This is a genomic window from Devosia psychrophila, assembly GCF_000971275.1.
GTDB lineage: Bacteria > Pseudomonadota > Alphaproteobacteria > Rhizobiales > Devosiaceae > Devosia > Devosia psychrophila.
On sequence record NZ_LAPV01000009.1, the window covers coordinates 115344 to 172654 of the forward strand.

Sequence of the window (57311 nt, forward strand, 5' to 3'; positions counted from 1 at the left end):
CCCATACAGCACCGGTCAGTCCGTAGCTCTCCGGCAAGCCGGGGATCGGGAACTGAACCTCAGCCGAGGCGCCAGCATAGGCAACTGCACCGAGATACTGGCCATTTTGAATGCGTGGCCCAAGACCGCCACCCTCGAAACCGCGGATCAGCTGCGAACCGGGCGAGAATGCCTCGACAGTGCTGACGCCATTGCCGCTCAGGTCATTCACGATGCCAGCCTGGCCACGTACGCTGCCAACGATGCCGCTATCCTGGATAATCGGCACATAGTAGCGAGCACGGGCTTCCGACTTGATCAGGCTATGGTCCCAACCAATGTACTGCTGGGTGAACGTCGCGAACAGACCTTCGGTCGGCTTCTTGGTGTCGTCCAGGCCATTCCAGGTCAGGGTGTAGCCGGCGAAGGCCTTGTAGAATTCCTGATCATTCTTGACCAGCGTCGAATCCGCTGGGTTCTTGTCGATGATGATCTTGCGCTCGCCACCGGCGAATAGAGTTGCCGAAAGGTCATCGGTGAGCGGGATGCCAGCACGAACCTGGCCACCCGTTGCCTGCGAACCGTAGACGCTGGATGACGTTTCATCGCTGATGCGATGGTAGGCATCGACGCCGGCGGAGACCTTGAGACCCATGAAGCGGGGCTCGGTGAACGAGAAGTCGAAGGTACGGCCGGCCTGCGATGCACCGATAGCAGCGCGCAGATACTGGCCACGACCCAGGAAGTTACGTTCGGTCAGCGAGATTTCGCCGAGGATACCGTCGACAGTCGAGTAGCCGGCAGTCGCGCCATATTCACCGGTCGAGCTTTCCGTCACGGCGATGTTGATCACCACCTTGTCGGCAGCAGAACCCTGTGTGGTAGTCAGATTGACGGCAGAGAAGAAGCCCAGCTCGTCGATGTTCTTGCGGCCACGGACTACAAGTGCACGATTGAAGGGGTCGCCTTCGGCAAACTCCAGTTCACGGCGGATCACGAAATCGCGGGTCTTGGTATTGCCGGTGATGTTGATGCGCTCGACATAGAGGCGAGCACCTTCATCGACCAGGTAGGTCACGTTAAACGTGCCGTTGGTCACATCACGATCGAGACGAGCCCGGACGTCAGCGAAGGAATAGCCCTGCACGGTCGCTTCGTAGGACATGTCCTCGATCGATTCCTGCAGATCGGCCGCGGAATAGCTGGCACCCTTACCAGTGCGCACACTGCTCTTGAGAGCATCTGTGTTCAGGCCATTGATGCTGGTTTCGATGCCGACATTGGAGAATTCGTACTTCTGGCCTTCATTGACGGTGAAGTTGATGAAGTATGCATTCTTTGCGGCATCATATTCGCCAACCGAAGTGACCTGTGCATCAGGATAGCCACGGTTTGCGTAAAACAGACGGGTGCGCTCACGGTCGACGGCAATCTTGCGCTCGTCGTACGAGTCATCCTTGAGCAACCAGCTCAGAAAGCCGGTTTCCTTGGTGAGCATGTTGCTCTTAAGGCTGTTGGCGCCAAATGCGTTGTTACCAGTGAAATTGATCGCCGCGATACCCGCGCGATTGCCTTCATTCACGACAAAAACCACGCGAACGCGACCATCTGCGGTCGCTTCGGTGCGCGAAGTCACGGAAACTGACAGGAAGCCGTCACGGTCATAGGCCTGACGGATGCTCTCGGTATCCGCAGCCAGACGCTGCTGGGTGAAGATGCCGGAGGCCGACACATCGACCATGGCGAGAAGCTGCGAGTCGCTGAAGCGTCGATTGCCCTCAAACAGGACTGAACCAACGAGTTGCTCCTGAGCCTGAGCCGTCACAACGCCAAGAAGCGGAATGCTGGGTCCTGCGAGCGGCGCTGCACCCAAAATGGCAAGCGCCAGTAGTGCGCCGCGCATCAGCTTAGTGGGATGGATCATATTGTTTTTGCCTTCTGCGACCAAGCCCGGGAATCGCCATGCACAGCGCTCCCCCAAGCAAACTCCATGCACTGTTTTACCGCCTTTTTAACCAACGACAAGCCGTAAGGCGGGACGCGGTTAGCAAAAGCTTGGTGCCCTTGTATTACTGCAACACCTTGCGAACCAAGGTTAACTGCGCCTTAACGCAGGATCCCGAAATACGCGAAGATGGTATCGTTAAAGAGCGTGAACACCATGAGCCCAAGGACCAGGGCGAAGCCGAAGCGAAACCCAATTTCCTGAACCTTCATGCTGAGCGGACGCCCTCTGACGGCTTCAACCAGATAGTACAGAAGGTGGCCGCCGTCGAGCATAGGTACCGGCAAAAGATTGAAAATTCCGATATTGAGCGACAGCAGGGCCATCAAATTGATCAGGGCGATAATGCCCAGCGTCGCCACTTCCCCGGAAACCTTGGCAACCTTGACCGGACCGCCCAGCTGCTCGACATCGCCGCGACCCACAAAGAAATCGCCGAGGAAGGCACCGGTGCGTTGAACGATAAAGCGAATCTCCTCCACCGTCATGCCGACAGCCTCGACCGGACCCGGCCGATACAGCGTCACATCGCCATCTGCCACGTCGCGGCTCACACCGATTCTGCCGATCTTCTGCATGTTGCCAAAGCGGTCTTCCACCTCTGCTACATCCGGCACCATGACCAGGGTTTGTGCTATGCTGCCGCGTTCGATCTGCACCGTTACCTGCCGCGCCGGGCTGGTGGCAACCATGCGCTGAAAATCCTCGAAGCCGCGCACTACATAGCCGTCCACTGAAACGATCACATCGCCTGACTGGACGCCTGCGGCCTCGGCAACCGAGCCGGCAATGACCGAGCCCACCACCGGCGGGATGGTGTAGCGGCCATAGCCAAGCAGCAGCACGTAGAGAATGACAAAGGTAAGCAGCACGTTGGCAATCGGGCCTGCCGCCACGACCGAAATACGCTGCCAGACATTCTTGTTGGCAAACAGGTGCGGTGCCAGCGCCGGATCGACATGTTCCGCCGCGTCGGGGTCCGGCACGCTGGCCACGTTCATGTCGCCGACGAAGCGGACATAGCCGCCGAGCGGGATGGCGGAAATCTTCCAGCGCGTGCCGTGCTTGTCATTCCAGCCGATCAATTCGCGGCCAAAGCCGATCGAAAATTCCTGGATAGCCACGCCATTCCATCGGGCCACGAGATAGTGCCCCATCTCGTGCACAAACACGATGACCGTCAGCACCGCCAGGAACGGAACGACGTAAGACAGTAGCCAGTAGATGAATTCGAACATGGTATTCCTTGCTTGGGCAGGCGCCTCGGCGTCCTACCAGTACAGCAGGCCTTCGGCCACCGAGCCAAATCCTGCGTGCAGCGCACCTACCAGCAGCACCAGCAAAATGCCGAATGTGAGGCTGTCGAGCCGATCCATCAGGCCGCCGTGGCCGGGGATCAAGTCGCCGCTGTCCTTGATGCGGAAATGCCGCTTCACCGCACTCTCGCTGAGATCGCCAAGCTGGCCAAGCACGCTGATCGTCGCGGCCAGCAGCAGGCCGATCCACCACGGCGAATCCGTTACTAGAACCCAGACAACGAGCCCTGCCCCGGTCCCTAACGCCAAGCCACCTGCCGCACCCGACCAAGTCTTGGACGGGGAAATGTCCGGCGCAAGCTTTTCTCCGCCAATCTGACGACCCGCAAAGAACGCGGCGGAATCAGTCATCCAGACCACTGTGCCCAGATAGACACCCGCCCAGACGCCAGCAATAGTGTCGCCACGCATGGCCAGCGCGGCGATGATGATCGCACCATAGATGACGAGGCCAAAAACGCGCCACAGCGCCGCCTCGCCACGCATGGTGATGGCAATGACTGCAGCAACAGCAATAACCGCCGTGGTTCCCCACGGTCCAAGGTATGGGTAAACCACGCCCGACAACGCCACGAACCCGATCAGCACCCAACCGCCCGGCGTCAGCGGCGCTCGCGTTACCATGGTTTCCCATTCGCGATAGGCGAGTGCAAAAATCGCCCCTACCACTACTGCAAAAACCACGCCACCGATGTAAAGCGTGCTGGCGGTCAGCGCGACCAGAACGGCAGCCGATAAAAGCCGCGGTCCAAGATCGGCCCAGCTTCGGCGGCGATTGGGTATAGTCTCAGGAGCGGGTTGACTCGGATCTGTCAAGATTGTGCCGCCTCGATACCGCCGAAGCGCCGGTCCCGCTGCGCGAATGTCTCCAGCACCTTGATGAAGCTCGATTCATTGAAATCGGGCCAGTTTTCCTCGAGGAATACGAATTCGGCATAGGCAGACTGCCAGAGCAGGAAATTGGAAATGCGCTGCTCGCCACTGGTACGGATGATCAATTCGGGGTCAGGCAAGCCGGCCGTGTAGAGCGATGAGGAAATCCGCTCCTCGGTAATATCCTCTGGCGAGAGGCGACCGGCAGCGACTTCGCGCGCCAGGTGACGCGCCGCATCGGCGATCTCGGCCTTGCCGCCGTAGTTGAACGCCACTACAAGCACGAGCCCGGAATTGGCCGCGGTCTTAGCCTCAACGTCGTCGATCAGGCGGATCAGGCTCGGCTCAAGCCCGTCGCGGCTACCGATAATGCGCACACGCACATTGTTGCGGATCAGCTTTTGCAGGTCAGACGCAACAAAACGGCGCAAAAGATTGAAGATGAAGGAAATTTCATCCTTCGGCCGGGCCCAGTTCTCGGATGAGAAGCTAAACACCGTCACATGTCCCACACCGTAGTTGATGCAGTATTCGACGAGATTGCGCAGGGCTTTGACGCCCTCGATATGGCCTTCGGTGCGACGCTTGCCGCGGGCTTTTGCCCAGCGGCCATTGCCGTCCATGATCACGCCAAGATGCGTCGGAATACGCAAGCGCGGGCGCTGCGCAACCTCAACGTTCATGACTGGATCAATGGACATCTACGCCCTCCTGGCGCAGTAAAGCCGACTTAGACCTGCAAGATTTCAGCTTCTTTGGCGGCGACGACCTGATCGATCTCGGACACCGACGCATCGGTTGCCTTCTGCACCAAATCGGACTGCACACGGGCGTCGTCCTGGCTCAAAACGCTATCCTTCTCGGCCTTCTTGAGGGCATCCATGCCGTCACGACGGATGTGACGTACGGCGACCCGGGCCGCCTCGGCATAGTTATGCGCAACCTTGGCCAGTTCCTTGCGGCGCTGCTCATTAAGCTCGGGCAGCGGCACGCGAATGACCTGGCCCTCGCCGATCGGGTTGAGTCCCAAACCGCTATCGCGAATGGCCTTTTCCACAGCCATGGCCAGTGAACGATCCCACACCTGCACGCTCAACATGCGTGGCTCCGGTACGGTGACCGTGGCGAGCTGGCTCAACGGCGTGCGCGAACCATAGGCTTCAACGGTCACAGGTTCCAACAGACTGGCGCTCGCACGGCCGGTCCGCAGGCCAGCCAGTTCCTCACGCAGCGAGGTGATAGACTTCTGCATGCGGGTTTTGATGTCTGCGAGATCATAGGCCATGGTAAACGTCCTTCTAGGCTAGTTGTGCTTACCGACGCGAGTGAACCGGGTCGAGCCGGCCAGCACGCCGGACAGGCCGGCCGCGTCGTCAAGCGCATATACGATTATCGGCATCGAGTTGTCGCGGGCAAGCGCAAATGCCGCTGTGTCCATCACGCGCAGATTCTTGCCGATGACTTCGTCATAGCTGACGAAATCATAGCGCGTGGCATTCGGATTTTTCATCGGGTCCTCGGAATAGACCCCATCGACCTTGGTGCCCTTGAGCACTACGTCGCATTCCAGCTCGATCGCCCGCAAGGTCGAGGCGGTGTCAGTGGTAAAAAATGGGTTGCCGGTGCCGCCCCCCAGCACGACCACGAAACCATCTTCCAGCGCCATCTTGGCGTCGCGGGCGGTGAAGGTGTCGGCCACCGATGGCATCGAGGCAGCGCTATAGGGCTTGCACTTGGCGCCCTGACGGGAAATGGCATTGGACAGGGCGAGGGCATTGATCATGGTGCCCAGCATGCCCATCAGGTCGGCCGTGACACGATCAGTGCCTTCTGCAGCACCGGCCATGCCGCGGAAAATATTGCCGCCGCCAACCACTATGGCGATCTGCACACCAGTATTGGCGACATCGGCGATCTGCTTGGCGATGCCTTGCAGGAACGCCGGCTCGATTCCGAAGGAGTTATCCCCTGCCAGCGCTTCGCCCGAGACCTTGAGGAGAATGCGTTTATAGGCAGGCGCCATTGGCAAACCCCTTTTGCTGGACAAGATACTATGGGGTCCCGAATCCGGAAACACCCGACAGACCCTATGGCAAAACCACCTTCAACAGAAGGCGTCACACCATTCGAATTACACTACGTCAGGGTTTTGCGCTCGATCCCGGCCAAATCAAGGCGCCGAAAGTCGCGCTTTCGAACCGCAAAACCGGTGTCCACTTTTGCTGAAAGCGCTGTGGCGGGAGAGCAGCGGACGGGCCCGTGGGCCCGCTCGCAAATGCGAAATGCTATTACTTCTTGACGCCGGCAGTGGCTGCAACTTCGGCAGCAAAGTCGGTCTCGACCTTCTCGATGCCCTCGCCGAGCGCATAGCGGACGAAGCGCGTCAGCTTGATCGGAGCGCCTGCGTCCTTCTCGGCATTATTGATCACATCGCGGACCTTGGTCTCGCCATCGATCACGAAAGTCTGCGCCAGAAGCGTGACCTCCTCGAAGTACTTGCGCATGCGGCCATCGACCATCTTCTCGGCGATCTCGGCCGACTTGCCCGATTCCTTGACCTGCTCGAGAATGATCGCGCGTTCGCGAGCAACTACGGCCTGGTCGAGGTCTTCCGGGTCGATCGACAGCGGATTGGTTGCCGCAATGTGCATGGCCAGCTGCTTGCCGAGGGCAGACAGGGCGGCTTTGTCACCGGTGGATTCAAGAGCAACGAGAATACCGATCTTGCCCAGGCCAGCCTTGACGGCATTGTGGACATAGCTTTCGACGACGCCGTCGGAGACCGAAACGGTCTCGGTGCGGCGCAGGCTCATGTTCTCGCCGATCTTGGCGATGGCTTCGGTCAGCTCGGCGGAAACCGAGTGGCCCGAGCCGGGGAAGGGCATTTCGCCCAGCTTGACGACATCGCCGTCAGCATCGAGCGACAGCTTGGCAATGTTGCTGACGATGGTCTGGAACTGGTCGTTGCGCGCAACGAAGTCAGTTTCCGAATTCACTTCGACAACCGAGGCCTTGGTGCCAGCAGTAGCAACGCCAACAAGGCCTTCAGCGGCAACGCGGTCGGCCTTCTTGGCAGCCTTGGCAAGACCGCGCGTGCGCAGCCAATCGACCGCGGCTTCCATGTCGCCATTGGTTTCGGCCAGAGCCTTTTTGCAGTCCATCATCCCGACGCCAGTCGAGTCACGGAGCTGCTTGACCATTCCTGCAGAGATTTCCATGGGTTCACCTCTTGGCGGCCCCATTACAGGGGCCGCATTGGTTCAAATCAGTACGAAGCTCGAAGTTCGAGCTTAGTTGACGACGGGTGCTTCAGCCGCGACAGCAGCCTCGACCGGGGCGGACGGAGCCTCTTCCGGCAGATCTTCAGCCGGAGCCTGCTCGGATGCGCCAACGTCGGCGCCGAGAGCCGACGACGAGCGACGGATGCCGTCGATCGCAGCCTTGGAGACCAGCGACACGTAGAGCTCAAGAGCGCGCGACGCGTCGTCGTTACCGGGGATTGCGTAGTCGACAGTGTCGGGATCGCAATTGGTGTCGACGATGGCGATGACTGGAATGCCCAGACGACGGGCTTCCTTGATCGCGTTGGCTTCCTTGTTGGTGTCGATGACGAACAGGAGCGAAGGCAGGTTGCCCATGTCCTTAATGCCGCCGAGGTCACGCTCAAGGCGTTCCTGCTCGCGGCTCATCATCAGGCGCTCCTTCTTGGTGCGCAGCGCGAGGTCGTCTTCGCCCATCGATTCCAACGCACGAAGACGCGAGATCGAGTTCGAAATGGTCTGCCAGTTAGTCAGCGTGCCGCCGAGCCAGCGGGAGTTCACGAAATACTGGGCGGATTGCTTGGCAGCCTCGGCAACCAGGGGAGCTGCCTGGCGCTTGGTACCAACGAACAGCACGCGGCCGCCATCAGCAACGGTGTCCGAGATCAGCTGCAGCGCGCGGCTCAGGGACGGCACGGTCTGGCTCAGGTCGAGAATGTGGATGTCGTTACGAACGCCGAAAATGTAGCGCTCCATCTTCGGGTTCCACCGGTGCTTCTGGTGACCAAAGTGAACGCCTGCTTCAAGCAGTTGACGCATAGAGAATTCGGGCAGTGCCATGATGGCTGCTCCTGTTTTACCGGTTGATGCCGCCACTAGGCCTTGCGACGGTCTCCCGTCACCGGATGGCGCTTCGATTGCTCGAACCGCCTGCCTCGTGTGTGAAATCGCGTCGACACGCAGTCGAACGCAGGGGCGATATAGGGGATTACCGTCGGGAAGGCAAGGATGGCGTATGCATGAGCCAGCGTCCGAATTGTACGCTAAACGCTATATTCATGCTATCGACATGCAAAGGGCGCACAGCCTTGGGTATCGATGGCCATTTGATCCGGGCGCCGCCGATTAAGAGAAGCTTGATCGCTCTTCCGTAGAAGGAGCGTCACGTGCTGGATCCTGCGTCCCCACTATCCGACGTTCGCCTCCTGATCGTGGAGGACGAGGCTCTAATCGCCATCCTGCTCGAAGAACTCGCAGAAGAAATGGGCTGCCGCACATTACAGACTGTCGCTTCGATTGCGGATGGTCTGGCGGCGATCGAAAAGTTCAAGCCGCAACTGGCGTTGGTGGATTGCTCGCTCACCCATTCGGGCCCCGACTTCACTATTGCAGACGCGCTGGACGATGCAGGCGTGCCCTTCGTGTTTTCTAGTGGTCACCATACCAATATCCTGCCGGTGCGGCATCGTTGTCGCGACTTCCTCGCCAAGCCATTCTCGCTGGAATTGCTGCGCACCACGATTATCCGTGTCCGCAACGCCCAGCTTCTCGCGACGCTAACAGCGCCCAACGACAACACCCCCGCTAAGCACCCGGTGCCCTTCACGTAGCTGTCAAGGAACGGCGACGTACTCGGCTGCATTTATCTGTCACGGACCCGCGCCCGTTCGTGGGGCCAAGGGGTGAAAGCCCCCGAAGCGAGGGAGGAAGGGCAAAAGCTCGCCTCCCCCGCGCATTTTTAGTGGAACCGCACGTCCGTCACGCCTTCTAGCGCCTTGATGCCGCCTGCGACTTCTGCGGTGAGGCGGTAGCTGCCGGGGAGTTCGATCTCGTATTCTCGGGCCCCACCGTCGCGGATGACTACGAAGTTGACGCTGCCCTCGCCGCCCCGCTTGAGCTGCGCCGAGATCGAGCCGAGTGCCTTGGCATCGGCGGCGAACACCGTCAGGCGTCTATCGACCTTGTCTTCGATGCCATCGAGGGTCTGGGCTGACAGCAGGCGCAGGCTGATGCCTTCGGCGCGTTCGTCGGCGCCCACCTGCAGGATCACCGACTTGCCGGGCTGCAGTAGGGCGCCGAACTCATTGATCTGTTCGGAAAAGGCGATAATTTCGAAACTGCCGCTCTGGTCGCTCAGGGTCAGGATCATCATCGGCGTACCCTTCTTGGTCCGCCGGTCCTGCCGTCCGCTGATGGTGCCTGCAAGTCGCCCTGCCCCAGCTCCATCCTTGACCGCCCGCTCAAAATCGCTCCAGCGCTGCACGCGCAGTTTCTCGAACATATCCGCATAGGCATCCAACGGATGCGCCGAGAGATGGAAGCCGATGGCCGATAGTTCGCGATCGGCGCGTTCAGTCGTGCTCCACGCGGGAACGCCGGCCGGCAGGCGGATGGGCTCTGGCTCGCCTGCGTCGAACATGTTCCACTGACCTTCATTGCGCTCATGGGTCAGCGACTGCGCCATGCCCATTACCGCTTCGATGGCGGCAAACGCCACCTCGCGCCGTTCGACGATGGCATCGAAAGCTCCAGCGTTGGCCAGTGTTTCCAGCGTGCGCTTGGAGAGGATGCGCGGATCCACCCGGCGGGCGAAATCGCCGAGGTCTTTGAACGGCATATTGCCCCGCGCTTCGACAATGTGCTCGGCAACCTGCCGGCCGACGCCCTTGACGGCGCAGAGGCCGTAAAGGATGCGCTTGTCCTTGACCGAAAACACCACCTGGGAGGTGTTCACGCACGGCGCCACCAGCCCAATGTTGTGGCGCTTGGCCTCGCTGCGGAATTCGGCCAGCTTGTCGGTATTGCCCATATCCAGCGTCATCGATGCCGCGAGGAATTCATGCGGATGATGCGCCTTGAGATAGGCCGTCTGGTAGCTGACCAGCGCATACGTCGCGGCATGGCTCTTGTTGAAGCCGTAGTTGGCAAACTTAGCCAGCAGGTCGAAAATCGTATCGGCAAGGCTTTGCTTTAGCCCATGCTTGATGGCACCCTCGCGGAAGCGCTCGCGCTGCGCGTCCATCTCGGACTTGATCTTCTTGCCCATGGCGCGGCGCAGCATGTCGGCTTCGCCGAGTGAGTAGCCCGATAGAAGCTGGGCGATCTGCATCACCTGCTCCTGGTAGACGATGATACCATAGGTTTCGTCGAGCACCACGGAGAGGTCTGGGTGGGGATATTCCACCTCTTCGCGACCATGCTTTCGGTCGTTGAACAGTGGAATATTATCCATCGGGCCAGGACGATACAGCGCCACAAGCGCGATGATGTCCTCGAAGCGGTCGGGCTTCATATCGACCAACGCGCGCCGCATGCCGGCGCCCTCGACCTGGAACACGCCGAACGTGTCGCCCTTGGCATAGAGGTCATAGGTCGGCTGGTCGTCGATGACGATATCTTCGATGCGGAAGCTACCGCCATCAAGGTTGACCATGTTGACCGCATACTGGATCGTCGTCAGCGTCTTGAGGCCGAGGAAGTCGAACTTCACGAGGCCTGCTGCCTCGCTCCACTTCATGTTGTACTGGCAGACCGGCATGTCAGAGCGCGGGTCGCGATAAAGGGGCGCCAGATCCTGCAAGGGCCGATCGCCGATGATGATGCCGGCGGCATGGGTCGAGGCGTGGCGGAACAGGCCTTCGAGGTTTTTGGCGATAGCCACCAGATCGGCCACCGTCTCGTCTTCGTCGGCCATCTGCTTGAACTGCGGAATTTCCTTCATCGTCCGCTCGATCGAATAGGGATCGGCAGGATTGGCGGGCACCAGCTTGCACAGGCGGTCCACCTGACCATAGGGCATCTGCAGCACGCGACCGACGTCGCGCAGCACGGCGCGCGCCTGCAACGTTCCGAAGGTGATGATTTGGGCGACCTGCTCGGTGCCATACTTTTTCTGAACGTAGCGGATCACCTCTTCGCGGCGATCCTGGCAGAAGTCGATATCAAAGTCGGGCATCGAGACGCGTTCCGGATTGAGGAAGCGTTCGAACAGCAGATTGTAGGCCAGCGGGTCCAAGTCGGTGATGGTCGTGGCATACGCCACCAGCGAGCCGGCGCCCGAGCCACGGCCGGGACCGACAGGAATGCCCTCCGATTTGGACCAGCGGATGAAATCCGCCACGATCAGGAAGTAGCCGGGGAACTTCATCGACTGGATGATGTTGAGTTCGAATTCGAGCCGGTCCCAATAGACCTGCTCGGTTTTTCCGGGCGCCGTGCCAACAGTCGCAAGCCGTTCGCGCAGTCCTTCTTCAGCCATGTTTCGCAACGCGGCCGCTTCAGCGGCGACGGCATCGTCTTCACTCAAATCGGGGGCGGCAGCGAACTTCGGCAGGATCGGGCTGCGGGTGCGCGGACGATAGGAGATGCGTTGGGCGATCTCCACTGTCGAATCCAGCGCCTCGGGCAGGTCTGAGAACAGCTTGGCCATTTCGGCGCGGGTCTTGAAATAATACTGATCGTTGAGCTTGCGGCGTTCGGTCTGGGCCACCACGGAGCCACCGGCAATCGCAAGCAGCGCGTCATGCGCCTCATATTCCTTGATCGACCTGAAGAAGGGCTCGTTGGTCGCGACCAGCGGAATGCCCTTACGATAGGCATAATCGACAAGACGCGGCTCGACATTGGCTTCTTGCACCCGGCCATGCCGCTGCAATTCGATATACAGGCGATCGCCGAACAGGTCAGCCAGCCGGTCCAGCCGGCGGATAGCATTGGCGTCCTGCCCCTGGGCAAAGGCCATGTCGATGGCGCCTTCGGGTCCGCCGCTGAGGCAGATCAGTCCGTCGAGGCGCTCGCGGCTCAGCCAGTCGAGCTGCGCCCGCGCGGTGCCGCCATCGCCCTGGATATAAGACTGCGACACCAGCCGGGACAGGTTAGCGAACCCCTCCTCCGTCTGCGCCAGGAGCACGACGCTGGACTTTCCGGCCCAGGCCACGTGACCGCGTTCGCTGACGCGTTCCTCGGCCACCGCAAAGTCGATGGCCAGTTCCACGCCGACAAGCGGCTGAATGCCTTTCTTGCTGGCCTTCTCGGAAAACTCCAACGCCCCGAATAGATTTCCGGTATCGGCAACGCCGAGCGCCGGCTGATTATCCTCCGCCGCCAACCCGAGAATCGCATCGAGCTGCAGCGCGCCCTCCAGCAAGGAGTAGGCGGAATGGACGTGAAGATGGATAAAGCCGGGAACGTTCATGCTGGACCTTTACCACCGGCGCAGGGTGATCCCCAAATCACCGTGGACGCAATCCACAGTCGATGATCACACGAGTCGGGCCAGCATATCCATCCAGGTCAGCGAGCCGATGGTGAAGGCGCCGAGCGTTACGAATGCGGCAAAGTCCTTGATGAAAGTGAGCATCTGCATCTCCCGTGTTGCTATAATGTTCTTATAGGTTCGTCCTTTGTTCCTGTCCAGTGTGAGGATCGGGAACAGCGGGGATTGCCGTCATCTGGTTAGCGAAGTGTTAGGAAAAGTTGCGGCGGCGCGCTGCCCAGCGCGACCGCTTGATTGATGCCAAGCCTATTGTCATGTCTGAAACGACGGTGGAAGCGGCGGCTTCGGGCTCCTGGCGGCCATTCAAGCTCGAAAGAGCGATCCCGATAGCGGCCATTCGCCGCTAGACCAGAAACGCCGCTCTTAGGCCAAACCCTCTGGTTGTCTGATGAGAACACATCAGCCACCAGTTGCTTGCCTTGTTAGAGCTTTGGCCAAGCATTCATGGCAAAATTTGCCATCGCCAGAAGATCTCGCCGGTCGGTTCCGTCGCGGGCTAGCACCGACATTCCCTGGATCAGCGCGATGACCAGCGTGGCAAGGCTGTGGCTGTCGGTTCCCACAGGCAAAAGCGCCTGCGCCACATCCCGGTCGATCCGATTTTGCAGGCGCGATTGTATCTCCCGCCGCACTTGCGCGACCTCACTCTGCACGTCTGCTGATGCGCCTGAGCCGCTGGCAGTGGCGCTTGCGAGCAGGCAACCGCGCGGTGTCAACTCACCCGTGAACGCTTCTGCAGCAGCGATTAACATCCGCTGCGCCGCGTCGCGCGATGTCGGCGCTTCGACCAAGGCCTGCTCCATGTCGTAAGGTGAACCGGCATAGAGCCGCATGGCCTCAAGGAAAAGCTGCTTCTTGTCACCATAGGCGGTGTAGAGGCTGGGCGCGGTAATCCCCATCGCAGCGGTCAGGTCGCTGATCGAACTCGTTTCATAGCCGTGCCGCCAAAAGGTCAGCATGGCCTGTTCGAGCGCCTGCTCGCGATCGAAGGATAGCGGCCTGCCCGTTCTGCGCACCGTCGTGTCAGTAGATTTCATAGTGATCACTACTAAACCTATTGACCCAGGCAAGCAAGCCTCGTATCAGGTTTCATATCAATCACTACGAAAGTCATTTCATGTCACTTACCGATTTCCGAACCCTTGGCCGCTCCGGTCTCGTGGTCAGTCCGCTTGCTCTCGGCACGATGACGTTTGGGCCCGGCCCGTTTGGTGCCGACGAAGCCACCTCGCGGTCGATCTTCGATGCATACCGAGCAGCCGGCGGCAATTTCGTCGACACGGCCGATATCTATTCGGGTGGCGCGAGTGAGGAACTGGTCGGCCAATTCATCAGGGAAACCGGGTCGCGCGACGAAATCGTTCTGGCCACCAAGTTCGGTTTCAACGGTTCAGCCAGTCCACTGGCGGCGACGCAGGGCAGCGGCGGCAATCCTCATGCAGGCGGTGCCGGGGCCAAGAATATCCACCGCGCGCTTCAGCAGTCGCTGCGTCGCCTCGGGACCGATTACATCGATCTCTACTGGATGCATATCTGGGATGGCGTAACGCCCGTAGAAGAAATCGTGCAGACGCTGGGCGATCTGGTCCGTGCCGGCAAGATCCGGTATTTCGGCTTTTCCGACATGCCCGCCTGGGTTGCGATGAAGGCGGCAACCATCGCGTCCGAACGCCACGTGCCTGGCCCGATTGCCATGCAGCTGGAATATTCGCTGGTCGCGCGCGACGTCGAGAGCGAGCATCTCCCAGTCGCCCGCGAAGCTGGGATGGGCGTGATGCCCTGGAGCCCGCTGGGCGGGGGGTTTCTTAGCGGCAAATACAACAAAGCAGATACCAGCGGTTCCGGCCGCCTGAGCGGTCCCAATCCATTCGGCAACAGCAAGTTCAACGACGCGAACTGGGCCATTCTAGAGGTTCTGCGCGCTGTTGCCACCGAACTTGATCGGCTAATGGCGGAAGTGGCTCTCGCTTGGGCCATGGACCGGCCGGGCATTGCCTCGACGCTGATCGGCGCCAGCAAGCTGAGCCAGCTGCACAGCAATATCGCCGCCACTGAGATTGCGCTCAGCGCGGCACAGATGGAGCGGTTGAACACGGCCAGCGCCCCGCCAGTCGGTTTCTCCTCAGGCCTGACGGCGCCGGGCATACGGGCAATGCTGTTCGGCGGCCATTCCGTTACCGGCTGGGGCGAGTGAAGCAAGCGCAGGTGTAGGCAGAGCGCTGAGCTCCGCGCTATCAAGCGATGCTAGTGAAGCGTCAGTTCGGAAACGGTATTTAAAGCGGACTGCCAGAAGCCGCCGGTTCGCAACCCACCCCACAGCCGTCCCTCTCTCGAACAAGAATAAAAAGGCCCGGATCGCTCCGGGCCTTGTGTCTTAGTTTTTGTCGGCGGTTGCCTTTGGCTTCTTGGGCCGAGGCAGCGCCTTTGGCTTGGCTGGGCGCGGCGGTACCGCGATCAGCTCCAGCTTGGCTTCATTGCCCTCGCCGACGACGGCCACAGTGACCGTGCCGCCATTGACCAACTCGCCGAACAGCACCTGATCGGCCAATGGCTTCTTGATGTATTCCTGGATCACCCGACCCAGCGGGCGGGCGCCCATGCGTTCGTCATAGCCGCGTTCCGCCAGCCAATCGGCGGCTTCCGGCTGCAGCACGATCGTGACGCCACGCTCGGCCAGCTGGCCTTCGAGTTGCAGCACGAACTTCTCGACCACGCGACGCACCACTTCGCGGCCCAGCGGAGCAAACGAGATGATCGCATCGAGACGATTGCGGAATTCCGGCGTGAACAGGCGGTTGATTGCCTCTTCGTCGTCGCCCTGCTCGCGCTTGCGGCCAAACCCGATTGGGCTCTTTTGCAAGTCCATGGCCCCGGCATTGGAGGTCATGATCAGGATGACATTGCGGAAATCCACCGACTTCCCGTTGTGATCGGTCAGCTTGCCGTGGTCCATCACCTGCAACAGGATGTTGTAGAGATCCGGATGCGCCTTCTCGATTTCGTCCAGCAACACCACGCAATGCGGATGCTGGTCGACGCCATCGGTGAGCAGGCCTCCCTGGTCGAAGCCGACATAGCCCGGAGGCGCGCCGATCAAACGACTGACCGTGTGACGCTCCATATATTCGGACATGTCGAACCGCAGCAGCTCCACGCCGAGCGTATCAGCAAGCTGCTTCGCGACCTCGGTCTTGCCGACGCCGGTTGGGCCGGTGAACAGGTAAGAGCCGATTGGCTTTTCCGGTTCACGCAACCCGGCACGGGCCAGCTTGATCGCCGACGACAGCGCCGTGATCGCCAGGTCTTGGCCGAACACCACTGTCTTGAGGCTTGTCTCGAGGCTGCTCAGGAGTTCGGCATCCGACTTGGAAACCGATTTTGGCGGAATCCGCGCGATGGTCGCAATTGTCGCCTCGATATCCTCGACATCGATGATCTTCTTGCGCTTGTCCGCCGTCAGCAGCATCTGGCTGGCGCCGGTTTCGTCGAGCACGTCAATCGCCTTGTCGGGCAGCTTGCGATCATTGATATAGCGCGCGCTCAGTTCCACGGCTGCCTTGAGGGCATCGTCGGTGTACTTCACCTTGTGGAACTCTTCGAAATACGGCCGCAGGCCCTTCACGATCTCGATCGCATCAGGGACCGAAGGCTCGTTGACGTCGATCTTCTGAAAGCGACGCACCAGCGCCCGGTCCTTCTCGAAGAACTGGCGATATTCCTTGTAGGTGGTCGAGCCGATGCAGCGGATGGCGCCCGAAGCCAAGGCTGGCTTTAGCAGGTTGGACGCATCAAGAGCGCCGCCCGAAGTCGCACCCGCACCGATCATGGTGTGGATTTCGTCGATGAACAGCACCGAGTTCGGAAGCTTCTCGAGCTCCTTCATCACTGCCTTGAGGCGTTCCTCGAAGTCACCACGATACCGGGTGCCGGCAAGCAGCGAGCCCATGTCGAGAGAATAGATCACGGCCTCGCGCAGCACCTCGGGCACATCGCCTTCGATGATCTTGCGGGCCAGCCCCTCGGCAATCGCAGTCTTGCCCACGCCGGCATCGCCAACATAGAGCGGATTATTCTTGGAGCGGCGGCACAGGATCTGGATCGTGCGGCGCAGCTCGGCATCGCGGCCGATCAACGGGTCGATCTTGCCGGCACGCGCCTTCTCATTGAGGTTGACGCAGAAATCGGCCAGCGCCGAGCTCTTCTTGGCCTCTGCTCCGCCTTCGGTATTGCCTTCCCCGTCCTCGGCTCCACGCACTTTGCGTTCCTCGCTGGCACCCGATTTGGTTATGCCGTGGCTGATGAAATTGACTGCGTCCAGCCGGCTCATGTCCTGCTGTTCGAGGAAATAGGCGGCATGGCTTTCGCGTTCCGCAAAGATCGCAACTAGCACGTTGGCGCCGGTCACCTCTTCGCGACCGGACGACTGGACGTGGATCACAGCGCGCTGGATAACGCGCTGGAACGCAGCGGTCGGGCGCGCATCCTGGCCATTGGCCACGATGAGACTGTCCAGTTCTTCATTGATGAAATCTTCAAGGTCGCTCTTGAGCGCATCGACATCTACGTCGCAGCCGGTGAGCACGGCGATCGTTTCACGGTCGTCGGTCAGGGCCAGCAGCAGGTGCTCAAGCGTAGCGAACTCGTGGTTACGCTCACGCGCCAGGTTCATCGCCTGATGCAGAGCCTTTTCAAGTCCACGAGAAAATGAGGGCATATGACGTTCCTATTGCTTTTCCATCACGCATTGCAGCGGATGCTGGTTTTTGCGTGCCGTATCCATGACGCGGGTCACCTTGGTTTCGGCGACCTCGTATGGATATACGCCGCACTCACCCACCCCCTTTTGGTGAACGTGCAGCATGATCTGCATGGCCTCTTCACGCGATTTGTTGAAGACGTCCTGCAGGACCAGAACGACGAATTCCATCGGCGTGTAATCGTCGTTTAACAGCAGCACCCGATACAGGCTCGGGCGCTTGGTTTTGGGACGAGTTTTGGTAATTGTCCCGGTTTCGGTGCCGCCTTTGCCATCCCCATTGCCCTTGCCAGGATCATCCTCCTTTGGCCCCATAGAGTCGGGCACAGGCTCCAGGCGCGTCGCGACTGGGGCCTCATCGGTCAAAGCGAGGAGGTCAGAAATAATCATGGATAGACATCTGTCGTGAGGAAAACGAAGCAGCATGGTGAGGACCATTATGTAGGCAAAAACTCGCCGCTGTTAAGGGGCAATGCTTCGCGATTTTGTGATGGACGCGAAAGCAAGGTTTTCGGGGATTCAGCTACCGTACCAGCTTAACGCGCGATGTAACTCCGGCCTTGAGCCGGGGCCCATCCTGAGATCGCATTGCGCCCGCAGGTGGACCGGTCGAATTACCTTGCGGCAGGTCGAACATCTCGAGATGGGTCCCGGCTCAAGGCCGGGATGACACCCAGTGCGTGGCGGCCTTCGTTGCCAAAGTCACCCAACAGTGACCCACCCTCCACAACACCGACAAATTCATTCGCATTTTACGGAATGGTAACGGCGCTGACGTAATCTCCTGTGATTAGCAGATCGTCCGGGCGCGTGGGGCTCCCCGGAAATCAGTCAGTTGTGTTGCGTAAGGGCGCAGAAGTGCCCGAGAGTAAAGTTGGAGTACCGGGTGGCTTCCCAAGCGAAAACCCCATGGCGCGTCGTGTTCATTCGCGCTCTTGCCGCTGTTCTTGTCGCTCTAGCGGTGACCGCCCATACGGCGGCGCCTGCTCATGCTATCGAAAATCTGCGTAAATATGCCGGCATCGTGGTCGACGCCAAGTCGGGCCAGGTGCTTTATGAAGAGAATGGCGACAGCAAGCGCTATCCCGCTTCGGTCGCCAAGGTGATGACGCTCTATGTCCTGTTTCAGGAACTGAGCGCCGGCAATCTCAAGCTCTCTACCAAGATGACCGTCTCCAAGCACGCCGCTGCCGCCGTGCCGACCAAGCTCGGCCTGCGCGCCGGTGCCCAGATAACCGTCGAAGACGCCATCAAATCGCTGGTGACGCTATCGGCCAATGACATGGCTCGCGTCATCGCCGAGAATATATCGGGCACTGAAGATAAATTCGCCCAGCGCATGACCGCTACGGCCCGCGCCATGGGCATGCGCAATACCACTTATCGCAACGCTTCCGGTCTGCCCGATGGCGGGCAGACCACCACGGTGCGCGATCAGGCGATCCTCGGCATCGCCATCTACCAGCACTTCCCCAGCTATTACGAATTCTTCCAGACCAAGAGCTTCAGCTACGGCAAGTCGACCTATGGCAACCACAACCGCGTGCTGGGCTATATGGGCGCCGTCGATGGCATCAAGACCGGATATATCAATGCCGCCGGTTCGAACCTGCTGACCGCCGCCCGCAAGGATGGCCGCCATATCGTCGTCGTCGCCTTCGGCTTCAATTCGGCCGGCTCGCGCGACCAGAAGGTGCGGGAGCTCGTCGCCAAGTACCTGCCCAAGGGTCGCAGCGGCACTTATCTAGCCGAAGTTCCGGTCCCCGGCCGTCAGGGCAGTGGCAATGTGCAGGTTGCCGTCGCGCAGCCGGCGCCATCATCGGCGCCAGTCTTCGTCGTTCCCATGCCCCTGCCCGGTTTCCGTCTGGCCCAGCTTGTCGCTGCCAATGGCGCTCAGGCTCAGCCTGCCGCCATCCAGCCCATGCCCGCAGCGGTCGTAGCCACCGCCACTCCGGCACCAGTGCCAATGCCAGCCGATCTCAACCAGCAGGCAGCCGTCCAAGCCGCCAATACCCTTGCAGCCCCTTCCCAGGCGCCGCAGCCCGCCTATCCCAGCCAGGACATTATCGGCGCCTGGCTCTCCGAGAGCTATAATCTCGGCGCGCCGCCATCGGCCCTTGGTCAGACTGCGCCGTCGGCACCCCTTGGTTTCGTTCCGCCACCAGCCAACGCCGGCACTCAGCAGCCGGCCGGCCAGCCGGTCGATCTGATGACCTCGGGCACCGTACAAACGGCCGATGCCGCCGCCGGTGGCTGGGTGGTGCAGATCGGCGCCGGTCCATCGGAAGATAGCGCCCGTGCCATGCTTTCGAGCGCAGCCGGCAAGGTCGGCGTGCTGGGCGATTTCCGCTCCTATGTGGAACGCTTCGAAAAGAACGGCCAGACCTTCTTCCGCGCCCGCTTCGTCGGCTTCGGCGATCGGGATGATGCGACTGCCATGTGCAACCAGCTCAAGCGGCAGGATATGAGCTGCCTCGCCATGCAGAGCTGAACGACGCCTACGCGGCTCGCGTTCTTGAGCCGTGACGAATGACGAGACGGCGCCGCAAGGTGCCGCTCACCGAGCAAGCAAATTGGCGCCTGTGTTTGGAGTAGCCCAATGAGCGAACGTACTGCCCTGACCGAGTTGGCGAATTTCGTCGGCCGGTCGAGCCTTCTGTCGGAAGACATGGCGACCCGCAACCGCGCCCTCAAGGGCATCACGCAGCGCATGCTGTTGCGCAAGCGCAGCGTCGGCGAACTGCTGGGCGTGGTGCTGGCCCTGTCGTCACGTACCCGCCGCATGGTTCAGGAGCCAGTGGCCATCGATCTCGATGTCTTTACGCCGGGGGGGGCGCGCGCCATCCGGCTGAGCCTGAAGCGCGATCCGGACTAGTTCAGACTTCCGTCTTCATCATGTGAAGGAACCGGTTGGCGGAATCGTCAGCCGCATTCGCCGAATCGGCAACCGCAGCGATCTGTTTGGTCGGGAGATGTAGCGCCGCCACCAGATTGCGATATTCTTGGCGCGCACTCATATGCGACATGGACGGCACGCCGCCGAGCAGATCCTGATCCAGTGGATCGAAGACTGTCATTCCGGTCGGAAACAGCGAGCGAAAGATCACTCGCTCGGCAATGCCATCAGCCACCCGGCAACCCAGCCGCGTCGCCACCCGCTCCAGCATGGTCTGTACCTGCCGCATGTTGCGCGACGACAGCATCGAAATTCGATTCCGCACCAGCACCCAGTCGATAGTCTTGCCGTCGATGCTGATACGCTCCGAGCGGGCGCGCTGCACCAGCCTCGAATAATGGCTCATCTCGCGCGGCTCGCCGGTTACCGGATCAAACTGGGCAATCACATTCAGGTCGATCAGGCTGTCATTGACCGGCGTGATCAACGTATCGGCCAGCGAGTGCGCCAGCCGCGTCAGATTGGTGTCAAAACCCGGCGTGTCGATGACCAGGAAATCGGCGTCATGCTCCACCTGCGTCACCGCCTGGCGGAACAGGTCGAACTCATGCCGGTTGTTTTCTTTGGCTGAGTCGCCACGCGACAGCGGCAAGTGGAAGTGGGTGGCATGCGGGATCTGGAGGCCATGCTTGCTGGCCCAGTCGCGACGGTTGCGCACATAGTGCGTCATGGTCTGCTGGCGGCTATCGACGTCCAGCGAGGCAACCTTGAAGCCTTCGTAGAGCAGATAGATAGCCAGATGAAAGGCCGTCGTGGACTTGCCCGACCCGCCCTTTTCATTACCGACCACAATGACATGAACGCCTTGGCGCGCCATGATACCCCCGAGGAACTACGAGCCCGGAAGTGTCACGCTTGCCGTCGCACTGGCAAGGGTCGGCATGGTGAATTTTCGGTTAACGATTAACGGCGGTGGACTGGTTCAGGCTGACAGCCGCAACGGCTCCGCGTGCCGGTTGACGATGGGCAGATTGAGCGACGAGACCAGGTTACGGTACTCTTGGCGAGCGCTGACATGGGAGACTGACGCAGATTCGACCTCGTCATCCAGCGGATCGAACACGGTGGTGCCGGTCGGGAACAGCGACCGGAAAATCACCCGCTCGGCAATGCCATCAGCAAGCCGGCAGCCGAAGCGCGTGGCGATGCCATCCAACGTAGTCTGCACCTGTCGCGTATTGCGCGAGGCCAACATCGAGATGCGGTTGCGGACCAGCACCCAGTCGATGGTCTCGCCACCAATGGCGAGGCGTTCCGAACGGGCCCGCTGCACCAGACGCGCATAATGGCTCGTCTCCACCGGCTGCCCGGTATCCGGGTCGATCCGCGCCAGCACGTTGATATCGATCAGGCTGTCATTGACCGGCGTCACCAGCGTATCGGCCAGCGAATGTGCCAGCCGGGTTAGATTGGTGTCGAAGCCTGGCGTATCGATAATCAGGAAATCGACCTTGTTCTCGATCTCGCCAACCGACCGCCGAAACATGTCGAACTCGGCTTGCTGGTTTTCCTTGCGGGAATCGCCCCAGGCCGACGGCAGATGAAAATGCTGCGGATTGGGCAGCTTTCGGCCGGTTTCCTGCACATGAACCCGCCGATTGCGGACATAGTGGGTGAGGGTCTGCTGGCGGCTGTCCACGTCGATCGTCGCGACGCGGTGGCCGACATACAGCAGGTACACGGCCAGATGGAAGGCAGTGGTGGATTTACCCGACCCTCCCTTCTCGTTGCCGATCACAATGACATGCGCACCATCACGTGCCATCGCAGCCCCCAAATCAAACTCAGCGCCTGGTACGCTAAGAACGGCCTGCATGGTTAACGGTCAGTTAACGTCACCAGAGGGTTAATGTCCCGATACGCGTCACTGCTTGAGCAGACGATCCCGTGCCTGGTTGATCCGGGCAGCGAGATAGCTCGACCCGCCATGGTCAGGATGCACCGCCTTCATCAAATCCCTATGCGCCGTGCGGATTTCTTCGTCGCTGGCACCGGGTTTGAGGCCAAGAACGTCGTAGGCCTCAGCCTCGGCGTTGCCCGAAGTGCCTCCCGACGGGGCACTTGCATCCTGTTGCGAAAAATATTCTTGCCAGCCCGCCCGATTGGCATCGAGCCAACTTTGCAAGAGGCTCATGCTGTCAGCATCGCCTTCTACTTCCGAAAGCAGGATTCGAGTGTCCTCTTCGCCGAGGTCCATCAGGTCCATGCCGGCAAACCGGCCGTTCAGTACCCGGCCGGAAACCGCTCCAGTGTCATGGTCAAGTTCCATGATGAAGCGATAGCTTTGCACCTTGGATATATTACCGGAGTCCATCGCTGGACCATCGAAGGAAAACGGCCCGAGCCGGCCGGTACGCAGTATCGAGAACGCCGCCGCACCCACGAAGATCGCGATATCGATGCGCCGGGCCAACAGCATGCCGATCGCGATCAGGGCGCCTAGCCCGCCGACCAGCCAGCGCAGGCTGCGCATCAGAAGCCGGCGATCGCGCTTGCGGATATAGTTATAGGCCGCGAGCACAGCCAGCACTACCAGTCCGCCGATGAACAGATAGGTCATCGCGGCAACTGCGCCAGCAGAGCCTGGGCCTGGCCGCTGGCCTGCAGCTTCAGCAGGTCCTTGCCCCCGCTGGCATAGGCCGCCACAGCCTTGAGCAGAGCTGCCAGCTCCTGCGGAGCCGAGGCATCGAAGCGCGCATAAGCGCCCTTGGTCAGCCGCGCAAAATCTCGGAACGCCGCCTCGACCCGGGCATCGCGGCCCTCCTGGAAAATGAACATCGGCAGCCCCAGCAATCCCAATTGTCCGGCCGTCTCAGACAGATCGTCGACATTCTCTTCGATTGCATCGCCGACATAGACCACCGCGTTGATCCGCCGCTTGGCGTGCTCGGTTCGCGCATGAGCGAACACCTTGGAGATCTGCGTATGGCCGCCCTGGCAGGCAATGCCCGTCATCAGCTTGGCCAGGGCATCGCCGTCGATCACCCACTTGCTGGACCTACATTCGCCTAGGCCGCGGAAGTACAGCAATTGCACCTGCAGCGCGCTTGGCTTGGGAATAGCCCGAAACATCTCACTCTGCAGCGAACATGCCAGGTCCCAGGTCGGCTGCCGGCTCATCGTGGCATCCAGCGCAAACAGCAGTCGGCCGTCTTGCGCCGCATTGGGCCGCGCCATGGCGCCGACCTTTTTGACGAAAGCTGCAATTTCCCCGCTCACTTTACCCTGCGCAGGAAGGCCGGAATTCTTTCGCGCAACTGGGTCTTTTTCTGCCATGACTTCAATATGTGGGCCCGCGGCCGTCACGGCAAGTGCCACCGGCCCCGGTCACAACATCGTAGGATTCACGCTCCGGTAACCGCTCGGCGGCATGTTGCGGAAAACTCGACGGGATAAAGCCATGGTCATCAACGCTCTCCGCACCCTTGCCTTGCTGCTGGTCGTCACGGCGCTGGCTGGTTGCCAGTTTGCCGGCAATAACCGGGGCAATGTGCCGCTGCCAAAGGCGCTGGTCGAGCGCATGGCTGCCATCGGCTCGTCGCCGGCCGAGCCGATGATGATCCGCGTCTACAAGGAGAGCTCCGAGCTCGAAGTCTGGAAGCGCACGCGCGGCGGTCAATATGCCCTGCTCAAGAGCTATCCAATCTGCAAGTGGTCCGGCACGCTGGGTCCTAAGGTCCGGGAAGGCGACTACCAATCGCCCGAGGGTTTCTATGACGTAACCCCTTTCCTGCTCAATCCGAAGTCGTCCTATGAGCTGTCGTTCAACGTCGGTTTTCCCAACAAGTTCGATTCTGCACTTAGCCGCACTGGTAGCTACCTGATGATCCACGGCGATTGCCTGTCGGTCGGCTGCTACGCCATGACCGACGAGGGTATCCGAGAAATCTACGCAATGGCGCGCGAGACCTTCAAGGGTGGCAATTCAGCGTTCCAACTGCAGCTGCTACCGTTCCGCATGACCGAGGCAAACCTTTCCACGCATGCCGCTAGCCCGCATGCCGCTTTCTGGCGTGACCTCAAAGTCGGTACTGACGCGTTCGATCAGACAAAACAGCCGCCGGCTTGGGACGTCTGCGAGCAACGCTACGTGTTCAACTTGAACGATCCCCGCACGGCGCCGCTGGATCCCAACGGAGCCTGCCCTGTGGCACCATTTTCAACTTTGGCGGCGCTGTAGGATCAGCGCGGCGAAAGTTTGATAACGGGAATGATGTCGCGCGTAGTTTTTTCCTCGTATTCGGCAAACTGGGGAAACAGGCGCGCCATCCGGGCGTAGGTAGTCTCACGCTCGGTTCCCTCAAGCACACGGGCCTGCATCGGAACACGCTTCATCGTTGTACCGTCACCGATAGAAATATCGACATCGGGCTTAGCGACCAGATTGTGGAACCATGCCGGGTCCTTGGGTCCGCCGGCATAGGACGCGAAGATGAAACAGGGGCCGTCGCCCTCCTTAAGATACATCAACGGCTGGGTGCGTTCGATGCCGGTCTTGGCGCCTTCCGCGTGCAATAACAGTACGTCGGCTTTCTCGAAGTAGCCGGCGGGCTTGCCGCCATTCGCGTTAAAGTCGGCAATCACCTGATCGTTGAAGTCGCTCATGATCCGGTTCTTCGTAGTAACTGCGCTCAAACTGGGCGCGGCCGGGGGTCTAGAACAAGGCGGAGGTCTAGATAAGACCCAGCTTGGCCAGATCGGCTGCCAGCGCCAGCGAGTCGGCATTCTCATTCGCGCCGAGATCGGGCGGCGCGTCCTCAGGGCGCAGATAGCGCCAGCCCTGGAACGGTCGCTTGGGATAGGGCACGGTGCGCACCATGTCGCGCGACATGATGATGTCACAGTAATTGATGCCCTCGGCATTGGAAAACTTGCCCAGCCGCAGGATCGGCTGGCGGCACACCACCTGCCCTCCAATCACCCAATACACGGACGACAAGCCCTCCATCTCCGCCGCCCTTTTGGGCATCATGCGGGTGCGGTGGACGTGAACGTCCTCGCCATAGTCGGCATCCCACCAATGGGCTCGCTCATTGCGATAGCTTTCCAGCTCGGCAAAGCTCGAGACGCCGACGCTGAGCTTGATCATGTGGATCATGCCAGCGTCCCCGGCTTGACGCGGCCCTGGATCACGTCGATCTCGTCGTCATCGACAATCCACGGCTCGTGCAGCGCCAAGGCCAGCCACTCCTGAAATGCCGGCAAGGCATATATCGCCTCGACATACTCGGCCAACAGGTCCGACACCGGCAGCGCATAGGTGCGGATGCGCGTCGCGGCGGGCGCAAACATTGCGTCAACCGCCGTGAACTGGCCAAACAGGAACGGTCCGCCGGACTTCGCCAGCAGGTCGCCCCAAAGCACTTCGAGCCGATGCAGGTCCTTGGCGACCGTATCGGCACCAACCTTGCCGGGATGCGACGCACGCAGGTTCATTGGCGCGTGGCTGCGCAGGCCCATGAACGATGAGTGCATTTCAGCAGACGCCGCTCGTGCCACGGCGCGCTGATTCAAATCAGTCGGCCAGATTGCCTTGTCAGGGAATCGGTCGGCCAGATACTCGATGATAGCGATGGTTTCCGGCACTACCAGATCCCCGTCGATCAACACCGGCACCTTGCCGGTCGGCGAACGCTGCGCCAGCACATTCCGCCAGCCATCACCAGACAGTTGCAGCACTTCATCATCGAAGGGGATCTCGAAATGCTTCAACACCAGCCAGGGGCGCAAAGACCAGGTGGAATAATTCCGATTGCCAATCAGCAGCTTCATCAAATTGCTCCGGGAGAAAGAATAAGGGCGCCCCAGTGGCTTGGGCGCCCTTTAAATTGCTAAGTGAATAACTGCAGTGCCTAAACACCAGCCACGACGGAGAAAACCAATCCCATTGCGAGCAGGCACACCAGAGTCCAGCTCGCTGCTCGCCACACAGTGGCCTTCGGTTGACTACGCATGATCGCTCCTACCCAGAGTTCACCCCGGAATGCGTGGCCCGAAGCCCGCACCCGGTAGGAAATCGTTAACTAGGTCATAAATGCTTTGCAAGCGGCGAAGTTGCCACACTCCATAATCACAGGCGGGTGACGGTTAAGTCCTGACCACCGCTAATGCCGGCATTTTAGCGATCAGATCTCCGCTAGCCGGCTGAAAGCCGATGCCCCTGACCTGGCTCCCCAGGCTTGCAAAATAGCTCCGATATTGAGCTCGGCATCGCCGTCGCCATACACCTCGAAGTCGTAGCTTTTGCCGAGGTGGATCGTCCGGTAATCCTGCTCCGCGCTTCCCACGGGCCGGTCACCCCGAGCCTTTTCACGCTCGATCAGCAGCGGCAGTGGACAGTGCACGCCGACGAAGAACACATCGAAGGGCGCAAACAGACGACCCAATTCTTCCAGCCAGCCGTCCTTATCGAGAATGTGCTCGAGCACGAGATTGTTGCCGGCCCCCGCATAGGCTGCCAGCGACCGATGAAAACCGTCAAAGAACGGCGCGCGGGCCGCCCTCCAATCGAACTCTTTAGACTTGAACCGGTCCATCGGCAGCACGCCGCTGTCACGCAGGTGATCGATGGAGATATGCCAAAACGGCTCCCCGATCCGCGCTTGCACGCCGCGCGCGAGGGTGGACTTCCCGCTGCTGGACGCACCATGCAGGAAAATGATTTTTCCAGGCGCCACGCCTAGAACAGCCCGAACCAAAGTCCCGCAATGCCGAGGAAGGCAAAGAAGCCGACCATGTCGGTGATGGTGGTGACGAACACCGCCGAGGCGATGGCGGGGTCTGCCTTGAACTTGTCGAGCGCGACCGGGATCAGGATGCCCGCCGTTCCCGCGACGATCAGGTTGATGATCATGGCTAGCGCGATCACCGCGCCAAGTTGCATGTCGTTGAACCGGACCCAGGTCACCAGTCCGATCAGGATCGCAAAGATTACCCCGTTGGCGACACCAACTACCATCTCGCGAACGACCAGCCGGCGCAGTCGCCGACCGTCCAGCTCGCGCATCGCCAGGGCTCGGACGGTTACCGTCATGGTCTGCGTGCCTGCATTGCCGCCCATCGAGGCGACGATCGGCATGAGCACCGCCAGCGCGACCATCTGGTCGATGGTGGCCCCGAACAGGCCGATGACGAGGGAAACCGCCACCGCGGTGAACAGGTTGATGACCAGCCATGGCACGCGGCTGCGCACCGTATCGAAGGTCGAATCGGAAATGTCCTCGTCGCCGACGCCGGCCAGCAGCTTGATGTCTTCGTCGGCCTCTTCGTGGATCACGTCGACGATGTCGTCGATGGTCAGAACGCCAACCAGCCGCTTGCTTTCATCGATCACGCCGACTTCGACAAGGTCATAGCGCTCGAAGTCTCGAGCAGCTTCTTCCTGGTCCTCGTTGGCATCGACCAACACGAAATTCAGGTTCATCAGCGCTTCGATTGCAGTGGCGCGCTGCGCCCGCAGGAACTTGTCGAGCGGAATGGTGCCCAGCACCTGATAGGAGGCATCCACCACATAGATCTGGTAAAATTCGTCCGGCAAGTCAGGCTCGGTACGCAGATAATCAATGGTCTGACCGACAGTCCAGAATGGTGGGATGGCAATGAAATCGGTCTGCATCCGACGGCCGGCAGATTCTTCGGGGAAATCGAGACTGCGCTTAAGGCTCAGTCGCTCAAAGGTCGGCAGCTTGGCCAGAACTTCGTCACGGTCGGCCTGCTCGAGGTCTTCGAGAATCGCCACCGCGTCGTCATTGTCGAGTCCGGACACACCGCGCGCGATATCCGCGTTCGGAATCTCGTCCATGATCTCCATGCGGACAGATTCATCGACCTCGGTGAGTGCCGAATAGTCGAAACGATCCCCCAGCAACCGCACCAAGTGCAGCCGCTCGTCAGAGTCGAGCGATTCGAGCACGTCCCCGAGGTCGGCGGCATGCAGCGGCTCGACCACCGTCGCAACATCCTCGTCACGACCGGCAGCTAAAAAGGCGCGCAAACGTTCCAGCCATAGCGGACTTATGCGGTCTTCGCGGTCGCGAAACGCATTGATGTCTACCCCGGCCTCCGGGCCGGGCGCCATGTCTGGATCTGTGCTCATTGGGAGCCCTCGTTGGTACGAGTTTCGGGGCAAGCCAAGCTGTAGCCAATCGTCTTGCATTGCGCCAGACTCGGACCGTGGAATTGAGGAGGTTTAGTAAAATGACTCAAGACCTTGAGCAGGCCTTCTTCCGCATCGAGCGATTGGCAAAAGTTGGAGACCTGCCGCGCGTCGAGCGTGGAACCAGGCTTGGCACCCCCGCCGTCCGGTGAAGGACAAGAGTGTCGTCCGCACCCAAAAACGCTAGCTAAGAAGCGTGCTACGGAACCGCTGAGCTAAATAGACGACTATCGGGCGGCCCCATCTTTGCCTCAAAGCGGCGGTTAGCTGGCGCAGTCGTGAGACCAAGATCAATTAGAGGTTCACCCCAAGGAGATCCCATGTCGAAAACTTTGCTTGCCCCGCTCGCCATCGTCGCAGCCCTCGTTCTGGCTGCCTGTGGCGGTGATGCTCCTCCAGCAGATAGCACTACGGCGCCACCGGCAGATGCTGCGCCCGCGACCACCGAGCCGGTCACACCGCCGCCAGCCTGACTATGAAGGGCCGCCCCCGAGGCGGCCCTTTATTTTAGCGCAGGACACCCCTATGGCTGCTGTGCAGCTGCGACCGTGAAAACGACTTCGAGCGCCTTGGCAGACCCTTGCCGGGGTCTACCGGCTCGAAGGGCAGCGATCCGCAAGACCCCAATCAGGCAGTCTGAACGTCACGTCACGCCGGCAAGTCGCCTTTTATAATCAAAGGGAGGAAAACAAAACAGCGGCCGCCAGAACTAATCTGGCTAAGCCGCTGTATTTTTTGACCAATCAACCCGAAGGAAGATTCTGGTGCGGTCGAGAAGAAACGCAGGGGAGCGCCTCAGGCCGTTAAAATTACAGGGCTTTTAGCCGCCGCGTTGAGGCCGTTTGTAGCGGCGTTTGTAGCGATGGTCAATGTTGTTCGGTCGTCACCTCATCCCTCACCCCGCTCGCGCCGTTCCGCAACATGCTCTATTGGTTTGGCGGCTCAATATCTTCCTGGTCCGGTAATGGAAATCCTCTGGTCTGGTGGCTCCAAACCTATGGTTCATGACAGGGAAAATCGTCAGTGGATGTAGAACCGCTGAGCGGACCCAACATATCATACAGTCGCGGATACTTGCTGCCTGATGCGCCAACAACCTGACGCAGTTTTGAACGAAGCCGACTAGTCGCCAAGTTGACTTCCAGAATTACCTTTTCCTCATCGGCTTCATCCTCGGCAGTCACAATCTCATCAAGGCTCTTAAGAGCGTCAGTGAAAAGACCCTCTTACGTCCGGGTTGTTTTTTCTTCGTCAGTGTCCCCTATTGGAGAGATCATAGGGGTGTATCATGGACGCTATTTCCGCAGCGGCTGCAAAGGTCGGGGCATCTTTCGCTGCGCTGGCCGCGACAAGCCAGTTAAAGAAACTAGAAAATACGCCCTTAGGTGACCAACTTTCGAAGATTGGCTTGGTGAAACCGGGGTTCACCAAACGCCTTGAGCAACAACTTGCCAAAGCAGCTGACCGATTTTTAAGGAGCAACAACGCCTATAATATTGAACCTGTTCACTATTTTCTAGAGGACCCTACGTTTCTCAAGTTGGTTAAGTCTGCGTTTTTTCACGGCGAAACCCCAGATACCGGAAAAGCGGCGGAAATCTTAGCCTCCTATGTGGGCGTCTCGGTGACTAGCGCGCCGCACAAGTGGCCCGGCGGTATAGAGCCGCTCAAGCTAATTGAGGTCTTTTTCGTAACTCTTAGCAGAGTTCTCGGTGAGGAAACGGACGCCGCAGGGGTTTTCTTAGCCCAAAGAATAGCGGTGGTTTCGGCGCAGATAGAGGGCCTTAGGCCGGCCATCAGTGCCGCTCTTAAAGACCACGATGTATCCACGAAAAATGCAGTCTTCGAGGGCTTCGAGCGAAACTATCTGGGACACTTGACCAAAAAATTCGGAAGGATTTCCACCCTAGGGGCGCGCGAGCTTCACGGCATCGGGCAAGTGCTAAGCGTAGCATATATCTCGCTAAACATTTTATCGCAGGAAAGCGATGAACCAGTACCCGCCGAACACTTTCTGAAAGAACACGATCAACTAATTGTTCGGGGTCCCGCTGGTTCTGGGAAGACTACACTTCTCAGTTGGCTTGTAACGCAGTGCAGCAGAAGCGACACTAAATTTGCCGGTTTCGTACCTTTCTTCGTGCCTCTCAGAACCGTTGCGCGGGTTGAGGTCGGACCTCCTTCAGTAGAAGCGTTTGTTGACTACTCCGTCGATGCCAGCCTTTGGGCAGAATCAACTCCGGCGGGATGGCTTAACGATGTGTTGAAAACGCGCCAGTCGGGGTTGATCATGATCGACGGCGTTGACGAACTTCCGGCTAGCAGGCGACCGCAGTTTTGGGAGTGGCTTGAGAGCTTTTCAGAGCACTATCCTGGCAACAAAATAATCGTCACGTCGCGAAACCTGCCGAAAACTAATAGTACCGATTTCGACGTTAAGACTGAGCAGTGGAATCCGCCATCGGTATTTGTCGAAGCTCGGCTGCAAGAAATGAGTGATCCAGACGTCACGAACTTCATCAACCACTGGCACGACGCAGTTGATTTCTCAAAGCTCACTCCTGACGAGCAGGCCAGCCTAGTCAAAGCAAAAAATGAACTTCCAGCGAAACTAGAAGATCCAGCCAGCCGAAGAATTCGTGAGCTATGTAGTACGCCGCTTCTTTGCGCGATGGTCTGCGTACTGCACTGGCGCGAAGAAGGATACCTTCCGAAGCACCGTGTTGACCTTTACGACAAATGTTGTGAGATGCTAATTGAAGCTAGGGACCTTAAGCGCGAAATCGCGCTGCCTATCGGACCGCTGGCATTCTTAACAAAATACGACAAAGAGATGGTGCTTCAGCGGCTCGCATTTGACATGCTGCACAACCGGCCTGACGGTGACGATTTGCATGATAATTCTAATTATCGGATCGAAGTATCACGGGACAAGGCTGAACTATGGATAGCGCCGCGCGTCGCAAGCTTCCAAAACATCGAGGCAAGAAGCGCTAGTCCTGAAGCTGTGTTGGACTTTCTCATTGAGCGAACTGGCCTGCTGAGGGAACCCTCAAAAGACTTGATAGACTTTCCTCACCGGACTTTCCAAGAATATCTTGCTGCATGTGCCGCCGGTGCAGAGGGAAGGGAAGAAATGCTTTCAAGGCTGGCCGATGATGACCAGTGGCACGAAACCATAATGCTTGCATCTGGCACTTCAACTGGCGGTGTAGGATTCGGCAAGCGCCTTATTGAAGCACTTATATCGCGCGGTGAGCGGCACGTGAGTAAGAAACCTAGGTCTCAGCGTATTCGAAAGACCTGTTTCGCCCTCGCTCTGGGCTGTCTTGAAAATCTTCGGCAGCATGATCCAGATTTGCGCGACAGAGTATTGTCAAATCTTGACGAGCTTGTTCCGCCTCATACGGAGACCGACGCCGCGATTTTAGCAGTTGCTGGTGATGCTGCGGTCCCGCACCTCACTTACACCAGATGGAAAGACAGCAGCACTATCATCGTGTCTGCGTGCGCTAGAGCCCTTAGGCTTATAGGTACGACTAACGCTGCCAAGTCCCTATCAGAGGGCTACATTGCCGACGTGCGCTCAGACGTCATAAGTGAAGTTGCGAGGACTGCGCAGTTCCCATTTCACCTTATACAAGGCATTCAAGATCACGTTGCGCAAACCGGTAGGTTACCAGCCTACATAAGAGACGTGAGCGACATCTTGCTATTGGTCGGTCTACAAAATCTTCAGAGCGTTTTAATCGACAGCAACACAAAAGGTCTACCCCTACTATCTCAGTTCCATGATTTGAAATCGCTTTCCCTACGTCAGGTGGATACCCAAGGTGACTGGGTGTCAGACATTCCAGCGTCGATTATCGACGTTACTATGTCCAACATCAGGGGGCCGGTCGAATGGCTAGAAAGGTTAGTGTCTCTCGAATCTCTGGTTCTTATCGACAGCGAACTTTCAAGCATTAGCTCGCTGCCAACTTTACCCAATTTAAACGTCATCCGGATGCTCAACTGTCCAATGGCCTCCCTTGAAGGGCTTGGCAGATTTCCCTTGCGACAACTGGATATTCGAGGTGCGACTGTCGCCAGTCTAGATGGATTGTCCGAGCTTAATTCTCTATCGGGCCTAACTATAGATAGTTGCCCAAATATTACCCTAGTCAGTCCCGCACCGTATCAGGAAACCCTTGAAAGTCTTTCCATCGAAAGTTGTCTAACTGCTGTTGATCCAAGCGTTCAGTTGCCAAGACTAAAGAAATTGACGTTGGAGGATGTTCCTGATCTCTACGATTTGAATTTTCTCAGGAACGCGCCTGAAGTTAGCGACCTGGTTATTATCGGGGACATGATTTTTGAAGACTTTTCTGGAGTGGACCATCTGAAGAAGCTGGAGACCCTGTATTTCTCCGGTTTTTCGAGCACCCATTTCCCAGAGTTCAAAGAAATGCCACTGCTACGTGAGCTCTCGATCATCGGTGTCCAAGGCTTCGAGCCCTCGTCTATTTCGTCCGTGCATTGGTTGGAGCAACTTAGTATTTCTCTGTACGGTACTTTTGCGCTGGATTGGGCTGGCAATCTTTCTAACTTACGCAGCCTGTCAATTTTGGATGCCGTAGGACTCGCAAGCCTCGAAGGCCTTTCCACTAAAAGTCTTGACGTTTTGGTGATCCAAGGTGCTCCAAACCTTTCGGATTTGTCGGTACTTCGAGGGAGTAATATTACAGAGCTCCGCCTATTATCCTGTCCTTCGATCACAACGTTGTCAGATTTAGCCGAGTTGGAAAAACTTGAGACGTTGCATCTGTCAGTTCACGAGGGTTCCCTCGATTTGTCACCATTGGGCGAGCTGCCGAATCTTCAGATCGTAAATATTGTCGGGCGCGAAAAGAATATTCGGGTCCCAGAGGCGCTAATGCCTAAGGTCCGACATAATGAATTCTACTTTGATTGGCAGTTCTCGCGGCATCCTATGCGCTTTGGTCATATGCCCCGACGGTCTCGCACCGTGAGGAATTATAGGCAGCTTAAATCGATGAAATGACTAGGCAACGAGCCGCACGGTATGACGCAACGAGAGCCACGGTTTCACCTTCGGTGAACACTACCCCTTCCGGCTGTGGCTTTTCCGTAGCTGAGAACGGCATCTCTCTGTAGCCAAGGCCCACGTGGTGGCGGAATGCAGCGTCATAGGCATCGAAGACTATGGGGCAGCATACCTGGTCTTCAGTGATAATGAGGTGAACCTGGCGGTGTTGAGACTGGTCAATCCCGTGCCTCATCAGGTAGCAGAAATACGGGGCTCAGCGGGGTAGAACTTGGCGAAGCCGTGCTGGCCTTGGGCTATCCCCTTGCGAGCTTGCTAAATTCATCCTCAACGTAGGGGACAGGCTTCGTATCGGCGGAGACGGGCCTTATGGGTGAAGCTCGGTGGTTCACGACCAGTATAGGGCTTCGGCCAGGGAACAGCGGTGGTCCTATCCGGGGGATCAAGGCCGCGTTATCGGAGTGGCCGTGGCCAAGATCAACGATGAAGTCATGCTCGCCTCTACCGGCAACATTGCATCGAATATCGGTTTCGCGATTAAGGGGGCATCGGTCGCCGAGTACCTTAGCATTTTCAGGTTGCCTGACCCTAGCGAAGTAGCGAGTAATCCGAAGACCACCAAGGAACTGGTCGCAATGGGCCGTCAATTCACCGTTCAAGTTTTGTGTGATGTACCATAGCCGGGTAGCCTACTTGCGAGTCTCCGCCAACAATAGGGCTGCAGCCTCCTGGCGAACGTCTGCAAGCTCTGCTTCACGCTGGTGAGGCGGTATCTTCTGGAGGGCCTTCAGGTCACGCTCCAGCTTGGCAATGAGCTTGTCGCGGCTGGCTTGGGCTGGGTTGATCTGAGGAACTCGCATGCTTGGGGCTCGCTTATGAAGGGTTGTGGATGGTAGCGGAGATTATAAACGCCGTCGCGGCAGACGTGCTGGCCCTGTACGGGCTGCCGGTTGCGGGCACCACCGTCGCTCTAGGGGCCACGGCTTGGCGAAGCCTCATTGCCCAGAGGGTCGCCGCTGCGAGAGACATCCTCACAGGCGAAATGTCGAGGGGAACAAAGGCACTTCATGATGTGGCTGAGGATGAGGTGGCTGCGGTCACTTTCCGGTACATGCGGGCGGCTATTGAGGGCACTGCTAGGCTCAACCTGCGGCTGATGGCTGCAACCGCGTCTGGGCAGGCTCACGGGGCCGGCTTATATGCAGACGACTTCCTGCGCTGGGCCGATCTAATTGCCAGCTTGCGGCGAGAGGAGGTCATAGTTTTGGCTACCCTATATCGGGAATGGGTAGCCTTCACCGGCCCTGGGGTGAATAAGCTAGGTGCATGGAGAGTGGCGCAGACCTTGCTGGCAGCATTGGAAGGAATGGACGAAAAGACATCAGATGCGGTTGGTACTGCGTGCCTTCGGACCGGGCTCATTCAAATAGCTACGGGCTCCTATGGAGGCGGTCAAAGCATCTTTCCAACTGGGCTGCTGGGTGATTTCATGTCGTTGGCGGATGTTGAAGGCGTGTTGCGCAGGCATCAAGCTGACCAAGGCCCAAAGCGGTCGTGACGGCGTGGGGAACATTGCGAGGCTTCCCCGCCCAAAAGCAATAGACGCCCCACCAAACCGACAGGGGCTTGGCAGGGCGTTGGTCTAACTTTATTTTGCAGTGCCTACGCCTTCGACCATGCAGCAAGCAGCCCAGCAGCCGCAGCGGGGTCCTCTTTGATACGCAGCACAGTCTGCCTGGAAAGCCCGGTGGCGCTGGCAATGTCAGTGGTCCCAGCAGAGCCCAAGGCCAACATGTCCGTCACCATGGTCAGCTTCTCGGCGCTATAGCTCGGCTTCCGTCCGCGATAGACCTTCTCAGCCTTTGCTTTGGCGCCATCTATACCAGCCCGCTGGGCAGCCTTAGTGGCCTCGTGCTGGGCTTGGGCAGTGGCGGCCATGAAGCCTATCAGCGCGTCCCGCACGGCCATCTGAATAGGGTCCTTGGTGGCCCCGTCAAAGGTCATGTTGTTGATGACAGTGCGGATGATGATACCCCGGCTAATGAACTCCCGAATGGCTTCGGTTACGTCCACATAGTTGCGGCCCAGCCGATCAACCCAGCGCACTACTAGGGTGTCCCCACTGCGCAGGGCATCATAGAGCCTCTTTCCCTCAGGCCGCTCCCGGAGGGTGGTGGAAACGCCTGAAACGCCATCATCTGAGAACACTTGGTCAATTTTGAAACCAGCTGCCTCTGCCTGGGTCCGCTGGTGTCCGATGGTCTGATCAGCAGTGGAGACGCGAGCGTAGAGGATGGTGGTCATGGTGGATTTCCAATGTGTCCGCAGTGGTTGTGTCCACTAGGTCACATGTCCGTAGATGTAAGTCAACCCATACGGACACACATTCTCAACCCATCAGCCATGTCCGCAGGGGCATACCTTAACGGACATGTGGACTGAGCGAAATTGATGACAGCCCAAGCTCACTCGCCTACACTGCGCTGGAGGTAACTGATGAACATATTCAACGTCTTCACCCCAGAGCAACTTGAAGCCCTTCCCGAAGACCACCGAGAGGCGTTTGTCGCGTTTGTAATGAGGGCTGAGGAAGTCCTTGAGGAGCGAACAAGGAGTTCGTCTCAGCAGAACGAGGACGAAGCCTGGCGTTACATTAATGACGAACGACACGGCTTCATGAATATCGTGATAGCCGCAGCGAAAAGGTACGGCGTCACCGAGTTCGGGTCCACGGCAGTCCCTAGCCCGAAGAACTTTGGGGAAAGCGAATATGCCGAGTTTCGGTCAGACCTGGACCACTACCTCACGCAAATCTACATCGATAACAGCGTAAGAGCTAAGCGGGACGCAGTACCCCTTGAGCCGAAAGCGAAAGAGCGTCTTCGGTCATACATACTGGAGCTGCGAAATTGTATAGAAAAAGCCGACATGACGGAGGCGAAGCGCCAGGCTCTTCATAAGCGCCTCACTGCCTTTGAGGCGGAGTTGGAGAGGTCGCGCCTCAGCTTGCTGGCCGTGACGAGGGTTACACGCGAACTCATGGCGCTAGGTAGTGGCGCATGGCAAGCAACCGAAATCACATACAAACTGATCTCGAATGTTATGCATGAAGTCGCCATGGCAAAGGCAGCCGACGACGAAACCAGACAACTTCCACATACATCAGCACCAGCGATGATATCGCCGCCACGCCCCCCCACAACCTCACGGGAACGGAGGGTATCGGCTCCTGCTTTCGAGCCGGGCGGCATGGATGACGACATCCCCTTTTAGGACTAGTCCACCCAAACCTCCCAATGCGTGCCTGCAAACGCATCTATCGCAGGCTTAGGCATTGCCTGGGCTGGTTGAGGGTCGGTGCCTGCTTCGACCGGCCGGGACACGAACGCCACCCCAGCCACCGTTAGGAACAGCCGTTGGCTCCTCACATCCTTCGCATCAGGCCGCTGCTCCACCAGGCCAAAGCCCGGCAAGCCATCGCGGCGGTACCGTGAGAGGGCGTGGACGTTGCGGGAGACCGATGATTGGCTGAAGCCTGAGAGCCCATCCATGTCGCGCTGATAGACGCCTGGACGCTGCGCCACAATGACTAGCATGGCCACCAGTTGGATTTGCATCTCATTGTCTAGGCTGGCCAACACCGTGAGCGTTGCCATGAGGCTGATCAGGGCTGGGTTCTTCTTGATTGTCGCCAACTCAGCGGCAGTGGTGCGGCGCATCTCAGCCCGCTTTCGGTCAACCATTATCACCCTCGCGCCCTGCTTCTCCATAGAATACAAGGGCTTATGGCGAGGTCAATGGCTGGTCGAGGGGGTGGAGGGGGTATCGCCCGTCTCCGTTTCCGATCTTAGCGGCTCGAATGTTTAGCCAAAAACAGCCCGGATGGACGGCTCGCTAAGGGCTTGTCGATCTCCCCAGCATGCCCGATGAAGAAGCTGCCATTCGGCATCCGCTATGGGGGACTGGGATGAAGACTAGATCGAAGGTACTCGGCGTTCTGTTGACGGCCGCTCTGCCCATTTCCCCGGCCCAAGCTGAACCGAGGACGATGATCGTCACCGTCGAAGAGCTGCAAGAGGACTGCGCTGGCGAGCAGCAACTTTGCCTTGGGTTTGTCGTAGCTGTAGCCGATGCTCTGGAGGCCACTGCTTGGCCTGCAAAGCGTTCCTGTCGCGGCAACGAAGTCCAGTTGCAGGAAATCCTCGACTACGCCAGGCCCTTGATTGAGGAGCCCGATGCGAACAAATCTGATGGCCCTGCCTTTGACTACCTAGCCAACGCCTTCGTGGAGAAATGGCCCTGCTAGGGCTTGGCACGGCTTGGCCGATGGGCTCCCAGCCCAGCATTCAACGTCCTCGACCAACCTTCCGCTTCCTCACGGGGCAGCTTGTAGAGCAGCATGAACTTGCCATCGACCTCCACTTCAGCCGGTCCCCCGGTTGTCGTGTCGATCACATTCCACAAGCCCGCTTCATGGGCGCTGAGGTGGTATCGGGAGATGCTGTCCATGCCGAAGGCTACACCCCAGGGTTGCCATGGGAAAGCCCAGTGCGCGGCGAGGAGACCATCATCGGGCCGGAGTACGGCGAGAGGTGGTTCTGTTCTCAGCAAGAGGCTCGACAGGCCGGTTGGAGGAGGTCGGGGGTCTAGGCTTCCAAAAGCATTTTTAGCCGTGTTGTGGGCTTGGGTAATATACCTCGACAACCAGCACCGCACTAAAGGTCTCTATGACCAAGGCCCATACACCCTCTGGCCTAACCGAATACCTCCCGGCTTTTCACTTCCCTCAAGTCTCGTAGCTGCTTAGCCCTGGCATTCATGTAGCGGGAGACCAGTTGCTGGGTCACCGCTAAAACGGAGGCCATCTCGGACTGAGAGAGGGCCGGGAAATGGTCAATAAGCCAAGACACCTTTTCCTCCAATGCCATGAGCTTCCGACCCACCAGCCTTCGGTAGCGGTCACGGTCCTCGGCGAACTGGGCTAAAGCCACCCCAGCCACAACGGACGGCTGCGAACGGTCTGCATCCACTTGGTCAGACGTGGCTTGCCACCGCTCTACTATCCATCGCTGTCCCTCAGGCCCAACAACGTCAAATGGCGGGCCATGGCGGGGCGTCATCCTCTTTCCCCAGCCCTGGTCAGTGACCCAGCTTGATAGCCGGTGACGTTGGTGGGAGCCGCCACCTTCAACATGGAGGAAGTTCATGGCTCGGAGGATGACCCGGACGGTTCGGTGGCCAACACCGTAGAGGTCTCCCAATTCGGAGATCGTGACCCAGTCTCCTTGAGAGACGGTGACAAGCTCACCAGTGCTGCGGTCTAAAATCTGTTCAGTGTATTCCATGGGTTTCCTTGCGGGTGTCGCATACAGAAAAGCCCTCTAGCCGGGGATGGCTGAGGGCGCTGTTAGGGTCGGTCTGTTGGTGGTCAGGAGGTGAGTGAGGTTGGGGTTGGCCTAGGTCGGCAAGGCCACAACGGGCTCAAAGCAGACCATAACGGGTGAGGCACCACATACAGCCGGCTGATGGCCGGTGAATAAACGGAGCTGCTCCTAAGGTGAGTGGCAACCTAGCCACCACCACATCTAGGGGCCGGTGTTCCCCTGTATAAGTGGGGTTTGGGCCTAAGGTGGGGGGTAATCAAAGACCCACTAGATGTTGTGGCCCTGCCCTGCTCCAACTCATTGAAGCGGGCGATGTAGGCTTCCTTGAACTGCGCAGCAGGCTTGCCAGTGAAGCCCATGGCGAGGAACGTGAAGCCGTCCTTGGTCATGTTGAAGGTCTCTTCTGCACGGGTGCCGCCACGAGGCATCTCCACTCGAATTGATGTGGGCTGAAAATTCAGCCGACGCAAAATTGCGTTCGTTGAAAGGGGCACTGCACTCTAGGTATCGGATGGACCTCAGCACGTCCGCATGGCGCTTCCCAAACATCTTGGCCACGTTCTGGCTGTTGGTTAGCGCCCTGCCCTTCGGGTCAGAACGACAGCCCTTTTGGAAACCATGTCACCCGGCCATTTTCATCGACATGCTTCCCCGCCTTGGCACTGCTGGCGAGTTTATCGGCCAGCTCATTCAACTCATGACCGCTGTGACCCTTTACCTTCACCCAGACGGACTGGCGGCCTTCGTCCGCTGCCACCAGCGACAGCCACAGGATGAGGTTCTTCACCGGCTTGCCGTCGCTCTTCTTCCAGCCGTTGGCCTGCCAGCGAACGTGTCCGCCATTCATGCCATCGACCAGGAACTGGCTGTCGCTCTCGATCAACACGGGAATGTCCAGCTCCTGCATGGCGTCAAAAGCTGCCAACGGCGCCATCATCTCCATCTGGCTGTTCGTTGCCGTGGCTATCACCTGGCCTGCAAAGGGCTTCTGGCGGAGGACCACATCACCCTGTTTGAGCTGGAGGATTGCGGCGTGGCCTCCGGTTCCGACTGCTGACCCGCCAAGGCCAGTGGCTTCAGGGCCAGAGCCATCGGTCACCAGGAGGTAGTGACGGCCTAGCCGGATGGTGTCGGCAGTAAGTGGGGTAGCGTTGGTGTCTGTCATGCGAGGCTTTCGGGTTGGTTCGGCTCGGCATTGAGCCAATGAGAAGACCCCACCGCATTGCTGCGGCAGGGCCATAAGGTGTGTTGATGCGCGGTCCGGCTACTCGTGGAAGCCGCTGACCAGCAGGTTGTTGATTTGGGTGATGCCCATCAGGTTCTGGAAGGCGAAGATGGTCTTAATCTTCCGGGCGTCATTGCCGTCACCGTTGCCCGTGGCAGCGTTGATGAGCGCCTCAGGCACCGCTCGAACTGCATTGTATAACCCGACCGTAGGGTTACCTAGAAAGGCGTCCGACGCCTGCTGAGTGGTGCGGGCGTCAAAGAGTGAAGAAGGTGCGTTCATGCCCGCTGCGGTCGCCACGGGGGCTGCCACCATACTCCAGGCCGTGTCTATGCCAGGGGCAAGGATGGTGAACCAGGAGCTGTTCTGAAGCCCAGCGGCGGCGATGCGCTGCATGCTGAGGCGCTCAGCCAAATGCTCCTTCTGGTCGGCCCGGCCCACCGAGTTGAGGTACTCACGGACCACATAGGTGGACCCGGCCAGGAACATGGTCGAGCTGAAGGTGGTGAAGGTTTTGAAGTCCCACATGTTCAAGCCGTTGATGAACTGCTTTGACCAGGCTGCAAGCATGAATGATCTAAACTGCAACAGGGTCTTGGCAGTGGGTCGGCTCATCCACATCGCCATGTTGCCGATGTCGTTCTCCTGGACCACGGTGCGACCAAGGCGGAACACAGCCTGCTCAAAGGCAGCCAAAGCCCCCTGGTCATCCCAGGACTTGAAGTTCATGGCCTTGAGCCGCTTGCCGTTGAACTCGGCCTTGCCATTGATCTGGCCTGAGATGCGCTTCAGCATCGCGCTGTCCAGGTTGAGGCCCATCATGCGCTTGTCAGCGACGATGTCTCCACCAGCCTGAGCGATCATGGCGAACTTGTTGAAGATCGCTCGACCAGCCAGGCGCTGGAGCATGGTGTTCACGGGAGCCATGCCGGAAAGAACCGTCATCGCCCGCTTACCCTTCTGCTGAAGGCCGTCGATGGTTTCCAGGACGGCGTTGTCCCGGATGCCCGCCAGCGGGTTGTCATAGTCATCGACCCGGCGCATGTCCGAATGCCGGAGCCAGTCTGCGCCGATGCTTGTCATATCCTCCCATTCGGCTGCCAGGGTATCGTCTAGGGTGCCATTCTTGGCAGACCGCCACATTGCCTTGAACGCTGGCATGTTGCTGAAGGTGGCCTTCAAGCCGACCTGGGAGGTGATGTTGGCCAGCTCAGAGATTTGAGCGAAGCCCACCTGCCCCATGACCCGGAGGAAGTTGTAGTCCCGGAGCATCCTGAGGCCCTGGGCATAGCCGCCTGTCTCATCAAAGGTCGGGCGACCGATGATCGAGTTATAGGCGAACTGAAGGCGCTCACGGTCGATCTTGTTCTGGTTGGTCGAGCCAACGCTGTCACCGACCGAGGTCATCTGGTCCATCAGCTTGGCCCAGTCGCTGTCATTGGTGATGCCATCCACCAGAAACTCGGGGGCTTCGTCACCATCGACCCAGTTCGGGTTGCGGATGCGAACACGGGCCATGGCCACCCTACCGGCCATCTGGCGGGAGTAGGAGGACATCAACGCATCCGCATCATTCAAAAATAGATCTGAAATGCGGACTGCATCATCCCCGGTGCCGTCGATACGCTTGAGCCGGCCACCAAAGTCTTCGTTGTAGAAGAGGCGGGCCTTGGCACGGGTCACCGCACCTTTGCCCTTCTTCGGCTTCATGCCACCTAGGATGTCATCCAGGTCCGCTGAGGACAGGTCTGTCTCATCCCCGAGGATGGCCTTCAGCTCATCCATATCCTCGCCTGAGAGGGCACGCTGGTTGGTTGAAAGGTCACCTGCGGACATCCGGTGCAGCTTGTTGACGTAGCCTTTGCCGAAGCGTTGAGCGACATCCTCAGCCAAGTCCTTGTTCACGTCCATCATGCCCTTGGCAATCAGGTCGGCCAGAGGCTCGTGACCATGGCGGGCCAGCATCGCCTGCACTGCGCCCAGGTCGAAGACGCGGGGGACGTAGTGATCATTGTCCACGATCTTTTCGTTGTCGAAACCGCGGACTGCCTTGCGAACGGTGCCGTCCAGGGAGCCTGGGTCGGCAGCCATGGCACGCCACTGCTTCATCATCACGCGGAACTCAGCACCGGCAGCAGCAACCTCAGGGTCGAAGGTGGCCATGGGGTCGCGGTTACGGACTGAGGCGGTGACCTGTTTGCTGTAAGCGGTCTGAAGCTGCTCACGGCTGGGCTTGGGTGCGCCTGGAGCCCGTTCAACATCCATCCGGGCAGAGTATGCCTTGAAGTTGTAGTCGAACGCCTTGCGCCATTTCACCTCAGCGAGCCGGGTCAGCCTATTGGCGTCTTCGGATGCGCCGATGGGTGTGAGGCCCTTGGCATTGCGTGCGCCGTCTTCCACCAGGACGTTGCCCAGGGCACGTGTAAGGGGGTTATCGCTGCCCTTCAGGCGTGCCGATAGGTCGTATCGCCAGTTGGAGGCGAACGCCGTGGGCGCTGCGGTGTCGTCCAGGTCGCGGACAAAGTCCTGGGTATCGACGCGGATGTCCTCGCGGACGGCCACGCCCATGGCACCAGCATCACGGCTGCGGCTGGTTAGGGCAGTGGTGCCGTTGAGGATGGAGCGCCCAAGGTCTTCGATCTGCCGGGCTTCCTTGACCAGCGCCGGGTTCTTCCCGAACGCGCCGAAGGCACCGCCCATGATCAGCCCTGCGCCAATGCCAAAGGCGGCATCGGAGACCTGATAGGTGGGCTTCTGGCTCATGATGACGCCTTCGACAACCGCGCTACCAGCCGCTCCAACGATGGCCTGCTCAGCGATCATACCGACACGCCCAAAGCGGGCAGCAAGCGCAGCCGGTGCGCCAAGGCCAGCCGAAGCCGTGGACACGCCGATAGCGGCAGCCCAGGCAAGCGGGTCGGCAATGCCTGCACCGATGCGGAGAGCCACGCCTAGGGTGCCCAGGGTCTCCAGCTTGGCATCCGCTTCCATGGTCTTCATGAGGTTGGTGCGGATGTGCTGGCTCTGGGCCGTCGAGGTCGAGGCACCAAACTGCTCATGGTACTGCTCGGGGATGTCCTTAGTCAGCAGCTTGAGGTCTGGCTGATAGCCGGGCTCAGGGACGAACTTCTGGAAGTTACCGCGCAGGAGCCAAGGGAGCATCATCTCCTGGTCAGCAGCGATGCCGAGGCCCTCAATCCAGCCGATCTGGCTTTCCTTCTCCTGGGCCAGCAGCGCGTCTTCCTGCGCATACCGTTCCTGCTTGGTGTAGGGCGTGGTCGGCGCAATGCTGGAGATGTTGACCGATTGAGCCGGGCCACCAACCTGATAAGGGACGGCTGAAGGCTGGACGCCCATGATGCTGGGGGCGTTGGCCTGAGGGCTGAAGGTGTCCCCAGGCCGGAGGCGAGGGTTGAGGCTGACCGGCAGCGGCGGGAGCTGGGCTGGCTGCCCCGGCATCCCGGCCACCTGATTAGCAAAGGCAAGGCGACCAGAGTAGTTGTGACCGCCGCGCGGGTTGTCCCAGGTGAAGCCTTGGGGACGCTCAAAGCCGATGAAGGCGGCAGTGGCATCATCCACGGTCTGGGCAGCCTGGAGCCGGCCCCAAGCCTTCGTCTCTTTGTTCCTCAGCTCCCAGTCAACGAAGTCGAGCTGGGCCATAAGGTCGTAAGGGTCGGTGCCCTGGGATGCGGTGCGCTGAAGGTGGAACGCCCAGCGGTCTGGGTGGTGCTGGGCAATGCCCTTGGCAAGTCCACCGTCACCGACTGCGCGGGTATTCATGGCGCTTTCGCCCATGAGGTTGCCGACCACGCCAGCGGCCTGGGCAGGTGAATAGCCGCGTCCAAGAAAGAATTGGTAGGCGGTGGAGGTGTTTTGGTTGGCCATGAATGGTCCTCTGTCGGAAACGACGAAACCCCCGGCCAGGTGATTGGCGCGAGGGTCTTGTTCGGGAAGCTGATGGGTTGGTGAAACGAGCGGCTTGCCTATGCGGCGGTTGCGTGGCCCTTCTTCATGGTCAGGCGTCCCGCCTCGTACATCTGTACGATGAGTGCCCGGCCTGCGGGGGTTGGGAAGATGGCAACGCTCCCATAGGTGTCGTCCAGCCTCTCCTCGAAAAGGTGAGAGTGCCGGGCATAGACCTGATAGCTGGAGCCCCGTTTGCGGAGGTACTTGTGGGTCATCAAATCCTTCTTGATCGCCATCGTATTGACGCCGGGCAAAGTTCGCACAAAGCGGTTGAGGGTATGATCATGGGCAACTGCCCTGGCACCGATGGCGGCGAGTGGGACAAGCCTTTGGTTCTCGATCTGGAGAGCCTGCTTCGCCTCAACCTCATCGGCCCAGGCACGGGCTGCAATAGCCGGGCTGGTGAAGTCAGGCAACGCCATGACCGCAGCGTTGGCACGGGCTTCGAGCGAGTTGAAGGCGGCGATGTAGGCCAGCTTGAACTGGAGAGCTTTGGACCCGGTGAAGGACATAGCGAGGAGTGTGAAGCCGTCCTTAGTCATTGAGAACGACCGATAGGTCTGACCGTTCTGGGGGTGGACATAGGGGGTCTGCTGAAAATCCAGCACACCCATCTCTCGCAGGCCGTCGATGTCGGCCAAGACATTCCGGTGTTCCCTCTCGAAGAAGTTGGCCACGTCCTGGCTATTGGTAAAGGCAGCGCCGTCGATGAGCTTCACGGTGGGAACAAGTGCGTTGGTCATGGGTAATCCTGGGCGTCATGGTTGAGACAAGCTCATCCCATGCGGTGTGGTTCTGGCGGCAGCGGTTCTAGCTTCGGCGCACTCTCCAGAAGGCGAAGGTAACGGCGTGCGGAAGCCGTCCCCTGCCAGTGGTGGCGAGAGGTTGGCGACGGTCAATGATTTTGGGAAGGTAGAAAGGAGGCAGGGGGGCCAAGTGGCTAGGCTAGTTCAGCCCTTAAAGGCTGCGCTGTTGCGCATGGTGGGAAGGACTTCATTCTCCAGCCATGCTTCCATCTGGCGAGCGCGTGGGGTGTCAGAGGTGGCTAGGAACTTGCGCATGCCTTGTTCGGTAAAGCACATGTGCAACTGGTCGCCAGGCTCATCCGGGAGCGGCATATAGGCGTAGTCATCGCCTTTAGTCAGAGTGGCGATAAAGGCGGGGAGGTCGAAGGTCTCGGTCATGAAAATCCATGTGGCAGTGTGGCAGGGTGGTGGGGGCGGCGAAGGCTGGCCAATAACGGCTTGTAGCTCCTTAGGTGGGGGGTGGAAGGTTTGCTTCAGTTCCGTCCAGTTTCCACGTTAGAACCACAGTTTTAATTCTACCGATCTAGGGCTGCTCAAGCTGGACGTAGGCGTCTGCCAACATCTCAATCAGCTCGGTCCTGGAGTGCGCACTAAACTCAGCGCGAAGCTCGGCTTTACGGGTCAACATCTGCTGGAGTTGGGCTTCCAGTGCAGTGAGGCGTTCTTCAGTGGCCTGGAGCTTGGTCACAGCCTCAGCGGCCACCCTCTCGGCAGCGACCTGGAAGGATGAGAGGTGGGCATCAGGGAGGAGTGCCTCAGCAGTTGCCACGGCCTCCTCAGCGGAAATACCGAAGGCGTCCTTCGCCCACCCAGCCAGCTTGTTGGAAGCTATGGCGCTCTCGTTGGGGGTTGCTCTGACCACCATGGCCTGGAGCTTGAGGACGTACTCAGCATCCGTCTGGTCCATGGCTGGCTTGGCTGGGGTCGGAGATGGCTTGCGAGGCGTGGCGTTGGCTTCGAGGAAGCTATCAATGCCACCCTCAAAGGTATCGGGGTCGATACTTTTGGTGAGCCGTGCCACCTGCATGTACTTGGCAGCGCGGGGGTAACTGCACCGGCAATGTACCTCGACCCAAGACTTGAACTCCCCATGCTTGACCAGCTTCTTAGCCGCGATCAGCGCATCACCCGCCCGGCCCGCTTCAAGCAGCATGGAACGGGCGTGGAACGTTACCTGGTGGTGGGCGTCGTTGACCTCGGTGGCCAGGAAGGGAAGGTTGATGACGTGGATGAGGGAGGTCTTAGCGGACATCGTGAGCATAGTCAGTTCCGGGTTTCATTGGGCAGGCTGGGCCACCGTCGCTGACGGTTTGTGAGGTCTAGAATGGGTGGTAATCGAAAAGCCCAGCATTTCCGGGCCTTTCGTGTTTTGCAGAAAGTGGGCTCAAATCGGGCTAAAATGCTGTGCCTACATCCCGCCCATCGCGTCGAAGACTGAGAACCCAGCCCAAGCCGCTGCGAACCAGCAGACCACCTGGATGACGCCCTTCCACGGTTGGAGACCAAACAGCAGCCGCCCCAGGTTGCCCATTCCCCGACCAATGCCCTGCGCGACTGCCGCCACAAGTGACAGCCCAAGCCACGTCCCGAGGCCAGCGATGACCGCGATAAACATTGTCATGGCGCTCACTGCCCCGCTGCGGGTTCGATGCAGAACACGCCCTGAAGCCGTCCGGCGAAGAACTCCCATTGCGCTGGGCCAGCCTCATGGCCAAAGCCAACGTTGATGTCGCGCCACTCGAACCACATGCTCAGGTGGGTGAAGGGGACCAGTAGATAGACGCCATTCGATGAGCCACCGATGCCGTTGAACCAGTGCTTTGAGACGGCCTCTCGGATGTCGAGAGCGATATTGTGAGCCGAAGAGAATAGACCGCGCATAGAGATAGCCCCGTGGTTCTCGTGATCTGCCGCCCGGTGTCGGGCAGGCGTGGAGGAACAGCCCCCAGGGAGGCGCACAGGCCGTGTCGATGGTTGGAGCAGAGAATGCCCTACCGCCGTGACAAAGCCGCCTATGCGCCCGCCAAGGGGTTGTTAGGGCGTGTCCACGGGGTAGCGCGGAAACGTCTTGATGGCCTCAGCCAAATCTTCGAGGTCAGGGGGTTCATAGTGACGACCAACCTTAGGGTCACTGTGGCCGCAAAACGCGTCACGGATGCGCTCTTCTATCTTGGCCTTGGCAGCACGCCGTCTGAATGTATGCCGCCACCCGTGGTTTGGGCCTACCCCAGGGTCAGTGACGCCGAGCTTACGCACCCAGTCCGCCAGTTTTTGCCGCAGTTGCACGTAGGGAGGCCGGGGCGGATTGAGGGGGTCAATCTTCTGGTTCGGCCTAGGAGCAGTATGGCCGTAAAAGAGGGGGCCGGGCTTGGCCGCTTGCACGAAGTCGATGAAGCCCTGTTCGATTAGGTGGTCATGCAAGACGACGAGCCTGGGCATGGAGCCCTTCACCGTTCCTGCATCAGGGGTGATGCTTAAGACCCAGAAGCCATCCTTGTGCTGCTCAATGTCCTGCTTACGGAGCTGCGTCATCTCGCCAGACCGGGCGCCCGTATAGGCGCATAGCCACGGAACCCAACGAACCGCTGCTCGGAAATGCTCCTTTGTCTTGACCCCGAGCGGGCGCGTTGTGGCCTTAAGGATGGTCTCTGCATCCTCATCTTTGAACTTGCTCTTGGTTGGACCGGAACGAGCGACCGCCACCTTCACATCGACAAAAGGGTTGTTGGTTAGCTTCTTCTGCTTCTTGACCCAGTTGAAAACTGTGCGAGCAGCCGTCAGCCAGACCTCATTGATTGTTCTGCCTCCTGCCTTTGTCCCAGTGAGCTTATCCTTCCACTGGACAGCTTCGTCGTCTGTCATCAGGGCAACGTCACGGCCATCAAGGAAAGTGTTGAGGTCCATGAACACCACACGCCAGCGGTTCACAGTTGCGGTCGCTGGCTGGCGCTCCTTGACCCACGCCTCAAACGCGCCCCAAGCGTTCCATCCAGCCAACTTGACGTTGCCAGTGATCGTGGTGGCGGCCTGAACAGGGAACTTCATCCGATGCGTGTCAGGAGCAAAGTTACCTTCGGCCTGACGGCGCAGGAGCGCCATGGCCACGACAAGGTCTTGCTCAAGTGTATTTAGAAGGTTGTCCTGACTTGCACCGTCGAGCTTCAATCCGGCTTCAGCAAGGAACGAAGGCAGCCGGGAAAGCTCAGTGACCTTGGCCAGCACCCTGGGCCGATACCAGGCAGGGACTCCCTCCGGGTCTTCGCCTACACCGCCAACGGCTTCCGTCAGATTTTGGTATTGCTCGTGATGGTGGTCCCAGACCTCAGCGGTCTGCGGGTTCGCTGCATGCTGGGCAATAAACCAGTCGTACCATCGACCTACCAGGACATGCAGTTCGCGATGGGAAAGGATTATGGCCTCGCCAGCCTGTGACGACCGGAGCGAAGCGATTCGCCCCTCTACGTCAGCCAGCCACTGGCCGAACTCTGCTTTGGCACTGCCTTGAGATAAATCGGAGCGACGAAAGCGCTCTTCCTGCCGAACGCCATAGGCGCGTTGATAGGCGTCCCTGACATCGATCGGGATGACTTTACGGGAGAACCAGTCGCCGTTTTTGGCTCGGGTGAGGTTTGGCATGAGGATGGCCACTTGTAGCGCCCTTTGTAGTGGGTGGGCTGCTACAAGTGCCTGTAATCCTTCAACTCTTTGGCCCCGCTGAGATAACGGGAGAGTTTGGTGCGGTCGAGAAGACTCGAACTTCCACGCCCTTTCGGGCACAGCGACCTCAACGCTGCGCGTCTACCAATTCCGCCACGACCGCATTTTAGGTAGAGCCTCAACCCGAGGGGTCGAAGCGATTGGGGATGTAGCAAAGGTCTCCCGGAACCTCAAGCGCTTAAATCGAGATTTCCCAACTGAAGCCCGTGGGGAGCACTAGATGTGCCGGCTAATCGTTCAGGCTGAGCCGAAAGGCGTCGCTTTCGAGAGCCGGAGCGGAGCGTACGTCAGGTACGTGAGCGCCAGAAGCGCAGCGCGGCTTGCAGATCAGCCTCACTTGAAAGGCGCAGTGCCTAGCCGCGGCGGAAAATCTTCTCCGTTATCTGCACCCGCAAGTGGCCGTCTTCGACGCTGACCTCGCCGTGGGCGATCAGCGTGTTATTGGCGTAGATGTTGAGCGGATCGTCTTCTGTGGCATCAAGCTCGATCACCGCGCCGCGGCCCATGCGCAGCAAATGGTGGATCGGCATGGTCGTGGCGCCGAGTTCGACCGTGATGTCCACTTCAATATTGTCTAATGTGTTCATAGATAAGTATGGAACCCCGACGCGGCCGCCATGATGCGACTGCTGAATCTGTTGCAGGTAACTCTCTGGCTAGTATGGTTATGGAAACGTTAACAAACGGCGATGACGGATGCGAAACCAGTAACAAACTGGCACGCATCGACGCCCGCCCGGTGCAATGGATCATTTCGCCTGAACCCGTACCCTACCCTGTCGCGCTCGACGCCATGAAGGCCAGGGCCGCCGCCATAGCTGCCGGCGAAGCCGAGGAAGCCATCTGGCTGATCGAACATCCGCCGCTCTACACAGCTGGCACCTCGGCGGTGGCAGCGGACCTGCTGTCGGATCGCTTCCCAGTCTATGACGCCGGGCGTGGCGGGCAATACACCTATCACGGCCCCGGCCAGCGCGTGGCCTATGTCATGCTCGACCTAACCCAGCGCGGCCGCGATATCCGTTGTCTGGTCAAAGGTCTGGAAGGCTGGATCATCGACACCCTCGCTGCCTACAACATCACCGGCGAGCGTCGCGACGGCCGTATCGGCGTCTGGGTGCAGCGTCCTGACAAGGGCATGCTCAAGGAAGACAAGATCGCCGCCATTGGCGTCCGCGTCTCCAAATGGGTAACCTTTCATGGCATTTCGCTCAACGTAATGCCCGACCTCACGCACTATGACGGCATTGTCCCATGCGGCATTTCCGACCAGGGCGTCACCAGCTTTGAGGATCTCGGCCAGCTGGTCTCCATGCCTGAGGTCGATTCGGTCCTGCGCTCGACATTCGAGCGCCGCTTCGGACCCACCATTTCCGCAAGTGAGGAAAGCCTTGTCAGCACTGGCCCGCGTAGCCTAGTTGCGTAACACTGCATTGCATTGGCGCCTTGGAGGACACTATGACGCTCGATGATCTGAAACGCCTGTTTACCCGCCAGACGCTGTTCCGGCTTGACGCGATCCTATCGCCGAAGCTGGTGCCGATCCTTTACGCGCTCGGCCTTGCGGCTATTCTGCTCTGGGCCGTTAGCCACCTGTTCTGGAGCTTTGGCTTTGGTTTTGGCACCGGGCTGTGGGGCCTGCTGGAAATCCTGGTGTTTGGCCTGCTGTCGTTTGTCGGCCTGCGCATCGCCAGCGAAGCGCTGCTGGTCTGGTTCAAGACCCATGAGGCCAGCGGCGAGACGGTCAACCGCTCACGCTATTCGGCCTCGCTGCTCGACGAAGTCCGCGACGCCATCCGCGACCTTGCCGAAGAAGGCAGCGACGATCTCGACTATGCCGAAGCCGACGAATACATCACCCCGGCCACCGAGCCTTTTCCTTACGTGGCGCCTGACGCACCCCGCGGACCAGCCACCACCTCCGGCGAAGTCTTCGCCAAACCCCGCCGCACCGCCAAGCGTACGCCACCGCCAAAAGTGTGAGGTGGAGAGGGGCGTGGGGGCTGGCCACGACATGGCCCAGCCACCGGCGTCTCCCCCGGACTTGTTTCGGGGGTCACTCACCATACGGCGCTCGCTGACAAAGACCCGCGGATCAAGTCCGCGGGAGGCGCCGGTGGACATGGGCGCATCTCATTTAACCCACCCGCCCAAACAAAAAAGGCCGCCAGAACCTCAGTTCCGGCGGCCTTTTTCATTTGATCGACAGACTACTTCTTGTTGAGGCTCCAGGCACCCGGGCCGGAAAAGACCAGGTACAGGAACACGAAGCAGAACAGGATGGCGGCGTCGCCACCATTGTTGGTGGGGAAGGTGTTCATCGGCGCATGAACCATGAAGTAGGCGACGGCCATGGTGCCCGAGGCCACGAAAGCGGCCGGACGGGTGAAGAAGCCAAGAATGATCAGGATGCTGGTGATGATCTCGATGATGCCGCCGAGGCCGAACAGGCTGATCAGCGGGGGTTGCATATCGGTTGCGGGGAAGCCGAGAACCTTCTGCAAGCCGTGCAGCAGGAACAGCAGCGCAGTGACGATGCGCAGCACGGCGAGGGCCTGCGGCGCGTAGGCGGAGAGACGATCGAACATGGTTTGGCTCCTCTGAGCACGGGGACGCTGCGCCAGCTCAATGGGCGCAATTGCGAAATCCCCATTAAAGCAAACGTTTGCACCTGAAAACCGATAGTAATGCAAATGCACTGTTCATGAAACTGAACATTCAAGCCCACGGGCCCGCCGCAATCGGCAGCCCAGCCCCGCGTCGCGTGGGAGGCAGTCACATTGCGTAACCGTCAAACTTTCTGTATGACGCCCGCAACCACCCACATTGGAATTCAAAGCTCACATGAGCCAAGCGCCAAAAATTGGCCTCGTCAGCCTCGGCTGCCCCAAAGCCCTCGTCGATAGCGAACGCATCATGTCGACACTGCGCGCCCAGGGCTACTCGTTCAGCCGCGACTATGCCGGCGCCGATATAGTCCTCGTCAACACCTGCGGTTTCCTCGATTCGGCCAAACAGGAATCGCTCGAAGCAATCGGCGAAGCCCTGGCCGAAAACGGCCGCGTCATCGTCACCGGCTGTCTCGGCGTCGAAGAAGAGCTGATCCGCAAGACGCATCCGTCAGTGCTCGCCATCTCCGGCCCGCATCAATATGAGAACGTCGTCAACGCCGTGCATGAGCACCTGCCGCCGGTTCCCAATAAATTTCTCGACCTGGTCCCGGAACAGGGCCTCAAGCTAACTCCGCGCCATTACGCCTATCTGAAGATTTCCGAAGGCTGCAACAATCGCTGCTCCTTCTGCATCATTCCCCAGATCCGCGGCGATCTCGCATCGCGTCCGGCTGCCGGCATTCTGGGTGAGGCCGAGGGCCTCGTCCGCAATGGCGTCAAGGAACTGTTGGTAATCAGCCAGGATACCAGCGCCTATGGCGTCGATATCAAATATGCCGAAAGCAATTACCGCGGCCGTCCGGTCAAGGCCAAGTTCTATGACCTTGCCAAGGAACTAGGCCAGTTCGGTGCCTGGGTCCGCCTGCACTATGTCTACCCCTACCCCCACGTCGACGCGATCATGGAACTGATGTCCGACGGCCTCGTGCTGCCCTATCTCGACATTCCCTTCCAGCACGCTTCGCCCTCGGTGCTGAAGGCCATGCGCCGCCCGGCCCATCAGGAAAAGACCCTGAACCGCATCCTGAGCTGGAAGAGCCAGGTGCCGGACCTCACCGTCCGCTCCAACTTCATCGTCGGCTTCCCCGGCGAAACCGAAGACGACTTCGAGATGATGCTCGACTTCATCGAGGAAGCCGAAATCGACCGCGCCGGCTGCTTCAAGTATGAGCCCGTCACCGGTGCCCCGGCCAACGAACTCGAAGGCATCGTGCCCGACGACGTGGCGCAGGATCGCTGGGAACGCCTGATGGAAGTCGCCCAGAACGTCTCCGCCGGCCAGCTGGCCAAGAAGGTCGGCCGCACTATCCAGGTGCTGGTCGATGACGTGCAGCCCGAGCTGAACAAGGCTATCGCCCGCTCCAAGTGGGACGCTCCCGAAATCGACGGCCAGGTGGTGATTTCCAACGCCGCCGGCATCAAGCCCGGTGACATGCTCGACGTGCTGGTCACCGACAGCGACGAATACGACCTGTTCGCCGAACCGGTCAAAGCGCTGCACTGATAGTCAAGGCGAGGTCTCGGACTCAATCTGCAAAGGCGTCGCATCCGCGGCGCCTTTTGCTTGCCGGCCGCGGAACAAAATCCCTCCTCTCGACCTTCCCGCGCAACACCATCACCATCACCCTGCCAAGCGGTAAATTACCCTTCCCAAACAGCGCTTTGACGCTGGACGATGATGCAAACCTCATTGCATCTCGACCCAACGTAACTTCTACCGTTGGGAACCAGCGTCACCATGAACAAGCTTCTTGCCACCGCCGTCGTGGCCGTCGTCCTCGGCACCAGCCCGGTCTTTGCCCAGCCGACCGATATCCTCAACGCGTCCTATGACATTGCCCGCGAGCTGTTCGAGGCTGAAAACGCCGCCTACGCCGCGTCCGGCGCTGCGGTGACCGTCAACCAGTCCCACGCCGGCTCCTCGGCCCAGGCCCGCGCCGTGCTCGAAGGCCTCGCCGCCGACGTCGTGACCTTCAACCAGGTCACCGACATCGACAAGCTGGTCGATGGCGGTTTCGTCTCCGACGATTGGGTATCCGAATTTCCCAACAATGCCGCGCCGTTCTATTCTTTCCCGGCCTTCCTCGTCCGCGCCGGCAATCCCAAGGGTATCAGCGACTGGGGCGATCTCGCTGACGACGGCGTCCAAGTGATCTTTCCCAATCCCAAGACCTCTGGAAATGGCCGCTACACTTACCTGGCCGCCCGCGCCTGGGCGATCGAGGAGTATGCCGGCGACGAAGCCAAGATCGAAGAATTCCTCATCAAGCTGTTCGCCAACGTCCCGGTGTTCGAGACCGGCGGCCGCGCTGCCACTACCGCCTTCACCGAACGCCAGCTTGGCGACGTGCTGGTCAGCTTCGAGGCCGAAGTGCTGAGCGTGCGCAAGCAGCTGGGCGCCGACAAGTATGACGCAGTCACTCCCTCGGTCAGCTTCCTGTCCGAATTCCCCGTCGCCATCGTCGACAAGGTCGTCGATGCCCGTGGCAGCCGTGATCTGGCCAAGTCCTATCTCGATTTCCTGTTTACCCCCGAAGGCCAGGAAGTCGCCGCCGCCAATTTCCACCGCCCCTATGACGATAAGGTTCTTGCCGCCCACGCCGCCGACTTCCCCGAAGTTCGCCTCGTGACCGTAGATGAGGCCTTCGGCGGCTGGGACAAGGTTTCGGCCGAGCACTTCGCCGATGGCGGCCTGCTCGACAAGGTCTTCCTCAATCAATAGAGCCACATGCTCGGTGTCACCCCGGCTCAAGGCCGGGATGACACCTCAGGTGTTACGGCATCTGAATTGACCAACCGGCGGGCAGCAATGTCCGCCCATCTGCGTGAGGTCTTATGGCATCGAAACGTTCCAAGCACCTGCTGCCCGGCTTCGGGCTGACGCTTGGCGTGTCCATGCTCTACATCACCATCATCATCGTGCTGCCGCTGCTAGCCATGCTGCTTAAGGTCGGTGGCATGGGCTGGGAAGAGTTCTGGCGCATCGTCGCCTCCAATCGCTCGCTCGCTGCCTATCGCATCACCTTCAGCTCGGCCTTCATCGCCACCATCTTCAATGGCGTGTTCGGCCTGCTGCTGGCTTGGGTGCTGACCCGGTACAGCTTCCCCGGCAAGCGCATCCTCGACGCCCTGGTCGACCTGCCCTTCGCCCTGCCGACCGCCGTTGCCGGTCTCGTGCTGGTTACTCTGTTTGCGCCGACCGGCTGGTATGGCCAGTTCATCGAACCCAACGGCTTCAAGGTCAACTATACGCAAGCCGGCATCATCATCGCCATGACCTTCACCTCGATCCCCTTCGTGGTCCGCACGGTCCAGCCGGTGCTCGAAGAAATCCAGGTCGACCTCGAGGAAGCCGCAAAAACCCTCGGCGCCACGCCGTGGCAGGTGTTCTCCCGCATCATCTGGCCCACCATCCTGCCCGCCTTCATGGCCGGCTGCGTGCTGTCCTTTGCCCGTTCGCTGGGCGAGTTCGGCGCCGTGGTGTTCATCGCCGGAAACCTGCCCGGTAAAACCGAGATCGTCTCGTTACTGATCTTCATCCGCATCGACGAATACAATTATGAAGGCGCCGCCGCCTTGGCCTTCGTCCTGCTTGTGGCCGCCTTTAGCCTCCTGCTGCTGACCAACGCCTTGCAATCCTGGCAAGTCCGCTACGCCGATCGGAGCCGTTAATGACCACCACAACGGCAACCCGCTCCCCTGCCGAAATCACCCTGATAACCTTGGCCTTCGTCTTCGCCGCGGCCCTGCTGGTGGTCCCGCTCGCCGTCATCTTCGCCTTCGCCCTGCGCGAGGGCCTTGGCGTCTATCTGGCAAACATTGCCGAACCCAGCACAGTCCACGCCATCGGCCTCACGATTTTGACCGCGCTCATCGTGGTCCCGATCAATATCGTGGTCGGCATCTGCGTCGCCTGGCTGGTCACCCGGTTCAGATTCCCCGGCCGGCAGGTGCTGATCACATTCATCGAGCTGCCCGCCGCCGTCAGCCCTATCGTGGCCGGCACGGTCTATCTGTTCCTCTACGGCGGCCAGGGCTTGCTCGGCCCGGTGCTGCAAGGCGCCGGCATCCAGCTGATGTTCACCGTCACGGCGATCATCCTGGTCAGCCTGTTCGTCACCGCGCCCTTCGTTGCCCGCGAACTGATCCCGCTGATGCAGCAACAGGGCACCGAGGACGAGGAAGCAGCGCTGTCGCTCGGCGCCAATGGCTGGCAGATGTTCTGGTTTGTTACCCTGCCCAACATCCGCTGGGCCATCCTTTACGGCGCTATCCTGACCAACGCTCGCGTCATGGGGGAGTTCGGCGCGGTCTCGGTGGTCTCCGGCTCGATCCGCGGCCAGACCAATACCCTGCCCTTGCAGATCAGCCAGCTCTTCAACGATTTCAACGTCACCGGCTCCTTCGCTGCCGCCTCGACGCTGGCGCTGATGGCCGTGCTGACGCTGATCCTCAAATCCAGCCTCGAAGCAAAGGGCGGCTGGCGGTAGCGGCCCAAATACCCAGAGGGCCCTCGCGCCGACTCCACCATAGAGCGATTTGGTCTTCCGCCGGGCTAACGCCCAAGCATGCGCGGCCAATAGACGTCGCTATCGAAGTCATCCGGGATCGGCGAGAGGCGCGCGATGGCCACGGCGGCAAATTCGACCTGCATGGCAAAATGACGGATATCGTCAGGCATTGGCTGGCCGGTGATGAATTCACGCGTGCGCCACTCATTGAGCTTGCAGGATCGGAGGCGTCGACGGGCTTCGGCTTCTACATCCTCGACGAGAATTGACGCCTGAAGAGAGTTAGTGTTGCGCCACGCAGGCTCAGTCCATTCCCTGCTACCTTCGATTACCTCGAAACGCACTTCGGTCCCCTGAACCTGCGACGGCCCCTGCGGCGCGTCGCTGCTGTCATCAGATTGTCACGCAGCCCTTACCGAACCGGTAACGCGGCGGCTTCGCAAGGCCAAACTCCATGCTAGAGATGCACGCATGACCATCCTGTATGTCATGGCTGCACAGCCCGAATATGGTCCGCACCTGCGGGCGCGGATCAACCCGTTGATGACCGGTGTTGGACCGGTGGAAGCGGCCATTGCGGTAACGCGCGCGCTGGCGACGGGTCCCTTGCCCGCCCTGGTGGTATCGCTTGGCTCCGCCGGGTCGCGAGTGCTGGAACAGTGCGGTGTGTATCAGGCGAGCAGCGTTTCCTATCGTGACATGGACGCTTCAGCGCTCGGGCTTTCCAAGGGGCAAACGCCGTTTCTCGACCTGCCGCCTGTGCTACCGCTGCAGACTTTAGTGGGGTTGCCGACCGCGACGTTGTCCACGGGCGCCAATGTCGTTTCCGGCGCCGCATATGATGGCATCGAAGCCAAGATGGTGGATATGGAAACCTATGCCGTGCTGCGGGCCTGCCAAGGGTTTGGCGTTCCCCTGCTGGCCCTACGCGGCATTTCGGATGGTACAAATGAGCTTGGACACGTGGATGACTGGACGCGGTATCTGCAGATTATCGACGAGAAGTTGGCCGCTGCGGTTGATTTGATCGAGGCGGCTTACGGCTGATTGCTGGCCGCCTTTTTGTCGCGGCGGGCCCGGCTCCATGTGCTCCATTTGCGGGTGCCGCGGACAATAGCGGTGTTGACCGGGCCGCGCAGGTAGACGATGTCGATGGCCAGCAGCAGCAGGCCGAGCGGCAGCATCCAGATGCCCAGCACGGGCAGGAAGCTAAAGATTCCACCGAAAACCAGCAGAATACCCAGCGGAATTCGGATCAGTCGCGCTCCGGGCTGACGGATACGCTCCAGCAAGCGCGCGGCTGCTTGGGGAATACGCTTCTGCAAGCGGTCGAACTGGCGATTGAGGCGGGCGTGGCTCTTGGTTGCCATAGTCTTGTCCCCTCTGGTGATCATCCAAATTGCATCTG

At 59.5% G+C, this 57311-nt stretch carries 55 protein-coding genes, 1 tRNA gene and 2 pseudogenes (1 of these 58 only partly in view); 17 read left to right on the top strand and 41 right to left on the bottom strand.

Annotation, left to right across the window (positions count from 1 at the left end; all coding sequences use genetic code 11):
* From bamA to rpsB, 8 genes are all read right to left on the bottom strand, one after another.
* Positions 1-1903 carry the 5' portion of an outer membrane protein assembly factor BamA gene (gene bamA, locus WH91_RS00885; protein WP_143078004.1) on the bottom strand. It extends 218 nt beyond the left edge of the window, so only the first 1903 of its 2121 coding nucleotides appear in the window; it begins with the start codon at positions 1901-1903; its stop codon lies beyond the left edge, outside the window.
* 182 nt (positions 1904-2085) lie between these two features.
* Entirely contained in the window at positions 2086-3222 is a 1137-nt protein-coding gene (gene rseP / locus WH91_RS00890; protein ID WP_046169118.1) for an RIP metalloprotease RseP, read from the bottom strand.
* A gap of 33 nt (positions 3223-3255) precedes the next feature.
* Complete coding sequence (locus WH91_RS00895) at positions 3256-4116, bottom strand: phosphatidate cytidylyltransferase (RefSeq protein WP_052952498.1); 861 nt, start codon at positions 4114-4116, stop codon at positions 3256-3258.
* Positions 4113-4874: an undecaprenyl pyrophosphate synthase gene (gene uppS, locus WH91_RS00900; protein WP_046169119.1), complete on the bottom strand. Its 762-nt coding sequence runs from the start codon at positions 4872-4874 to the stop codon at positions 4113-4115. Before uppS ends, WH91_RS00895 begins: the two co-directional genes overlap by 4 nt.
* A gap of 29 nt (positions 4875-4903) precedes the next feature.
* Positions 4904-5458, bottom strand: a complete 555-nt coding sequence (frr, locus tag WH91_RS00905; RefSeq protein WP_046169120.1) for a ribosome recycling factor — start codon at positions 5456-5458, stop codon at positions 4904-4906.
* Positions 5459-5476: 18 nt separating this feature from the next.
* Positions 5477-6196 (bottom strand): UMP kinase, encoded by a 720-nt coding sequence (pyrH, locus tag WH91_RS00910; protein WP_046169121.1) that lies wholly within the window; start codon positions 6194-6196, stop codon positions 5477-5479.
* A gap of 265 nt (positions 6197-6461) precedes the next feature.
* Positions 6462-7391, bottom strand: coding sequence for a translation elongation factor Ts (gene tsf / locus WH91_RS00915; protein WP_046169122.1), 930 nt, complete (start codon positions 7389-7391; stop codon positions 6462-6464).
* 72 nt (positions 7392-7463) lie between these two features.
* Entirely contained in the window at positions 7464-8273 is an 810-nt protein-coding gene (rpsB, locus tag WH91_RS00920; RefSeq protein WP_046169123.1) for a 30S ribosomal protein S2, read from the bottom strand.
* 326 nt (positions 8274-8599) lie between these two features.
* On the opposite strand from rpsB, the gene WH91_RS00925 reads away from it, so the two are divergent.
* Positions 8600-9043, top strand: a complete 444-nt coding sequence (locus tag WH91_RS00925; protein WP_052952499.1) for a response regulator — start codon at positions 8600-8602, stop codon at positions 9041-9043.
* Between the two features lie 128 nt (positions 9044-9171).
* Here WH91_RS00925 and dnaE read toward each other — a convergent pair whose 3' ends face one another.
* Both dnaE and WH91_RS00935 read right to left on the bottom strand, forming a co-directional pair.
* Positions 9172-12627 (bottom strand): DNA polymerase III subunit alpha, encoded by a 3456-nt coding sequence (gene dnaE / locus WH91_RS00930; RefSeq protein ID WP_046169124.1) that lies wholly within the window; start codon positions 12625-12627, stop codon positions 9172-9174.
* Between the two features lie 503 nt (positions 12628-13130).
* Positions 13131-13745, bottom strand: a complete 615-nt coding sequence (locus WH91_RS00935; protein WP_046169125.1) for a TetR/AcrR family transcriptional regulator — start codon at positions 13743-13745, stop codon at positions 13131-13133.
* Positions 13746-13825: 80 nt separating this feature from the next.
* Between WH91_RS00935 and WH91_RS00940 the strand changes: the two genes are divergently transcribed.
* On the top strand, positions 13826-14902 hold the full coding sequence (locus tag WH91_RS00940) for an aldo/keto reductase (RefSeq protein ID WP_046169197.1): 1077 nt from the start codon (positions 13826-13828) through the stop codon (positions 14900-14902).
* Positions 14903-15109: 207 nt separating this feature from the next.
* Here WH91_RS00940 and clpA read toward each other — a convergent pair.
* Together clpA and clpS are read right to left on the bottom strand one after the other, a co-directional pair.
* Positions 15110-17422, bottom strand: a pseudogene (gene clpA, locus WH91_RS00945) (ATP-dependent Clp protease ATP-binding subunit ClpA); the annotation flags it as partial.
* Between the two features lie 9 nt (positions 17423-17431).
* The gene (clpS, locus tag WH91_RS00950; protein WP_046169127.1) at positions 17432-17779 is read right to left on the bottom strand and encodes an ATP-dependent Clp protease adapter ClpS; all 348 of its coding nucleotides are present in this window, start codon (positions 17777-17779) and stop codon (positions 17432-17434) included.
* A gap of 571 nt (positions 17780-18350) precedes the next feature.
* Here clpS and WH91_RS00955 point away from each other — a divergent pair.
* Complete coding sequence (locus WH91_RS00955; RefSeq protein ID WP_052952500.1) at positions 18351-19955, top strand: serine hydrolase; 1605 nt, start codon at positions 18351-18353, stop codon at positions 19953-19955.
* Between the two features lie 108 nt (positions 19956-20063).
* On the top strand, positions 20064-20339 hold the full coding sequence (locus tag WH91_RS00960; protein WP_046169128.1) for a hypothetical protein: 276 nt from the start codon (positions 20064-20066) through the stop codon (positions 20337-20339).
* A 1-nt stretch (position 20340) separates the two neighbouring features.
* Here the strand turns inward: WH91_RS00960 and WH91_RS00965 are convergent, their stop codons facing one another.
* The 4 genes from WH91_RS00965 to WH91_RS00980 all read right to left on the bottom strand — a co-directional run bounded on the left by WH91_RS00965 (position 20341) and on the right by WH91_RS00980 (position 23639).
* Positions 20341-21237 carry a division plane positioning ATPase MipZ gene (locus WH91_RS00965; protein WP_046169129.1) on the bottom strand — a complete coding sequence of 299 codons (897 nt, stop codon included), beginning with the start codon at positions 21235-21237 and terminating at the stop codon, positions 20341-20343.
* Between the two features lie 105 nt (positions 21238-21342).
* Positions 21343-22185 (bottom strand): division plane positioning ATPase MipZ, encoded by an 843-nt coding sequence (locus WH91_RS00970; RefSeq protein ID WP_052952501.1) that lies wholly within the window; start codon positions 22183-22185, stop codon positions 21343-21345.
* Between the two features lie 99 nt (positions 22186-22284).
* A complete protein-coding gene (locus WH91_RS00975) occupies positions 22285-22980 on the bottom strand; it encodes a DnaJ domain-containing protein (protein ID WP_046169131.1) in 696 nt (231 codons plus the stop codon).
* Positions 22977-23639 (bottom strand): VWA domain-containing protein, encoded by a 663-nt coding sequence (locus WH91_RS00980; RefSeq protein ID WP_244542300.1) that lies wholly within the window; start codon positions 23637-23639, stop codon positions 22977-22979. The genes WH91_RS00975 and WH91_RS00980 overlap by 4 nt, the downstream gene beginning before the upstream one ends.
* A gap of 181 nt (positions 23640-23820) precedes the next feature.
* Between WH91_RS00980 and WH91_RS00985 the strand changes: the two genes are divergently transcribed.
* Positions 23821-24600, top strand: a complete 780-nt coding sequence (locus tag WH91_RS00985; protein WP_244542301.1) for a L,D-transpeptidase family protein — start codon at positions 23821-23823, stop codon at positions 24598-24600.
* A gap of 2 nt (positions 24601-24602) precedes the next feature.
* On the opposite strand, the gene WH91_RS00990 is transcribed toward WH91_RS00985, so the two are convergent.
* The 5 genes from WH91_RS00990 to mgtE form a co-directional block, all read right to left on the bottom strand.
* Complete coding sequence (locus tag WH91_RS00990; RefSeq protein ID WP_046169133.1) at positions 24603-25025, bottom strand: nitroreductase/quinone reductase family protein; 423 nt, start codon at positions 25023-25025, stop codon at positions 24603-24605.
* A 67-nt stretch (positions 25026-25092) separates the two neighbouring features.
* The gene (locus tag WH91_RS00995; RefSeq protein ID WP_046169134.1) at positions 25093-25518 is read right to left on the bottom strand and encodes a DUF1489 family protein; all 426 of its coding nucleotides are present in this window, start codon (positions 25516-25518) and stop codon (positions 25093-25095) included.
* Positions 25515-26192, bottom strand: a complete 678-nt coding sequence (locus WH91_RS01000) for a glutathione S-transferase family protein (protein ID WP_052952502.1) — start codon at positions 26190-26192, stop codon at positions 25515-25517. Before WH91_RS01000 ends, WH91_RS00995 begins: the two co-directional genes overlap by 4 nt.
* Positions 26193-26545: 353 nt before the next feature.
* Complete coding sequence (locus WH91_RS01005) at positions 26546-27097, bottom strand: chloramphenicol phosphotransferase CPT family protein (protein WP_046169136.1); 552 nt, start codon at positions 27095-27097, stop codon at positions 26546-26548.
* A 2-nt stretch (positions 27098-27099) separates the two neighbouring features.
* On the bottom strand, positions 27100-28515 hold the full coding sequence (mgtE, locus tag WH91_RS01010) for a magnesium transporter (protein WP_052952503.1): 1416 nt from the start codon (positions 28513-28515) through the stop codon (positions 27100-27102).
* Positions 28516-28895: 380 nt separating this feature from the next.
* On the opposite strand from mgtE, the gene WH91_RS24490 reads away from it, so the two are divergent.
* The 3 genes from WH91_RS24490 (at position 28896) to WH91_RS01020 (ending at position 34302) form a co-directional block, all read left to right on the top strand.
* Positions 28896-29048, top strand: coding sequence for a hypothetical protein (locus tag WH91_RS24490; protein ID WP_158409494.1), 153 nt, complete (start codon positions 28896-28898; stop codon positions 29046-29048).
* Between the two features lie 815 nt (positions 29049-29863).
* Positions 29864-33619: an NACHT domain-containing protein gene (locus tag WH91_RS01015; protein WP_046169137.1), complete on the top strand. Its 3756-nt coding sequence runs from the start codon at positions 29864-29866 to the stop codon at positions 33617-33619.
* Positions 33620-34089: 470 nt separating this feature from the next.
* Positions 34090-34302 (top strand): hypothetical protein, encoded by a 213-nt coding sequence (locus WH91_RS01020; RefSeq protein ID WP_143078005.1) that lies wholly within the window; start codon positions 34090-34092, stop codon positions 34300-34302.
* 9 nt (positions 34303-34311) lie between these two features.
* On the opposite strand, the gene WH91_RS24495 is transcribed toward WH91_RS01020, so the two are convergent.
* Complete coding sequence (locus tag WH91_RS24495; protein ID WP_158409495.1) at positions 34312-34482, bottom strand: hypothetical protein; 171 nt, start codon at positions 34480-34482, stop codon at positions 34312-34314.
* 802 nt (positions 34483-35284) lie between these two features.
* Positions 35285-35926: a recombinase family protein gene (locus WH91_RS01030; protein WP_046169140.1), complete on the bottom strand. Its 642-nt coding sequence runs from the start codon at positions 35924-35926 to the stop codon at positions 35285-35287.
* A gap of 192 nt (positions 35927-36118) precedes the next feature.
* Between WH91_RS01030 and WH91_RS01035 the strand changes: the two genes are divergently transcribed.
* Complete coding sequence (locus tag WH91_RS01035) at positions 36119-36895, top strand: hypothetical protein (RefSeq protein ID WP_052952504.1); 777 nt, start codon at positions 36119-36121, stop codon at positions 36893-36895.
* A 2-nt stretch (positions 36896-36897) separates the two neighbouring features.
* Here the strand turns inward: WH91_RS01035 and WH91_RS22270 are convergent, their stop codons facing one another.
* Positions 36898-37365: a MarR family winged helix-turn-helix transcriptional regulator gene (locus tag WH91_RS22270; protein WP_143078006.1), complete on the bottom strand. Its 468-nt coding sequence runs from the start codon at positions 37363-37365 to the stop codon at positions 36898-36900.
* A gap of 176 nt (positions 37366-37541) precedes the next feature.
* Between WH91_RS22270 and WH91_RS01045 the strand changes: the two genes are divergently transcribed.
* Complete coding sequence (locus WH91_RS01045) at positions 37542-37928, top strand: Rap1a/Tai family immunity protein (RefSeq protein ID WP_143078007.1); 387 nt, start codon at positions 37542-37544, stop codon at positions 37926-37928.
* On the opposite strand, the gene WH91_RS24500 is transcribed toward WH91_RS01045, so the two are convergent.
* The 14 genes and pseudogenes from WH91_RS24500 to WH91_RS01110 all read right to left on the bottom strand — a co-directional run bounded on the left by WH91_RS24500 (position 37925) and on the right by WH91_RS01110 (position 49307).
* Entirely contained in the window at positions 37925-38131 is a 207-nt protein-coding gene (locus WH91_RS24500; RefSeq protein ID WP_158409496.1) for a hypothetical protein, read from the bottom strand. The genes WH91_RS01045 and WH91_RS24500 overlap by 4 nt on opposite strands.
* 245 nt (positions 38132-38376) lie before the next feature.
* A complete protein-coding gene (locus tag WH91_RS01055) occupies positions 38377-38967 on the bottom strand; it encodes a hypothetical protein (RefSeq protein ID WP_046169143.1) in 591 nt (196 codons plus the stop codon).
* 224 nt (positions 38968-39191) lie between these two features.
* Positions 39192-39500: a Rha family transcriptional regulator gene (locus WH91_RS22970; RefSeq protein ID WP_280140222.1), complete on the bottom strand. Its 309-nt coding sequence runs from the start codon at positions 39498-39500 to the stop codon at positions 39192-39194.
* Positions 39466-39567: pseudogene (locus tag WH91_RS26010) on the bottom strand (Rha family transcriptional regulator); the annotation flags it as partial. The gene WH91_RS22970 and the pseudogene WH91_RS26010, both read right to left, overlap by 35 nt.
* A 31-nt stretch (positions 39568-39598) precedes the next feature.
* Positions 39599-40171 carry a ribonuclease H family protein gene (locus WH91_RS01065; RefSeq protein ID WP_052952507.1) on the bottom strand — a complete coding sequence of 191 codons (573 nt, stop codon included), beginning with the start codon at positions 40169-40171 and terminating at the stop codon, positions 39599-39601.
* 99 nt (positions 40172-40270) lie between these two features.
* Entirely contained in the window at positions 40271-44116 is a 3846-nt protein-coding gene (locus WH91_RS01070) for a phage tail tip lysozyme (protein WP_046169144.1), read from the bottom strand.
* Positions 44117-44214: 98 nt separating this feature from the next.
* Positions 44215-44940 carry a Rha family transcriptional regulator gene (locus tag WH91_RS22280; protein ID WP_052952508.1) on the bottom strand — a complete coding sequence of 242 codons (726 nt, stop codon included), beginning with the start codon at positions 44938-44940 and terminating at the stop codon, positions 44215-44217.
* Positions 44941-45147: 207 nt separating this feature from the next.
* Positions 45148-45381, bottom strand: a complete 234-nt coding sequence (locus WH91_RS01080; protein WP_046169145.1) for a BRO-N domain-containing protein — start codon at positions 45379-45381, stop codon at positions 45148-45150.
* A 145-nt stretch (positions 45382-45526) separates the two neighbouring features.
* Positions 45527-46264, bottom strand: a complete 738-nt coding sequence (locus WH91_RS01085; protein ID WP_046169146.1) for a DUF3102 domain-containing protein — start codon at positions 46262-46264, stop codon at positions 45527-45529.
* 147 nt (positions 46265-46411) lie between these two features.
* Positions 46412-46624, bottom strand: a complete 213-nt coding sequence (locus tag WH91_RS01090; RefSeq protein WP_143078009.1) for a hypothetical protein — start codon at positions 46622-46624, stop codon at positions 46412-46414.
* 5 nt (positions 46625-46629) lie between these two features.
* The gene (locus WH91_RS01095; protein ID WP_046169148.1) at positions 46630-46884 is read right to left on the bottom strand and encodes a hypothetical protein; all 255 of its coding nucleotides are present in this window, start codon (positions 46882-46884) and stop codon (positions 46630-46632) included.
* 153 nt (positions 46885-47037) lie between these two features.
* The gene (locus WH91_RS22285) at positions 47038-48651 is read right to left on the bottom strand and encodes a site-specific integrase (RefSeq protein ID WP_052952509.1); all 1614 of its coding nucleotides are present in this window, start codon (positions 48649-48651) and stop codon (positions 47038-47040) included.
* An 85-nt stretch (positions 48652-48736) separates the two neighbouring features.
* Positions 48737-48823: transfer RNA gene (locus WH91_RS01105), tRNA-Leu, on the bottom strand.
* A gap of 250 nt (positions 48824-49073) precedes the next feature.
* Positions 49074-49307: a FliM/FliN family flagellar motor switch protein gene (locus WH91_RS01110; protein ID WP_046169149.1), complete on the bottom strand. Its 234-nt coding sequence runs from the start codon at positions 49305-49307 to the stop codon at positions 49074-49076.
* A gap of 80 nt (positions 49308-49387) precedes the next feature.
* Between WH91_RS01110 and lipB the strand changes: the two genes are divergently transcribed.
* Entirely contained in the window at positions 49388-50146 is a 759-nt protein-coding gene (gene lipB / locus WH91_RS01115) for a lipoyl(octanoyl) transferase LipB (RefSeq protein ID WP_143078010.1), read from the top strand.
* A 32-nt stretch (positions 50147-50178) separates the two neighbouring features.
* Positions 50179-50703 carry a DUF4282 domain-containing protein gene (locus tag WH91_RS22290; protein ID WP_052952510.1) on the top strand — a complete coding sequence of 175 codons (525 nt, stop codon included), beginning with the start codon at positions 50179-50181 and terminating at the stop codon, positions 50701-50703.
* 227 nt (positions 50704-50930) lie between these two features.
* Here the strand turns inward: WH91_RS22290 and WH91_RS01125 are convergent, their stop codons facing one another.
* Positions 50931-51308, bottom strand: coding sequence for a DoxX family protein (locus WH91_RS01125; protein WP_046169150.1), 378 nt, complete (start codon positions 51306-51308; stop codon positions 50931-50933).
* Positions 51309-51564: 256 nt separating this feature from the next.
* Here WH91_RS01125 and rimO point away from each other — a divergent pair, with 256 nt between their 5' ends.
* The 4 genes from rimO to cysW all read left to right on the top strand — a co-directional run bounded on the left by rimO (position 51565) and on the right by cysW (position 55882).
* Positions 51565-52896 (top strand): 30S ribosomal protein S12 methylthiotransferase RimO, encoded by a 1332-nt coding sequence (rimO, locus tag WH91_RS01130; RefSeq protein WP_046169151.1) that lies wholly within the window; start codon positions 51565-51567, stop codon positions 52894-52896.
* A gap of 234 nt (positions 52897-53130) precedes the next feature.
* Entirely contained in the window at positions 53131-54114 is a 984-nt protein-coding gene (locus WH91_RS01135; RefSeq protein WP_046169152.1) for a sulfate ABC transporter substrate-binding protein, read from the top strand.
* Between the two features lie 113 nt (positions 54115-54227).
* Positions 54228-55064, top strand: a complete 837-nt coding sequence (gene cysT, locus WH91_RS01140) for a sulfate ABC transporter permease subunit CysT (protein WP_046169153.1) — start codon at positions 54228-54230, stop codon at positions 55062-55064.
* On the top strand, positions 55064-55882 hold the full coding sequence (cysW, locus tag WH91_RS01145; protein ID WP_046169154.1) for a sulfate ABC transporter permease subunit CysW: 819 nt from the start codon (positions 55064-55066) through the stop codon (positions 55880-55882). Before cysT ends, cysW begins: the two co-directional genes overlap by 1 nt.
* Before the next feature lie 65 nt (positions 55883-55947).
* Here cysW and WH91_RS23990 read toward each other — a convergent pair whose 3' ends face one another.
* Positions 55948-56247, bottom strand: a complete 300-nt coding sequence (locus tag WH91_RS23990; protein ID WP_046169155.1) for a hypothetical protein — start codon at positions 56245-56247, stop codon at positions 55948-55950.
* A gap of 127 nt (positions 56248-56374) precedes the next feature.
* Here WH91_RS23990 and WH91_RS01155 point away from each other — a divergent pair, with 127 nt between their 5' ends.
* Positions 56375-56950 (top strand): 5'-methylthioadenosine/S-adenosylhomocysteine nucleosidase, encoded by a 576-nt coding sequence (locus tag WH91_RS01155; protein WP_046169156.1) that lies wholly within the window; start codon positions 56375-56377, stop codon positions 56948-56950.
* On the opposite strand, the gene WH91_RS01160 is transcribed toward WH91_RS01155, so the two are convergent.
* Positions 56941-57273, bottom strand: coding sequence for a hypothetical protein (locus tag WH91_RS01160; protein WP_046169157.1), 333 nt, complete (start codon positions 57271-57273; stop codon positions 56941-56943). The genes WH91_RS01155 and WH91_RS01160 overlap by 10 nt on opposite strands.
* Between the last annotated feature and the right edge of the window lie 38 nt (positions 57274-57311).

Excerpts from the sequence above, each read along its gene's own strand:
- WH91_RS01135 (WP_046169152.1), top strand. The coding sequence starts at position 53,131 with ATGAACAAGCTTCTTGCCACCGCCGTCGTGGCCGTCGTCCTCGGCACC.
- WH91_RS00960 (WP_046169128.1), top strand. The coding sequence starts at position 20,064 with ATGAGCGAACGTACTGCCCTGACCGAGTTGGCGAATTTCGTCGGCCGG.
- WH91_RS00985 (WP_244542301.1), top strand. The coding sequence starts at position 23,821 with ATGGTCATCAACGCTCTCCGCACCCTTGCCTTGCTGCTGGTCGTCACG.
- WH91_RS01070 (WP_046169144.1), bottom strand. The coding sequence starts at position 44,116 with ATGGCCAACCAAAACACCTCCACCGCCTACCAATTCTTTCTTGGACGC.
- rseP (WP_046169118.1), bottom strand. The coding sequence starts at position 3,222 with ATGTTCGAATTCATCTACTGGCTACTGTCTTACGTCGTTCCGTTCCTG.
- WH91_RS01000 (WP_052952502.1), bottom strand. The coding sequence starts at position 26,192 with ATGAAGCTGCTGATTGGCAATCGGAATTATTCCACCTGGTCTTTGCGC.
- WH91_RS01090 (WP_143078009.1), bottom strand. The coding sequence starts at position 46,624 with ATGACAATGTTTATCGCGGTCATCGCTGGCCTCGGGACGTGGCTTGGG.
- WH91_RS22290 (WP_052952510.1), top strand. The coding sequence starts at position 50,179 with ATGACGCTCGATGATCTGAAACGCCTGTTTACCCGCCAGACGCTGTTC.
- WH91_RS01055 (WP_046169143.1), bottom strand. The coding sequence starts at position 38,967 with ATGGAATACACTGAACAGATTTTAGACCGCAGCACTGGTGAGCTTGTC.
- WH91_RS00970 (WP_052952501.1), bottom strand. The coding sequence starts at position 22,185 with ATGGCACGTGATGGTGCGCATGTCATTGTGATCGGCAACGAGAAGGGA.
- lipB (WP_143078010.1), top strand. The coding sequence starts at position 49,388 with ATGGAAACGTTAACAAACGGCGATGACGGATGCGAAACCAGTAACAAA.
- clpS (WP_046169127.1), bottom strand. The coding sequence starts at position 17,779 with ATGGGGCCAAAGGAGGATGATCCTGGCAAGGGCAATGGGGATGGCAAA.
- WH91_RS22270 (WP_143078006.1), bottom strand. The coding sequence starts at position 37,365 with ATGGTTGACCGAAAGCGGGCTGAGATGCGCCGCACCACTGCCGCTGAG.
- WH91_RS01035 (WP_052952504.1), top strand. The coding sequence starts at position 36,119 with ATGAACATATTCAACGTCTTCACCCCAGAGCAACTTGAAGCCCTTCCC.
- WH91_RS01095 (WP_046169148.1), bottom strand. The coding sequence starts at position 46,884 with ATGCGCGGTCTATTCTCTTCGGCTCACAATATCGCTCTCGACATCCGA.
- WH91_RS01065 (WP_052952507.1), bottom strand. The coding sequence starts at position 40,171 with ATGACAGACACCAACGCTACCCCACTTACTGCCGACACCATCCGGCTA.
- uppS (WP_046169119.1), bottom strand. The coding sequence starts at position 4,874 with ATGTCCATTGATCCAGTCATGAACGTTGAGGTTGCGCAGCGCCCGCGC.
- dnaE (WP_046169124.1), bottom strand. The coding sequence starts at position 12,627 with ATGAACGTTCCCGGCTTTATCCATCTTCACGTCCATTCCGCCTACTCC.
- WH91_RS01085 (WP_046169146.1), bottom strand. The coding sequence starts at position 46,264 with ATGCTCACGATGTCCGCTAAGACCTCCCTCATCCACGTCATCAACCTT.
- rimO (WP_046169151.1), top strand. The coding sequence starts at position 51,565 with ATGAGCCAAGCGCCAAAAATTGGCCTCGTCAGCCTCGGCTGCCCCAAA.
- WH91_RS01080 (WP_046169145.1), bottom strand. The coding sequence starts at position 45,381 with ATGACCGAGACCTTCGACCTCCCCGCCTTTATCGCCACTCTGACTAAA.
- WH91_RS00975 (WP_046169131.1), bottom strand. The coding sequence starts at position 22,980 with ATGACCTATCTGTTCATCGGCGGACTGGTAGTGCTGGCTGTGCTCGCG.
- WH91_RS01160 (WP_046169157.1), bottom strand. The coding sequence starts at position 57,273 with ATGGCAACCAAGAGCCACGCCCGCCTCAATCGCCAGTTCGACCGCTTG.
- frr (WP_046169120.1), bottom strand. The coding sequence starts at position 5,458 with ATGGCCTATGATCTCGCAGACATCAAAACCCGCATGCAGAAGTCTATC.
- WH91_RS01015 (WP_046169137.1), top strand. The coding sequence starts at position 29,864 with ATGGACGCTATTTCCGCAGCGGCTGCAAAGGTCGGGGCATCTTTCGCT.
- cysW (WP_046169154.1), top strand. The coding sequence starts at position 55,064 with ATGACCACCACAACGGCAACCCGCTCCCCTGCCGAAATCACCCTGATA.
- rpsB (WP_046169123.1), bottom strand. The coding sequence starts at position 8,273 with ATGGCACTGCCCGAATTCTCTATGCGTCAACTGCTTGAAGCAGGCGTT.
- cysT (WP_046169153.1), top strand. The coding sequence starts at position 54,228 with ATGGCATCGAAACGTTCCAAGCACCTGCTGCCCGGCTTCGGGCTGACG.
- WH91_RS01030 (WP_046169140.1), bottom strand. The coding sequence starts at position 35,926 with ATGACCACCATCCTCTACGCTCGCGTCTCCACTGCTGATCAGACCATC.
- WH91_RS00965 (WP_046169129.1), bottom strand. The coding sequence starts at position 21,237 with ATGGCGCGCCAAGGCGTTCATGTCATTGTGGTCGGTAATGAAAAGGGC.
- WH91_RS00995 (WP_046169134.1), bottom strand. The coding sequence starts at position 25,518 with ATGATCCACATGATCAAGCTCAGCGTCGGCGTCTCGAGCTTTGCCGAG.
- WH91_RS24495 (WP_158409495.1), bottom strand. The coding sequence starts at position 34,482 with ATGCGAGTTCCTCAGATCAACCCAGCCCAAGCCAGCCGCGACAAGCTC.
- WH91_RS00990 (WP_046169133.1), bottom strand. The coding sequence starts at position 25,025 with ATGAGCGACTTCAACGATCAGGTGATTGCCGACTTTAACGCGAATGGC.
- WH91_RS01045 (WP_143078007.1), top strand. The coding sequence starts at position 37,542 with ATGCCCGATGAAGAAGCTGCCATTCGGCATCCGCTATGGGGGACTGGG.
- tsf (WP_046169122.1), bottom strand. The coding sequence starts at position 7,391 with ATGGAAATCTCTGCAGGAATGGTCAAGCAGCTCCGTGACTCGACTGGC.
- WH91_RS01110 (WP_046169149.1), bottom strand. The coding sequence starts at position 49,307 with ATGAACACATTAGACAATATTGAAGTGGACATCACGGTCGAACTCGGC.
- pyrH (WP_046169121.1), bottom strand. The coding sequence starts at position 6,196 with ATGGCGCCTGCCTATAAACGCATTCTCCTCAAGGTCTCGGGCGAAGCG.
- WH91_RS24500 (WP_158409496.1), bottom strand. The coding sequence starts at position 38,131 with ATGGACAGCATCTCCCGATACCACCTCAGCGCCCATGAAGCGGGCTTG.
- WH91_RS01155 (WP_046169156.1), top strand. The coding sequence starts at position 56,375 with ATGACCATCCTGTATGTCATGGCTGCACAGCCCGAATATGGTCCGCAC.
- WH91_RS00940 (WP_046169197.1), top strand. The coding sequence starts at position 13,826 with ATGTCACTTACCGATTTCCGAACCCTTGGCCGCTCCGGTCTCGTGGTC.
- mgtE (WP_052952503.1), bottom strand. The coding sequence starts at position 28,515 with ATGAGCACAGATCCAGACATGGCGCCCGGCCCGGAGGCCGGGGTAGAC.
- WH91_RS01125 (WP_046169150.1), bottom strand. The coding sequence starts at position 51,308 with ATGTTCGATCGTCTCTCCGCCTACGCGCCGCAGGCCCTCGCCGTGCTG.
- WH91_RS00935 (WP_046169125.1), bottom strand. The coding sequence starts at position 13,745 with ATGAAATCTACTGACACGACGGTGCGCAGAACGGGCAGGCCGCTATCC.
- WH91_RS22280 (WP_052952508.1), bottom strand. The coding sequence starts at position 44,940 with ATGACCAACGCACTTGTTCCCACCGTGAAGCTCATCGACGGCGCTGCC.
- WH91_RS24490 (WP_158409494.1), top strand. The coding sequence starts at position 28,896 with ATGTCGAAAACTTTGCTTGCCCCGCTCGCCATCGTCGCAGCCCTCGTT.